The 55,661-nt window shown below is 62.8% G+C and carries 57 protein-coding genes and 2 pseudogenes (1 of these 59 running past the window's edge); 39 read left to right on the forward strand and 20 right to left on the reverse strand.

Translation table 11 applies throughout. The features are described from left to right. Positions 1-393: 393 nt before the first annotated feature. Entirely contained in the window at positions 394-1,146 is a 753-nt protein-coding gene (locus JMY28_RS36055) for an SDR family oxidoreductase (protein WP_201700657.1), read from the forward strand. Between the two features lie 170 nt (positions 1,147-1,316). Here the strand turns inward: JMY28_RS36055 and JMY28_RS36060 are convergent, their stop codons facing one another. The 3 genes and pseudogenes from JMY28_RS36060 to JMY28_RS36065 all read right to left on the reverse strand — a co-directional run bounded on the left by JMY28_RS36060 (position 1,317) and on the right by JMY28_RS36065 (position 2,332). Continuing rightward, positions 1,317-1,976: a YceI family protein gene (locus JMY28_RS36060; protein WP_236597200.1), complete on the reverse strand. Its 660-nt coding sequence runs from the start codon at positions 1,974-1,976 to the stop codon at positions 1,317-1,319. Between the two features lie 3 nt (positions 1,977-1,979). After that, a pseudogene (locus tag JMY28_RS39215) lies at positions 1,980-2,246 on the reverse strand (anti-sigma factor); the annotation flags it as partial. Beyond that, entirely contained in the window at positions 2,162-2,332 is a 171-nt protein-coding gene (locus JMY28_RS36065; protein WP_201700658.1) for a hypothetical protein, read from the reverse strand. The gene JMY28_RS36065 and the pseudogene JMY28_RS39215, both read right to left, overlap by 85 nt. A 289-nt stretch (positions 2,333-2,621) precedes the next feature. Here JMY28_RS36065 and JMY28_RS36070 point away from each other — a divergent pair, with 289 nt between their 5' ends. Genes JMY28_RS36070 through JMY28_RS36080 form a run of 3 tightly spaced genes read left to right on the forward strand, consistent with a single transcriptional unit; the run spans position 2,622 to position 4,670 of the window. Continuing rightward, positions 2,622-3,215, forward strand: coding sequence for a cytochrome b/b6 domain-containing protein (locus JMY28_RS36070; protein WP_201700659.1), 594 nt, complete (start codon positions 2,622-2,624; stop codon positions 3,213-3,215). Positions 3,216-3,221: 6 nt separating this feature from the next. After that, a complete protein-coding gene (locus JMY28_RS36075; protein ID WP_201700660.1) occupies positions 3,222-4,007 on the forward strand; it encodes a molybdopterin-dependent oxidoreductase in 786 nt (261 codons plus the stop codon). A 48-nt stretch (positions 4,008-4,055) separates the two neighbouring features. Then, entirely contained in the window at positions 4,056-4,670 is a 615-nt protein-coding gene (locus tag JMY28_RS36080; RefSeq protein ID WP_201700661.1) for a hypothetical protein, read from the forward strand. Between the two features lie 62 nt (positions 4,671-4,732). Here JMY28_RS36080 and JMY28_RS36085 read toward each other — a convergent pair whose 3' ends face one another. Further along, on the reverse strand, positions 4,733-5,323 hold the full coding sequence (locus JMY28_RS36085) for a LysE family translocator (protein WP_201700662.1): 591 nt from the start codon (positions 5,321-5,323) through the stop codon (positions 4,733-4,735). A 101-nt stretch (positions 5,324-5,424) separates the two neighbouring features. On the opposite strand from JMY28_RS36085, the gene JMY28_RS36090 reads away from it, so the two are divergent. The 5 genes and pseudogenes from JMY28_RS36090 (at position 5,425) to JMY28_RS36110 (ending at position 9,421) form a co-directional block, all read left to right on the forward strand. Then, entirely contained in the window at positions 5,425-6,315 is an 891-nt protein-coding gene (locus tag JMY28_RS36090; protein ID WP_201700663.1) for a LysR substrate-binding domain-containing protein, read from the forward strand. A gap of 38 nt (positions 6,316-6,353) precedes the next feature. Further along, a pseudogene (locus tag JMY28_RS36095) lies at positions 6,354-6,766 on the forward strand (oxidoreductase); the annotation flags it as partial. 220 nt (positions 6,767-6,986) lie between these two features. Next, the gene (locus tag JMY28_RS36100) at positions 6,987-8,042 is read left to right on the forward strand and encodes an aromatic ring-hydroxylating dioxygenase subunit alpha (protein ID WP_201700664.1); all 1,056 of its coding nucleotides are present in this window, start codon (positions 6,987-6,989) and stop codon (positions 8,040-8,042) included. Positions 8,043-8,063: 21 nt separating this feature from the next. Continuing rightward, positions 8,064-8,234 (forward strand): rubredoxin, encoded by a 171-nt coding sequence (locus tag JMY28_RS36105; RefSeq protein ID WP_201700665.1) that lies wholly within the window; start codon positions 8,064-8,066, stop codon positions 8,232-8,234. Next, a complete protein-coding gene (locus JMY28_RS36110; protein WP_201700666.1) occupies positions 8,231-9,421 on the forward strand; it encodes an NAD(P)/FAD-dependent oxidoreductase in 1,191 nt (396 codons plus the stop codon). The genes JMY28_RS36105 and JMY28_RS36110 overlap by 4 nt, the downstream gene beginning before the upstream one ends. Positions 9,422-9,610: 189 nt before the next feature. Here JMY28_RS36110 and JMY28_RS36115 read toward each other — a convergent pair whose 3' ends face one another. After that, positions 9,611-10,531 carry a LysR family transcriptional regulator gene (locus JMY28_RS36115; RefSeq protein WP_201700667.1) on the reverse strand — a complete coding sequence of 307 codons (921 nt, stop codon included), beginning with the start codon at positions 10,529-10,531 and terminating at the stop codon, positions 9,611-9,613. Positions 10,532-10,710: 179 nt separating this feature from the next. Next, positions 10,711-11,682: an NHL repeat-containing protein gene (locus tag JMY28_RS36120; RefSeq protein WP_236597201.1), complete on the reverse strand. Its 972-nt coding sequence runs from the start codon at positions 11,680-11,682 to the stop codon at positions 10,711-10,713. 212 nt (positions 11,683-11,894) lie between these two features. Here JMY28_RS36120 and modA point away from each other — a divergent pair, with 212 nt between their 5' ends. The 3 genes from modA to JMY28_RS36135 are packed head-to-tail and all read left to right on the forward strand — an operon-like array spanning position 11,895 to position 14,098. Next, positions 11,895-12,680, forward strand: a complete 786-nt coding sequence (gene modA / locus JMY28_RS36125; protein WP_201700668.1) for a molybdate ABC transporter substrate-binding protein — start codon at positions 11,895-11,897, stop codon at positions 12,678-12,680. A gap of 27 nt (positions 12,681-12,707) precedes the next feature. Further along, positions 12,708-13,382: a molybdate ABC transporter permease subunit gene (gene modB, locus JMY28_RS36130; RefSeq protein ID WP_201700669.1), complete on the forward strand. Its 675-nt coding sequence runs from the start codon at positions 12,708-12,710 to the stop codon at positions 13,380-13,382. A gap of 5 nt (positions 13,383-13,387) precedes the next feature. Then, complete coding sequence (locus JMY28_RS36135; protein WP_201700670.1) at positions 13,388-14,098, forward strand: ATP-binding cassette domain-containing protein; 711 nt, start codon at positions 13,388-13,390, stop codon at positions 14,096-14,098. Here the strand turns inward: JMY28_RS36135 and JMY28_RS36140 are convergent. Beyond that, positions 14,095-14,484: a DUF779 domain-containing protein gene (locus JMY28_RS36140; RefSeq protein WP_201700671.1), complete on the reverse strand. Its 390-nt coding sequence runs from the start codon at positions 14,482-14,484 to the stop codon at positions 14,095-14,097. The genes JMY28_RS36135 and JMY28_RS36140 overlap by 4 nt on opposite strands. A gap of 58 nt (positions 14,485-14,542) precedes the next feature. After that, the gene (gene adh / locus JMY28_RS36145) at positions 14,543-16,063 is read right to left on the reverse strand and encodes an aldehyde dehydrogenase (RefSeq protein WP_201700672.1); all 1,521 of its coding nucleotides are present in this window, start codon (positions 16,061-16,063) and stop codon (positions 14,543-14,545) included. Positions 16,064-16,455: 392 nt separating this feature from the next. On the opposite strand from adh, the gene JMY28_RS36150 reads away from it, so the two are divergent. From JMY28_RS36150 to JMY28_RS36160, 3 genes are all read left to right on the forward strand, one after another. After that, on the forward strand, positions 16,456-17,403 hold the full coding sequence (locus JMY28_RS36150) for a LysR family transcriptional regulator (protein WP_201700673.1): 948 nt from the start codon (positions 16,456-16,458) through the stop codon (positions 17,401-17,403). A 154-nt stretch (positions 17,404-17,557) separates the two neighbouring features. Further along, a complete protein-coding gene (locus JMY28_RS36155; RefSeq protein ID WP_201700674.1) occupies positions 17,558-18,760 on the forward strand; it encodes an NAD-dependent formate dehydrogenase in 1,203 nt (400 codons plus the stop codon). A gap of 5 nt (positions 18,761-18,765) precedes the next feature. Next, entirely contained in the window at positions 18,766-19,278 is a 513-nt protein-coding gene (locus tag JMY28_RS36160) for an HPP family protein (RefSeq protein ID WP_201700675.1), read from the forward strand. Between the two features lie 111 nt (positions 19,279-19,389). Here JMY28_RS36160 and rpsU read toward each other — a convergent pair whose 3' ends face one another. The 6 genes from rpsU to JMY28_RS36190 form a co-directional block, all read right to left on the reverse strand. Further along, the gene (rpsU, locus tag JMY28_RS36165) at positions 19,390-19,602 is read right to left on the reverse strand and encodes a 30S ribosomal protein S21 (protein WP_091997207.1); all 213 of its coding nucleotides are present in this window, start codon (positions 19,600-19,602) and stop codon (positions 19,390-19,392) included. A gap of 107 nt (positions 19,603-19,709) precedes the next feature. After that, entirely contained in the window at positions 19,710-19,976 is a 267-nt protein-coding gene (gene infA, locus JMY28_RS36170) for a translation initiation factor IF-1 (protein WP_201700676.1), read from the reverse strand. A 511-nt stretch (positions 19,977-20,487) separates the two neighbouring features. Next, the gene (locus JMY28_RS36175; protein ID WP_201700727.1) at positions 20,488-20,712 is read right to left on the reverse strand and encodes a hypothetical protein; all 225 of its coding nucleotides are present in this window, start codon (positions 20,710-20,712) and stop codon (positions 20,488-20,490) included. 277 nt (positions 20,713-20,989) lie between these two features. Continuing rightward, positions 20,990-21,193, reverse strand: coding sequence for a cold-shock protein (locus tag JMY28_RS36180; protein ID WP_028225987.1), 204 nt, complete (start codon positions 21,191-21,193; stop codon positions 20,990-20,992). A 345-nt stretch (positions 21,194-21,538) separates the two neighbouring features. After that, entirely contained in the window at positions 21,539-22,117 is a 579-nt protein-coding gene (locus tag JMY28_RS36185) for a pyridoxamine 5'-phosphate oxidase family protein (RefSeq protein WP_236597202.1), read from the reverse strand. Between the two features lie 10 nt (positions 22,118-22,127). After that, positions 22,128-22,832 (reverse strand): SDR family oxidoreductase, encoded by a 705-nt coding sequence (locus JMY28_RS36190; RefSeq protein WP_201700678.1) that lies wholly within the window; start codon positions 22,830-22,832, stop codon positions 22,128-22,130. A gap of 187 nt (positions 22,833-23,019) precedes the next feature. Between JMY28_RS36190 and gcvA the strand changes: the two genes are divergently transcribed. After that, on the forward strand, positions 23,020-23,943 hold the full coding sequence (gene gcvA / locus JMY28_RS36195) for a transcriptional regulator GcvA (protein ID WP_201700679.1): 924 nt from the start codon (positions 23,020-23,022) through the stop codon (positions 23,941-23,943). 179 nt (positions 23,944-24,122) lie between these two features. Further along, positions 24,123-28,964: an NAD-glutamate dehydrogenase gene (locus JMY28_RS36200; protein WP_201700680.1), complete on the forward strand. Its 4,842-nt coding sequence runs from the start codon at positions 24,123-24,125 to the stop codon at positions 28,962-28,964. Between the two features lie 43 nt (positions 28,965-29,007). Here the strand turns inward: JMY28_RS36200 and JMY28_RS36205 are convergent, their stop codons facing one another. Together JMY28_RS36205 and JMY28_RS36210 are read right to left on the reverse strand one after the other, a co-directional pair. Next, a complete protein-coding gene (locus tag JMY28_RS36205; protein ID WP_201700681.1) occupies positions 29,008-30,924 on the reverse strand; it encodes an AAA family ATPase in 1,917 nt (638 codons plus the stop codon). 316 nt (positions 30,925-31,240) lie between these two features. Further along, positions 31,241-31,474, reverse strand: coding sequence for a hypothetical protein (locus tag JMY28_RS36210; RefSeq protein WP_201700682.1), 234 nt, complete (start codon positions 31,472-31,474; stop codon positions 31,241-31,243). On the opposite strand from JMY28_RS36210, the gene JMY28_RS36215 reads away from it, so the two are divergent. The 5 genes from JMY28_RS36215 (at position 31,473) to JMY28_RS36235 (ending at position 34,733) form a co-directional block, all read left to right on the forward strand. Continuing rightward, positions 31,473-32,159 (forward strand): YfiR family protein, encoded by a 687-nt coding sequence (locus tag JMY28_RS36215; RefSeq protein WP_201700683.1) that lies wholly within the window; start codon positions 31,473-31,475, stop codon positions 32,157-32,159. The two genes, JMY28_RS36210 and JMY28_RS36215, sit on opposite strands and share 2 nt — an antisense overlap. Then, entirely contained in the window at positions 32,156-33,424 is a 1,269-nt protein-coding gene (locus JMY28_RS36220; protein WP_201700684.1) for a diguanylate cyclase domain-containing protein, read from the forward strand. Before JMY28_RS36215 ends, JMY28_RS36220 begins: the two co-directional genes overlap by 4 nt. Positions 33,425-33,506: 82 nt before the next feature. Continuing rightward, positions 33,507-34,019: an OmpA family protein gene (locus JMY28_RS36225; protein WP_201700685.1), complete on the forward strand. Its 513-nt coding sequence runs from the start codon at positions 33,507-33,509 to the stop codon at positions 34,017-34,019. A 175-nt stretch (positions 34,020-34,194) separates the two neighbouring features. Next, positions 34,195-34,539: a hypothetical protein gene (locus JMY28_RS36230; RefSeq protein WP_201700686.1), complete on the forward strand. Its 345-nt coding sequence runs from the start codon at positions 34,195-34,197 to the stop codon at positions 34,537-34,539. Between the two features lie 26 nt (positions 34,540-34,565). Beyond that, positions 34,566-34,733: a hypothetical protein gene (locus tag JMY28_RS36235; RefSeq protein WP_201700729.1), complete on the forward strand. Its 168-nt coding sequence runs from the start codon at positions 34,566-34,568 to the stop codon at positions 34,731-34,733. Here JMY28_RS36235 and JMY28_RS36240 read toward each other — a convergent pair. Continuing rightward, complete coding sequence (locus tag JMY28_RS36240; protein WP_201700687.1) at positions 34,685-34,849, reverse strand: FmdB family zinc ribbon protein; 165 nt, start codon at positions 34,847-34,849, stop codon at positions 34,685-34,687. The two genes, JMY28_RS36235 and JMY28_RS36240, sit on opposite strands and share 49 nt — an antisense overlap. A gap of 671 nt (positions 34,850-35,520) precedes the next feature. Here JMY28_RS36240 and JMY28_RS36245 point away from each other — a divergent pair. The 16 genes from JMY28_RS36245 to JMY28_RS36320 all read left to right on the forward strand — a co-directional run bounded on the left by JMY28_RS36245 (position 35,521) and on the right by JMY28_RS36320 (position 52,629). Continuing rightward, positions 35,521-35,724, forward strand: a complete 204-nt coding sequence (locus JMY28_RS36245; protein WP_201700688.1) for a hypothetical protein — start codon at positions 35,521-35,523, stop codon at positions 35,722-35,724. Positions 35,725-36,259: 535 nt separating this feature from the next. Beyond that, positions 36,260-36,682: a hypothetical protein gene (locus tag JMY28_RS36250; protein ID WP_201700689.1), complete on the forward strand. Its 423-nt coding sequence runs from the start codon at positions 36,260-36,262 to the stop codon at positions 36,680-36,682. 199 nt (positions 36,683-36,881) lie between these two features. Continuing rightward, positions 36,882-38,039, forward strand: a complete 1,158-nt coding sequence (locus JMY28_RS36255) for an amine dehydrogenase large subunit (protein WP_407945577.1) — start codon at positions 36,882-36,884, stop codon at positions 38,037-38,039. Positions 38,040-38,052: 13 nt separating this feature from the next. Further along, positions 38,053-38,619: a MauE/DoxX family redox-associated membrane protein gene (locus JMY28_RS36260; protein WP_201700690.1), complete on the forward strand. Its 567-nt coding sequence runs from the start codon at positions 38,053-38,055 to the stop codon at positions 38,617-38,619. Further along, positions 38,619-39,245 (forward strand): methylamine dehydrogenase accessory protein MauD, encoded by a 627-nt coding sequence (mauD, locus tag JMY28_RS36265; protein ID WP_201700691.1) that lies wholly within the window; start codon positions 38,619-38,621, stop codon positions 39,243-39,245. Before JMY28_RS36260 ends, mauD begins: the two co-directional genes overlap by 1 nt. A gap of 45 nt (positions 39,246-39,290) precedes the next feature. Next, the gene (locus tag JMY28_RS36270; RefSeq protein ID WP_201700692.1) at positions 39,291-39,830 is read left to right on the forward strand and encodes a methylamine dehydrogenase light chain; all 540 of its coding nucleotides are present in this window, start codon (positions 39,291-39,293) and stop codon (positions 39,828-39,830) included. Beyond that, complete coding sequence (locus tag JMY28_RS36275) at positions 39,827-40,333, forward strand: c-type cytochrome (RefSeq protein ID WP_201700693.1); 507 nt, start codon at positions 39,827-39,829, stop codon at positions 40,331-40,333. The genes JMY28_RS36270 and JMY28_RS36275 overlap by 4 nt, the downstream gene beginning before the upstream one ends. Then, the gene (locus tag JMY28_RS36280; protein WP_201700694.1) at positions 40,330-40,794 is read left to right on the forward strand and encodes a cytochrome c family protein; all 465 of its coding nucleotides are present in this window, start codon (positions 40,330-40,332) and stop codon (positions 40,792-40,794) included. The genes JMY28_RS36275 and JMY28_RS36280 overlap by 4 nt, the downstream gene beginning before the upstream one ends. Before the next feature lie 65 nt (positions 40,795-40,859). Next, entirely contained in the window at positions 40,860-42,221 is a 1,362-nt protein-coding gene (locus tag JMY28_RS36285; protein WP_201700695.1) for a DUF1329 domain-containing protein, read from the forward strand. Between the two features lie 89 nt (positions 42,222-42,310). Continuing rightward, a complete protein-coding gene (locus JMY28_RS36290) occupies positions 42,311-44,134 on the forward strand; it encodes a DUF1302 domain-containing protein (RefSeq protein WP_407945578.1) in 1,824 nt (607 codons plus the stop codon). Between the two features lie 63 nt (positions 44,135-44,197). Continuing rightward, positions 44,198-46,561: an efflux RND transporter permease subunit gene (locus JMY28_RS36295; protein ID WP_201700697.1), complete on the forward strand. Its 2,364-nt coding sequence runs from the start codon at positions 44,198-44,200 to the stop codon at positions 46,559-46,561. Positions 46,562-46,583: 22 nt separating this feature from the next. Then, positions 46,584-47,570 (forward strand): WD40/YVTN/BNR-like repeat-containing protein, encoded by a 987-nt coding sequence (locus JMY28_RS36300; protein ID WP_201700698.1) that lies wholly within the window; start codon positions 46,584-46,586, stop codon positions 47,568-47,570. A 29-nt stretch (positions 47,571-47,599) separates the two neighbouring features. Beyond that, positions 47,600-49,078, forward strand: a complete 1,479-nt coding sequence (gene styD, locus JMY28_RS36305) for a phenylacetaldehyde dehydrogenase StyD (protein ID WP_201700699.1) — start codon at positions 47,600-47,602, stop codon at positions 49,076-49,078. A gap of 24 nt (positions 49,079-49,102) precedes the next feature. Further along, positions 49,103-50,320: an MFS transporter gene (locus JMY28_RS36310; RefSeq protein ID WP_201700700.1), complete on the forward strand. Its 1,218-nt coding sequence runs from the start codon at positions 49,103-49,105 to the stop codon at positions 50,318-50,320. After that, positions 50,313-51,596, forward strand: a complete 1,284-nt coding sequence (locus JMY28_RS36315; protein ID WP_201700701.1) for an aminotransferase class III-fold pyridoxal phosphate-dependent enzyme — start codon at positions 50,313-50,315, stop codon at positions 51,594-51,596. Before JMY28_RS36310 ends, JMY28_RS36315 begins: the two co-directional genes overlap by 8 nt. 10 nt (positions 51,597-51,606) lie before the next feature. Beyond that, positions 51,607-52,629, forward strand: coding sequence for a phosphotransferase enzyme family protein (locus tag JMY28_RS36320; protein ID WP_201700702.1), 1,023 nt, complete (start codon positions 51,607-51,609; stop codon positions 52,627-52,629). A 30-nt stretch (positions 52,630-52,659) separates the two neighbouring features. Here JMY28_RS36320 and JMY28_RS36325 read toward each other — a convergent pair whose 3' ends face one another. Further along, positions 52,660-53,598 (reverse strand): helix-turn-helix domain-containing protein, encoded by a 939-nt coding sequence (locus JMY28_RS36325; protein ID WP_201700703.1) that lies wholly within the window; start codon positions 53,596-53,598, stop codon positions 52,660-52,662. 393 nt (positions 53,599-53,991) lie between these two features. Continuing rightward, positions 53,992-54,522, reverse strand: a complete 531-nt coding sequence (gene hpaC / locus JMY28_RS36330) for a 4-hydroxyphenylacetate 3-monooxygenase, reductase component (protein WP_201700704.1) — start codon at positions 54,520-54,522, stop codon at positions 53,992-53,994. A gap of 323 nt (positions 54,523-54,845) precedes the next feature. Between hpaC and JMY28_RS36335 the strand changes: the two genes are divergently transcribed. After that, positions 54,846-55,481 carry a response regulator transcription factor gene (locus JMY28_RS36335; protein WP_201700705.1) on the forward strand — a complete coding sequence of 212 codons (636 nt, stop codon included), beginning with the start codon at positions 54,846-54,848 and terminating at the stop codon, positions 55,479-55,481. A gap of 58 nt (positions 55,482-55,539) precedes the next feature. On the opposite strand, the gene JMY28_RS36340 is transcribed toward JMY28_RS36335, so the two are convergent. Beyond that, a protein-coding gene (locus tag JMY28_RS36340) for an SDR family NAD(P)-dependent oxidoreductase (protein ID WP_201700706.1) crosses the window boundary here: on the reverse strand, positions 55,540-55,661 show its 3' end. 622 nt of this gene lie beyond the right edge of the window; the window shows 122 of its 744 coding nt (coding positions 623-744); its start codon lies off the right edge, out of view — the gene reads right to left on this strand; it ends in the stop codon at positions 55,540-55,542.

Raw genomic sequence — 55,661 nt, forward strand, 5'->3', positions numbered from 1 at the left:
AGAGAACCGGGGTTCTGGCGTTTGCGGCGGGCGAAGAACGCGACACCCCATGCAGGAAACAGAAAAGCCGTCCAGGGGACGGCTTTAATGCGTTAACCAGCTTCGCCAATCTCGTTAGCCGTCCAGACACGCTCGCAACGTCCGCGCGACGTGGCCCGCTACCGGCTGCATTGGCGATATTTGCGAAGCCCATCACAAGGCCGCGCGGCGTGCGACGCGTGCGGCCATTCGCGTACCAGATCGGTCACGATCGGCAATTCTTGGCGCTTTTCGATAGTTCATGATCTTCCCACAATAGCTTCACACGAGGCGACGGCGGCGATTGCTTACACGCGATGCAACGGCCGCCAGCTGCTTACCCGTGTCCACTGACTCTCATCTGGAGAATGTGCCATGAAGATCGTCGTAATCGGTGGCTCCGGCCTGATCGGCTCGCGTCTCGTCACGCTGCTTGGCGAGGCGGGGCATGAGGCATTCGCTGCATCGCCGCGTAACGGTGTGAACGCCGTGACGGGGGAGGGCTTGAGCAACGCACTGGCTGGCGCCGATGTCGTAGTGGATGTGGCGAACGCACCTTCGTGGGAGCCCCGGGCGGTGCTCGACTTTTTCCGCACCTCGACGCGCAACCTCGGCAAGGCCGAAGTGGCCGCAGGGGTACGCCATCACGTCGCGCTTTCCATCGTCGGCTGCGAGCGCACGCCGGAAAACGCCTATTTCGTTGCCAAGGTCGCGCAGGAAGAGGCGATTGAAGCGGCGGGCGTGCCGTACACGATCGTGCGCGCGACCCAGTTCATGGAATTCATCGGCGCCATTGCTGATTCCGGCACAGAAGACGGGACGGTGCGCGTTGGGGACGGACTGTTTCAGCCGATAGCCGCGGATGACGTCGCTGCGAGCCTCGCGCAGGTGGCCCTTGTCGCGCCACTGAACGGCACCGTCGATATCGCGGGCCCGGACCGTGAGTCGTTCGCCGCGATCGTCAGGCGTTATTTGAAGTCGGTCGGCGACACGCGCCCTGTGGTGACGGATCAAGAAGCGCGCTACTACGGCGGCCGCGTCGAGGAACAGTCGCTCGTACCGCTCGGCGACGCGCGGATTGGCCGCGTCAGCCTGGACCAGTGGCTAGCGCAAGCTAATAAGGGCTGATTTCAGGTCTATGCGAAACCTGGATCAGCAAGTCCGTGTTTGGCTTGCCACGAGCCGTCAATTCGGCGGCCATTCAAGCCGAGCGAACAAGAAATTCTGCACGTCGACGGCGGTCTGAGCGCCGGTCACCAGGCTTCTCCGGGCCTCACCGAAGGCGGGCAATGCAGAATTCACGGATCCGCACGCTCCCTGACGAATTCGGCGCGGATCCTCATGTGCACGTCATCCCCGACAGCGGAGGACCAATTCGTCAATCCGAACGCTGCCCGGCTGAAATGGCCGTCGGCGGAGAAGGCCAGCGTTTGGCGAGTGCCCGTCGGCTCGTGTGGGTCTGCGTCGAAGGTGACAGCGAGCGTGACGGGGCGCGTCGTCGTGCGGATCGTTAGGTCACCTGTCAAAAGGCAATTAAGCGGCCCGGTCCGTACAAGGCGGGTGCTGACGAAGCGAATGGCCGGATAATGCACCACGTCCAGCATGCCGCCGCCTTCGACGATTCCGGTGACAAACGGCGCGTTCGCTTCGAGGCTCGTCGCGTCGATCGTCACCATGACCCGGCCCGAAGCCAAGCCCTGGAATCCATCGAGCTCGGCACCTATACGGCTGAAGCGCATCGTGAGATTCGAATGCCAGGCGTTCGTGACGCCGAAGGTAACACCAGAACGGCCTGGGTCGAGTCGATACTGTGCCAGCGGTGAAGACACGTCGACCTGATCGGCGCTAACCCCGAAAGCTGCGCAGGCAGCGCAGGCAAACGTCGCGATTGCAGCTGCATATGGTTTGAGACGACCCATGGCCATGCCACATCGACGGATGGGGTTACGATCCAGCACGCTTTACCTCCAACTTTCCGGATGCCCGCCTAGTTCGCTGCAGACGTCGACAGCGATCGTGCGCAATTGACCCTCGGCCATCTGCCCGGAGAGCGCGTAACCCATATGGTCGTTTGCCCAACTGAACGTGCGACGATCGCCTTCGCGCAGGAGTTGGATCGGATTTTCGCGTTGCGAGATTGTGCTCATGTAAAGCGCAAGCCGCGCGCCGGCCCCGTTTTCATACATGAATTGCGCGGCTGGCCCGGCAATGCCCGGCAACAGCCGCCCAACTCACCGTCGACGAATGCCGATAGCGCACACAGCTCCGGATCGCTGAAGCCTGACGCCGCACCGGGATCGAGGTCGTCGCTCATCACGTTCACTCAATGGGTTGCCAGCGTGTCCATTTACACCGAGAGAGTCTTGTCCGAACTGGATCACGGCCTCGTGACGTCCTGAAGACACGGAGAAAACGCACTGCATGCCCCCTTTATTCCGCTGCGCCTGGAATCCGAATCGACTTGTTGGAAATCTGTAAGGAAAAATTTCTCAGCGGCAGTGGAATAGGGGCGCAGGTGTGAGGTTTACCCAGCAACACGGTGCGATCTCGGAGCGATCGAACCATGTCTGATCGCAGACGAACACCTTCCACGAAGCCTGCAAATGAGCCGAACGATAATTCAGCCTCTCTGGGTTCGCACGACACACTGGATCAACGCTGTGGCGGTCGTGCTGATGGTGACGAGCGGCTGGCAGATTTACGATGCCTCGCCTATCTTTGCGCGACTGAAATTTCCCGCGAGCATGACATTGGGCGGCTGGCTGGGTGGTGCATTGCAGTGGCACTTCGCGATCATGTGGTTGCTGGTCGCGAATTACCTCGTCTACATGTCCCTCAATATCGTTTCAAAGCGCCTCTGGAGAAAGTTTCTGCCGATCCGTCCCGGTGCGCTAGCAAGGGATCTTGCCGCCGCGCTGCGCGGCAAGCTGGGGCATGAGGATCTGGCGCGCTACAACGCGGTCCAAAAGCTGGCATATGTGGTGGTTATCGTGGATATCGCGATCGTGATCCTTTCGGGGTTGGCGGTCTGGAAATCGGTTCAGTTCCCCTTGTTGCGCACGCTCATGGGTGGATACGACAACGCACGTGTCGTCCACTTCTTCGCCATGAGCGTTCTCGTAGCGTTCTTCGTCGTGCACATCGTCATGGTCGCACTCGTGCCGCGCTCGCTGCTCCTGATGATTCGCGGACGGTAATCGATCATGCGCTCAGGCAAAAAACAACCCAATGCGTTTCTCGTCTCGAACGCGGATTCGATCATCAAGGACGCGCGCAGCGAATTGAAGAGTCCCGCGCGCCGATTGCTCGGCAAACAGATACTGACGCTCGGCGGCATTGCCATGCTTTCGGGCTGTGATCTCTCGAACGACAAGTCGGTGAATACCATGCTGCGCAAGATGTCGTTCTTCAACGACCGCGTGCAGGCGCTGCTCTTCGATCCGAACAAGATGGCGCCGACGTATCCGGAGTCGATGATCACGCGGCCGTTCCCGTTCAACGCGTTCTATGACATCGACGACGTACCGGAAGTCGATCCCGCGACCTGGCGGCTCCAGGTAGGCGGACTCGTGAACGGCAAACGCTCATGGACGCTCGGCGAACTGCAAGCGATGCCCCAGGAAAGTCAGATCACACGCCATATCTGCATCGAGGGATGGAGCGCGATTGGGCATTGGGGCGGCGTGCGCTTTTCCGAGTTCCTGCGCCGCGCGGGTGCAGACACGACGGCGAAGTACGTCGCGCTCCATTGCGCCGATAACTACTGGACCAGCATCGATATGCCGACGGCGCTGCACGCGCAAACGTTGCTTACGTTGACCTACGACGGCGACGTGCTGCCGCCGAAATACGGCTTTCCGGCGAAGCTGCGGATGCCGACCAAACTCGGCTACAAGAATCCCAAACATATCGTCGCAATCACGGTGACGAACGAGTATCCCGGTGGTTATTGGGAGAACCAGGGCTATAACTGGTTCGGCGGTTCCTGAAGTGCAATCGACCTTTTCTTCAACGCGTATCTGCTAAACGGAGCATTCATGACCATTCGACTGAAAATTGGAGCGACCATTGCCGCGATGGCGCTTGCCGGCAGCGCGCTGGCACAAACGCCTGATGCGAAGCCAACGCGTATTCGCGGCAACGTCGTTTCTCTCGACGGCGACGTTCTCAAGGTCCATCGACGCAGCGGCGACACGGTCTCGATCGCCCTCGCGGCAAATGTTCCCGTGTCGAGCGTCAAGGCGATGCAGCTATCCGACATCAAGCCGGGGACGTTCGTCGGCACGGCCGCGACGACGGGCACGGATGGCAAACTGACTGCGACGGAAGTCGTGGTCTTCCCGGAAGCCGCACGCGGCACGGGGGAGGGCCACTATGCGTGGGACCTCGGCCCGAACAGCACGATGACCAACGCGAATGTTGATACTGTCGTGCAGGGCACGGACGGCCGCAATCTGAAGCTGTCGTACAAGGGGGGCAGCAACGAAGTCACGGTGCCGCCGAATGTACCCATCGTCACCTTCACCCCGGCTGCGCGCTCGGATCTGGCGCCAGGCAAGCAAGTCTTCGTGGTCGCGAAACCAGCGTCACAGGGTACGTATGCCGCGCAGCGCGTGGTGGTCGAAAAGGACGGCGTCGTCCCTCCCATGTAATTCCACGAGCGTGCGCTTTCGCGACCTTCACGTACTGATCGTTCACCTGTGCGACGACATGCTCATCTCCAGGCCGGAATGAGGGATGCGGCGAGCAGCACGCCCATCGCGAGATTGAGCATGCGCCAGTGACGCGGGGTTCGAAAGAACCGCGCAAGCAGCACGCCGAGCGCACACCAAAGCGCGAGCGACGCGCACGCAGCAACACCAAACGCGGCGGCGAGCAGCATCGCCAGGCGGTTCGGACTGCTTGCGAGTAGCACGAACGACGCCGCCGCGCCGACCGTCATCGCCCAGCTTTTGGGGTTGAGCCAGAGCAGCAGCAAACCGTTGACGAGCGTAACCGGGCGCGCGGGGCCGTTGTCTGCATTTGGCGGCCCGCTACGCGCGATGCGCCACGCGAGCCATAGCAGATAAGCAGTACCGAGCGCCTTCACCGCCGTTTGCAGCGACGGCAGGGCAAGCAGCAAACCGCCTAGCCCAAGCGCGGCGACTGCAGCGAGCAACGCGAGGCCCATCGCGATGCCGAGCATCAGCGGAATCGAGCGTACGAAGCCGAAGCGTGCGCCCGAGGCGGTGGCGAGCGTGGTTGCTCCGCCGGGCGTCACGGTCGAGACGACGACGAAAAGGAGAAGCGGCAGGGTCGAGGTCATGGGTGCACATCCGCGTGGGTGAGAAGTGCACTGTACGGATCGGCAACGCATCCTGAAAGGTAATAATATTGATGCGCGCCATTACGCGGAATAATGCATAGATGAGCCGGAACCTGGACCTCGATCTGATCCGTACCTTTGTTGTCGTCGCCGATAGCGGCAGCATGACGGTGGCCGCGAATTTGCTGCACATGACGCAAGGCGCCGTGAGCCAGCAGGTGAAGCGCCTCGAAGACGTGCTGGATTGCCTTTTATTCGTGCGCAAGACGCGCAAGCTGGAGCTTTCGCGCCAGGGCGAGGCGTTTCTCGTGAAAGCACGCAAGCTGCTGCGGCTGAACGACGAAATCTGGGCCGACATGACGGGCCAACCGCTGCGCGGCGCCCTGCGTGTGGGTGTGCCTTACGATCTCGTGACGCGGCTCGCGCCCGCGATGAAGGCATTCGCCGAGTCCCATCCACACGTCGACATATCGCTGGTATGCGCGGCTTCACCGGAGCTGAGCGAAGCGGTCGATAGCGGTCGTGTGGACGTGTCGTTGGTCGAATACGTCGCGAGCGAAGCCGAAGGTGAAGTGGTCCGCATCGAGCCCTTGGTCTGGGTCAATGGGCGTGGTAGCGATACGTGGCAGAAACGGCCGTTGCCGCTTTCTATGGTGGACGAGCATTGTGCGTTCCGGCCGGTAGTCCTCGGCGCGCTCGCGGACAAGGGCATTGCGTGGCGCACGGTGTTCGAGAGCGGCAACATCGAGGCGACCGCTGCGACGGTGCGCGCGGGCCTCGCGATCACGACCTGGTTTGCCTCCACGGTGCCAGCCGATCTGGAGATGCTCACGCCTCAGGCAACCGGTTTGCCTGCACTGCCTCCATTCGCGATCTGCCTGCGATTTCCAGCGACGGTTCAACCCGCCGCGCAGGAATTCGCGCGCTACGTACGCGAATCGATGTCGAACGACGCAGCCACTCGACGCGCACAGCTAGCGAACATTGCGTGACGTCTCTTACAACCGCTGCGGCAGCGCCACAGGGCGGGCACGGCTATCTGCTCCATCAATTCCTCTCGCCTCTCTCAAACCAAAGGGCCGATGAATACGGCGGCTCATTGGAAAACCGGATGCGCTTTCCGCTCGAGGTTTTCGAAGCCGTGCGAGACGCGTTTTCGCATGATCGCCCCGTTACGATGCGGGTATCCGCGACTGACTGGGTGGACGGCGGCTGGTCCGTGCACGACGCGAATGCTTTTGTCCAGGCACTGGAGGCTAGAGGCTGCGCCGCGATCGACGTCTCCAGTGGTGGTTCGAACCCAGCCGCGCAAATTCCGCTCGGGCCGTGCTTTTTGACCCTCGCTGGCCCTGGCACGCGGCCGCCCACTTCGGGTCTCAAGTCAGGGCGCCGAACCAGTATCTTCGCTCTCAACCCAGTCGGCTGCGAAAGGTGTTCGTTTGAATCCGACTCGTTCGACCTCGACCTGATGCAACGTGCTCCGGCTCGCAGGTACGGATGAAGGCACGCATAGTTTGCGGCAAGACCATGTCGATCGGTACATGGACTACATGGCCGTAAAGGGATGGGAGACAGGCGCTCAACTGAATATCGTTGTGTACACGGCGAGACCGGCAGAGCGGTCACCACGCCGTGCCGCATTCACACGATTCAGGAGACACGAATGAGCGAACCCCAGGTGGTGGCGCTGACCCGTGCAGGGTCGCCCGTCATGCCCCGCAACTGCACTTTCGATTCCCGCGACTGGGAAATTTTGCACCGCTACTGGCACCCCGTTGCCTTCGCGCACGACGTCAGCGATAAACCGCTGGGCGTTACGTTGCTCGACGAACCGCTCGTCCTGTTCCGCTCGGAAGGGCGGATCGTCGCGGCGCGCGATGTTTGTCCTCACCGTGGCGCGCCGCTGAGCCGCGGGTGGGTGAACGGCGCCAATCTCGTTTGTCCGTACCATGGGCTCGAATATGGAGCGAACGGAAAATGCAGCTTCATTCCCTCGCAGCCAGAAGGCCCGATTCCCGAACGCCTGTGCCTGACGACGTACGCCACGCAGGAAGCGTATGGGCTCGTGTGGGTGTCGCTTGGCGGCGGCGAACTGCCGTTGCCCGAGTTCCCCGCGTGGGACACTGAGGGCTATCAGCAAATCCTTCCTCCTTCGATCGATATCCATGCTTCCGCCGGGCGGCAAACCGAAGGCTTTATCGACGTTGCGCATTTCGCGTGGATTCATCACGACAGCTTCGCGGAACGCAGAAATCCCGTTGTTCCGCAGTACTCCGTCGAGCGGCGCCCGAGCGGCTTGCGTGCGGAATACGCGAGCACGGTGAGCAATTTCCCGAAGTCGATGCAGCATCGTGCGCCGGAAGGCTTTCTGTGGCGCAGGGTGTTCGAGGTCGATGTGCCATTCTTCGCGCGGCTGACGGTGCATTTTCCCGAGAACGGACGATTGGCAATCCTCAATGCCGCAAGCCCGGTGTCTGCACGGCTCACGCGCCTTTTCGTGCCGATCGCGCGTAACTTCGACAAGGACTTGCCGCTCGACGACGTCTATGCGTTCAACCGTCAGGTATTCGAGGAGGATCGCGCGATTGTCGAGTTGCAGTGTCCCGAGGAGCTGCCTGTCGACCGCTCCCAGGAGGCGCCGATTCTCGCTGACCGCTCCTCCGGTGCATACCGGCGCGCGCTTGCGGAGATCGGACTCGGGCAGCGCTACGTACGTTGATGCGGCGAAAGAGGATAGACCATGAAGATCTGGGAATGCGTAATCTGCGGGTTTCGCTACGACGAGGCCAGAGGGCTGCCCGAAGCGGGCCTCGCGCCAGGTACGCGCTGGGAAGATGTACCTGACGACTGGATGTGCCCTGACTGCGCGACGGGCAAGCACGACTTCGAGATGCAGGTGGTGACGGCATGAGCGAGCACGCTTTTGGTGGGGCGCACCGCGACCCCGTAGTGATTGTCGGTACGGGCCTCGCGGGCTACACGGTCGCGCGCGAGTTTCGCAAGCTCGACGCGCAGACGCCCATCGTCATCGTCACCCGCGACGACGGCAGGTTCTATTCGAAGCCGACACTGTCGAATGCGCTGGCGATGAAGAAGGCGCCGCACGAACTGGCGAGCTTCGACGCGCAGGCGATGGCCGCGCAACTGGATGCGCGCGTCTGGACCCATCGTCATGTCGAGCGCATCGTGCCGGCCGAGCGCGCTATCGTCGTCGAAGGGGCGCGACTACGCTATCACGCGTTGGTGCTCGCGCTGGGGGCGGACCCGAGGCGCGTGCCGATCGAGGGCGATGGCGCGGCAGGCGTGCTATCGATCAACGACCTCGGCGACTACGCGCGTTTTCGCGAGGCGCTCGCGTCGGGTCATTCGGTGGCTATACTCGGCGCGGGGCTGATCGGGTGCGAGTTCGCGAATGATCTTGTCGCAGCGGGCCACCCGGTGTGCCTGATCGATCCCGCCAGCGCACCGCTGTCGCGTCTGCTGCCGGCGCAGGCAGGCGCGGCGTTTGCCAGCGCGTTGTCCCGTGCGGGTGTCGATGTGCGGCTCGGCATCGGGGTCGCTGCCGTTTCGCGGCGCGATTCCGGATATCGTCTGACGCTCACGGATGGCGCCTTGCTAGAGGCCGATATCGTCATCTCGGCGGTCGGCCTCGTACCGCGAACGGCACTCGCGAGCGCGGCTGGATTGCGCATCGATGGCGGTATCGGCGCGGATGCGTGGTGCCGCACAAGCGCGCCGGACGTCTATGCACTCGGCGACTGCGCTGCCATCGACGGCCGGGTGCAGCCCTATGTGTTGCCGATCATGCACGCGGCGCGTGCGCTCGCCCGCACCTTGTCTGGAACGCTCACGCGCGTCGATTTTCCGGTGATGCCCGTTGTCGTGAAGACGCCAGCGGTGCCGGCCGTTGTCGCGACACCGGGTATGCCGGGCGGGCACTGGAGCGTCGAAGTGGCCACGCAGGAGTCGCCAGAGGCGGTACGCGCGATTTGCGAAGACGCGGGGACAAAGCGTGTAACCGGCTTTGCTCTCATTGGCAGCGCCACCGCCCACAAGGCCGCGCTATTGAAGCAGATGGCGTCCGGCTTGAGCGGGTAGGCAAGGCGTAGCGTCACGACAACCGGACGCGGCCATACGCGTCCGACAACAGGCCGCTTCCACTGACCGACCCCTGTTGCGCTCTGACGTTCGTATGCGGCTACCAGTCTGCGAGGCACGAACGTCAGGCGTTTTGCCGCCGCGAGCCATGCTCGCGGTTTTTTTCGAAAATGATTCGGGTTCCGAAATTTAACGCGCAAATCCCTTCGCAGTCAGGGCCACGAGATGGCGCAGCCAGATTGCGGCCGCACCGCGATGCGTGCGGTCGTGCCAAAGCTGGTAGTAGGTGAGCGCCTGACGTTCGCCGGGGATGGGCTCTATCCGCAGATCGAGCAGGTCGCAGTAGTGCGCGGCAAGGGCGCGCGTGGTCGTGAAAAGCAGGTTCGAGCGCATCAGCACATAGGGCGCCATGCCGAAGTACGGCAGGCTGGTCGTCACGTTGCGCGACAAGCCGCTGCGTGCCAGTTCGATGTCGATGGTGCCGAGTCCCGCCGCGTGGTGCGTGGTGACGGCCAGATGCGCGGCCTCCTGATACACCTCCCGGGTCAGCCTGCCGGGCTTGATCGGGTGTTGCGCGCGCATCAGGCAGACGAGCTCGTCCTTGCACAGCGGCTGGAGGTGCAGGTGCTCGGGCGGTGTGCGCCAGTTGCCTATCACGAGGTCGAGTGCGCCGCTTTCCAGACCATGCTCGTAGCCGCCATTCACCATCATCAGATGCTGAAACTCGATCCGCGCGCGCGGCGCCTGAGTCTGGAAGGCGTCGACGATAGCGGGCAGGAAGAACACGTCCAGATAGTCGGGCGAGCCGATATGGAAAGTCCTGCGCGTCGTGGCAGGATCGAATGCCGTGGTGGGATGAAGCACCGCGGCGATTCCTGCCAGTGCCTGTGCCGTGGGCTCGATCAGTGTGAGCGCGTGCGTCGTGGGCACCATATGGCTGCCGCTGCGCACCAGCAGCGGATCTCCCGTCATCGCGCGCAGTCTGCGCAGCGCGACGCTGATTGCCGGCTGCGATTGGCCAAGCAGCGCGGCAGTGCGCGAGACACTGGCTTCGCAGATGAGCGTATGGAGAACCTTTAGCAGATAGGAGTCGATGACTTCCCGGGACATGCGAACCACCGTCGATTTACGCCATTCATAGCTATATACGGCGCGATATATCGGTGCGTCAACTCCAGGGAATCGCCTGGCCATGTACGCTCGCCTTGCCAATTCGGGCTTATAACGGAAGGGGCATACGCACTATATGCGAGGCTGCATGCCGGATTCATGCCGTTGCGAACGACAGCTTAGTGATCCGCGCTTGCATCGCTGCTCGCGAGCGCAAATGCGCGAATGGCGCTGGTCGTTGCGCTCGCGCCTTTCGCGCGGTCGATGACAAGGACAAGGTGGCGCGGCTCGTCGATGGTGACGCCACGCGCATCCTGGAAGTCGTCGGCGAGGCGCGACACGGTGCCGTCCTGTGCGATGCGGCAGAATCCGTGCGCGCCGCACTTGGTGTAGAGCGTTCCGGATCCATCGGCGGCGAGCAGGTCCGGGCTTTCGATCCTCGCGAACACGGTGCTGCTTTGGGGCGGCGCCGGTTCGGCCAGCAGTTCGGGGAGGTCGTAGCGCAGTATTTCGCCCTTGCTCTGGTCCGTGACGAACAACGTGCCGTCGTGCACCGCGATTCCCACAGGCTTCGCAAGGCCGGTGACGATGTCGCGCTCGGTGGCGGTGTATGTCGTCAGCTCGTAGCTCACCAGGCTGACGCCGCCAGCCGGCGGCTCGCTTCCCCGCTTGACGAACCAGCTCGACAACGCGCGGCCGGGACCGATTGACACGAGTCCCAGTCTGCGTCGATCGGATGCGGGGCCGGTCAGGGCGTGGACTTCGCCGGCGGCGGAAACGGCGAAGAGGGCGCCCGTTTCACCAAAGCCGAATCGTTGGACGAGCAGTGCGTCAGGCCGTATGAACACGAACTGGCTGAGGCTGCCGGGCTGACCCGCGATGGTGGGCAGGCTGGCGTAGGGGCGGAAGTCCGACTGGTTCGAGGACCACAAAATGCCGTTGCTGTGGTCGTCGGTGATGAAAAGCGCGCCGTCACCGGGACGCACTGCGATTGCGTTCGGCTGGGCGTTTAGCTCTATGCGCATGGGCGCGGCAAATGGCGCGCTGTGACAGCCCGCGGTGGCCACGACAACTGCTGCCAGCGCATGCCATTTGAACTGCCGCGCGAGGCGGCCCGCACCCAAAGCGCTCAACAACCTGATCGTCAGCATGACGGCTCCTGGCATGGTAGTCGGGTGAGGGCGCATCGCAATCGCGGACGGCAGAAAGACGAATTCTACGTCGATAGCGCTTTCGTCAGGCAACGGCTCGAAACCCTGGATCGGCGTCACAAGCGCGAGTGCCGCTATATCCAGTGTAATATCTCGATGCTGCGACATTACATTGCTTTCACGTCGACCCTTTCATCTTGAGATATCAGACCATGCGCGTATCGTTCCAGCGTCTTCTGAAGCAGGCATTGTTCGTCATCGGCGCCGGCATGGTGGCCGTTTGCGCCAACGCGCGCGCCGACGAACTCATCGTTTCCGCCGCGGCGAGCCTTACCAATGCGTTCAAGGCGATTGGCGCGGCCTACGAGCAGCAGCACCCGGGTACGAAGGTACTGCTGAACTTCGGCGCGTCCGACGTGCTGATGCAGCAGATCGTGAAGGGCGCGCCAGCCGACGTGTACGCGTCGGCGGACCAGAAGGCGATGGACAAGGCCGTCGCCGAGAAGGTGGTCGATCCCGCGACGCGTCAGGACTTCGCAGCCAATGCCCTGGTTCTGATCGTGCCGAAGGACAGCCAGTTCATGCCGACGTCGCTCGACGCGCTCGCACAACCGGGCGTGAAGCGCGTCGCATTTTGCGATCCGGCGTCGGTGCCGATCGGCCGCTACGCGAAAGGGGCGCTCGAAGCGGCGGGCCTGTGGGACGCGGTGAACGCGAAAAGCGTGCTCGCGGGCGACGTGCGCCAGAGCCTCGATTACGTCTCGCGTGGCGAGGTCGATGCGGGCTTCGTGTTCGCCACCGACGCGGCGATCATGCCCGAGCGCGTGAGGGTTGCGATGACCGTGCCGACACAAACACCCGTGACCTATCCGATCGCGCTCGTGGACGGCAGCCGCCACGCGGCGGATGCGAAGGCCTTCATCGCCTATGTGCTGTCGCCCGCCGGGCAGGCCATACTCGCGAAGTATGGTTTCAAGCCGGTCGGCACGGCGCACTGATCCGCCCGCGCAAGAGGAGCGCCCGTCATGGGACAGGTCTGGGTTCCGCTGCTGCTCTCGCTCAAGGTCGCCGGGTGGGCTACGGCGTTGAATGTCGTGTTCGGTGTGGCCGCCGGCTACGGTCTCTCGCGCTGGCGTTCGGGCGCGCGCGACCTGCTCGATTCGCTGCTGACGCTGCCGCTCGTCATGCCGCCCACGGTCCTCGGGTATTACCTGCTGGTGCTGGTTGGGCGGCGCGGCGTGTTCGGCCGCTGGCTCGACAGCCTCGGCATCCAGCTCGTGTTCACGTGGCAAGGCGCCGTCCTCGCGTCGATGGTGGTGGCATTCCCGCTCGTGCTGAAGTCGGCCCGCGCCGCGTTCGAATCGGTCGATCCTCAACTGGAGCGCGCCGCGCGCACGCTCGGCATCAGCGAGGCCGCGATCTTCTTTCGCGTGACACTGCCGCTCGCGACGCGGGGCATTGTTGCAGGCACGCTGCTCGCGTTTGCGCGCGCGCTCGGCGAGTTTGGCGCGACGCTGATGATCGCGGGCAATCTGCCGGGCCGCACGCAAACGCTTTCCGTTGCGATCTATTCGGCTGTGCAGGCCGGCGACGACAGCACGGCGAATTTCCTCGTGTTCGTCACCTCGGTGACGTGCGTCGTGATTCTCGTGCTCGCTGGCCGACTGGTGCCGCAGCACACGCTGTTGACTTCGCGCTGATCGCCATGGCGCTGACCGTAGCCGTGCGTAAAACACTCGAATCGGCCGGACGCCGCTTTCTGCTCGACGTCGCGTTCGAAACGCACGCGCAGCGCGTCGTGCTGTTCGGCCCCTCGGGCTCGGGCAAGACGCTGACCTTGCAGGCGGTCGCGGGCCTGCTGCGGCCCGACGAAGGCGCGATTCGTCTGGGCGAGCAAGTGCTGTTCGATAGCGCGAACGGCGTAGACCTCAAGCCGCAGTTGCGCCGGATCGCCTATCTGTTCCAGGATTACGCGTTGTTTCCGCATCTGAACGTGAGACAGAACATTGCGTTCGGTCTGCACAGGGGGTGGTTCAATCCGGGCCGCCGCGAAGCGCATCCCGACGTCGAGTACTGGCTCGATGCGCTCGAGCTGCGCGGCGTGGCGGCCAGCCATCCCGTGCACCTTTCGGGCGGCCAGAAGCAGCGCGTGGCGCTCGCGCGTGCGCTGGTTTCCCGGCCTCAATTGCTGCTGCTCGACGAGCCGTTTTCGGCGCTCGATCATGCGTTGCGCGAGCGCATGCGCCGCGAATTGCTGGCGCTGCAGACGCGTCTCGACATTCCCATGCTGCTCATCACGCACGACCCCGAAGATGTTGCCGCGTTTGGCGACGAGGTGGTGCCGCTCACCGATGGGCGCGTCGACGCCGACGCGCTCCCGGGCGTTTTCACACATCGCATTCGCGCGACGCCCTAACCCTGCACATGCTCGACAGGATGATGGTCGAGCCACGCCGATTCCGTGTCGTCGAACAGACGCGAGCGGGTGAGAAAGCGCAGCCCGGTCGGGCGCTCCAGCGAGAACATGCCGCCGTTGCCCGGTACGCAGTCGATGATGAGTTGCGTGTGCTGCCAGTATTCGAACTGCGATTCGCTCATGTAGAACGGTGCGCCCGCGATGACGCCGAGCTTCACATCGGCATTGCCGACCATGAACTCGCCGGCTGGAAAGCACATGGGCGCGCTGCCGTCGCAGCAGCCGCCCGACTGGTGGAAGAGCACGGGGCCGTGCTCTTCCACCAGCTTTTCGATCAGCGAGATGGCCGCGGGCGTTGCGACGACGCGAGACACGTCATCGTCCATGGTGAGTCCTCCCAACCGTTCGACGCCTCGCCTGCCGCGGCGAGGCGCGCAGCACACATCAGAAAAAGCCGAGCGGCTTGTCGCTATAGCTGACCAGCAGGTTTTTCGTCTGCTGATAATGGTCCAGCATCATCTTGTGGTTCTCGCGCCCGATGCCCGATTGCTTGTAGCCGCCAAACGCCGCGTGTGCCGGGTACGCGTGGTAGCAGTTCGTCCACACACGCCCCGCCTGGATCGCGCGGCCGAAGCGGTAGGCACGCGTGCCGTCTCGCGTCCAGATGCCAGCGCCGAGCCCGTACAGCGTGTCGTTGGCGATCTGCAGCGCTTCTTCCTCGGTCTTGAACGTCGTTACCGAGACGACCGGCCCGAAGATCTCCTCCTGGAAAATGCGCATCTTGTTGTGGCCGCGGAACACGGTTGGCTTGATGTAATAGCCATTCTTCAAATCACCATCGAGCGGGTTGCGCTCACCGCCCGTGAGGCATTGCGCGCCTTCCTGCTTGCCCAGATCGAGGTACGAGAGGATTTTCTCAAGCTGCTCCTGCGAGGCCTGCGCGCCGATCATCGTTTTCGGATCCAGCGGATGCCCCTGGACGATCGCGCCCACGCGCTCGAGCGCTCGTTCCATGAACCGATCGTAGATCTTCTCGTCGACCAGCGCCCGCGACGGGCACGTGCAGACCTCGCCCTGGTTGAGCGCGAACATCGTGAAGCCTTCCAGCGCCTTGTCGAGGAAGCTGTCGTCGTGATTCATCACATCGGCAAAGAAGATGTTCGGGCTCTTGCCACCCAGCTCCAGCGTGACGGGAATGATGTTCTGGCTCGCATACTGCATGATGAGCCGGCCCGTCGTGGTCTCGCCCGTGAAGGCGATTTTCGCGATCCTTTTGTTCGAGGCGAGCGGTTTGCCCGCTTCGAGGCCAAAACCGTTCACCACATTGACCACGCCGGGCGGCAGCAGATCCTGGATCAGCTCGATCAGCACGAGGATCGAGGCCGGTGTTTGCTCGGCGGGTTTGAGCACGACGCAATTACCGGCCGCGAGCGCGGGCGCGAGCTTCCAGGTGGCCATCAGGATCGGGAAATTCCACGGAATGATCTGGCCCACCACGCCGAGCGGCTCGTGAAAGTGATAGGCGACCGTGTTGTCGTCGATCTGCGAGATGGCGCCTTCCTGGGCGCGGATCGCACTCGCGAAATAGCGGAAGTGGTCGATCGCGAGCGGAATGTCGGCGGCCATGCTCTCGCGCAGCGGCTTGCCGTTGTCGATGGTTTCCGCCACGGCGAGCCGCATGAGGTTGGCCTCGATGCGCTCGGCGATCTTGTTCAGCAGATTTGCGCGGTCGGCGGGGGCGGTGCGGCCCCACGCGTCCTTCGCCTTGTGGGCGGCGTCGAGCGCCAGCTCGATGTCGGCTTCGCGCGAACGGGGTATCGACGTGAACGGCTCGCCCGTGACCGGCGAGATGTTGTCGAAGTACTCGTTGCCGACCGGCTTGACCCACTGCCCGCCGATGAAATTCTCGTATTGCTTGCGGAAGGGAAATTCCGTGGTGAGATATTGCAGCTCAGCGTGGTTCATGGGCGTGCTCCTCGCATATCGATCGAACAGGGGTTGGACCGCTTCGTTATATCGCAGGGAATACTACGCCCCTATTCGGACAATTTCCGAAGTTTTGGTTTTGCGCCGCACAAGTCGGGAACGAACCGGGGTCGAGTCAGAGCGCGAGTGCGCGGGCTTCGATACGCGCGAGGCGCTTCACGTGGCGAGGGGCCCTGCACCAGGTCGGCGCCCGAGAAGATTTAGCGTAATATATCACCGAACATAACGAGGAGCGGAACCTCGCGACCGTGTCATGTGTACGAGCACGAAGGTGCTTCGAGCCATGAGTTGAATGTCGTATGCAGGTTGGCGCACATTCGCCAGCGCTTCCAGATATGGAGCGTGCCGCCCTCCGAACCACGGGACAAGCGATGTTCATCCGGCAACTCAACTACCTGGTTACGTTGGCAAAGGAGCAGCATTTCGCGCGCGCTGCTGAGCTTTGTAACGTGACGCAACCGGCGCTCTCGTCTGCGATACGCAGTCTCGAGAACGAACTTGGCCTCGTGATCGTCAGGCGTGGTCGCCGCTTTCTCGGGCTCACCGAGGAGGGCGAGCGGGTACTCGGTTGGGCACGCCAGACCATTGCGGCGCTCGACCACATGAGGCAGGACGTCTCGGCTTCGAACCTGCTGACCGGCACGGTCAGGATCGGCGTCATTCCCACGACGATGCCAGTCGTGAGCATGCTCATCGCAACCTGTCGTGAGGCGCATCCCATGTTGAGCTTCGCGGTGCGCTCGCTGAGTTCGGACGCCATCCTGCGACAGCTCGACGACTATGAACTCGACATCGGTTTCACCTATCTAGACGATCACACGCAGGCCGGGTTTGAAGTGCTTTCGCTTTATCGTGAACGGTATGTCCTCGTCTCGCCATCAGGATCGGGTGAAAGTGTGTGCTCCGGAGTGGGTCGCTGGGATGCCTTGGGCGACTTGCAGTTTGGTCTTCTGGATTCCTCAATGCAGAATCGTCAGGTGATCAATGCCGCCTTCCGTCGCGCGGGCGTGCAGCCCAAAGTCGTGCTCGAAGCCGATTCGTTGCTTACGTTGATTTCCAACGTGGAGCACGCCGGTCTTCACACGGTGCTGCCGCATAGCGTGCTGAGCGCCATGAACAGTACCCAGCGGGACGCGGTGACTGCGCTCGAGCCGGAACTCACGCGAGAGATTGGCCTGATTGCTCGCGATCTGCCGTCTCGCCCACCGCTGGTCGCGGCCTTATGGAGAGCCGCGAAACATCTCGATCTCCAGTCCAGCTTCGACGCGTTCCTTGATTCACCACGCGTGAGCGTCGAAGCGTCCACCGGCATTTCATAAGTCTCGCTTATCAGGTGATACGTCGAAACGATTGGATCGCCACTGCGTTTGTCGCTGACACTCTGTCCGTCGATCGGTCGCATGCAGCGCGATCGTACAGCCGGGGGCGCCAGAGGCCCCCGGTTCCTCGTCCATCAGAGTGGAGACAGATATCGTGGCAAAAATTGTTTGTGTGCTGTATGACGATCCGGTCAACGGTATGCCGAAGCAGTATGCCCGTGACACCCTTCCTGAAATCACGCGCTATCCCGATGGTCAGACCACGCCGACGCCCAGGGCAATCGATTTCACGCCGGGCCATTTGCTGGGTTGTGTCTCGGGCGAACTGGGCCTGCGCAAGTATCTGGAATCGAACGACCATCAACTGGTGGTGACCTCAAGCAAGGACGGCGCAGACAGTGAGCTTGACCGCGAACTGCACGACGCGGAAATTGTCATTTCGCAGCCGTTCTGGCCGGCTTACATGACGGCCGAGCGCATCGCGAAGGCGCCGAAACTCAGGATGATCGTCACCGCCGGTATCGGTTCGGATCACACCGATTTGCAGGCAGCCATGGATCGTGGCATCACCGTGGCGGAAGTGACCTATTGCAATAGCAATAGTGTGGCCGAACACGTCGTAATGACCACACTTGCGCTGGTGCGTAACTATATTCCTTCGCATAACATAGCAAATAAGGGCGGCTGGAACATTGCGGACTGCGTCGAGCGCTCGTATGACGTCGAGGGCATGCACGTCGGTACCGTCGCCGCCGGCCGCATCGGGCTTCGCGTGCTACGACTGCTCAAGCCGTTCGACATGAAGCTGCACTATCTCGATCGTCACCGCCTGCCGGAAGCGGTGGAGAAGGAACTCAACCTGACGTATCACTCGAATCTCGAGAGCCTCACGAAAGCGTGCGATGTCGTGACGCTGAACTGCCCGCTGCATCCCGAGACCGAGCACATGATCAATGCAGCGACGCTGAGGAATTTCAAGCGCGGCGCGTATCTGATCAATACCGCTCGCGGCAAGCTGTGCGATCGCGACGCGGTTGTCGACGCGCTGAAAAGCGGTCAGTTGGCGGGCTACGGCGGCGACGTCTGGTTTCCGCAGCCCGCGCCGGCCGATCATCCGTGGCGCAGCATGCCGCACCAGGGGATGACGCCTCATATCTCCGGCACCAGCCTTTCTGCACAGGCCCGATACGCTGCGGGAACGCGCGAGATCCTTGAGTGCTACTTCGAGGGTCGCCCGATTCGCGATGAATATCTGATCGTACAGGGTGGCAAGCTCGCTGGTGTCGGCGCGCACTCGTACAGTGCGGGCAACGCGACAAAGGGATCGGAAGAAGCGGCCCGATTCAAGGTGGCCTAACGCCCATGACGACCCCGACCGCCGCTTCCGCCGGCGCCAACGGGGCCTCAACGTGGCGTACCCAGGCTGGCGGCATTCTGCTTGCCGGCCTGGGCGCATTCGTTGCATTGGCTCTCGTGGGCATGCTGGCACAAGAGACCTCGGAACCCTGGATTCTCGGCTCATTCGGGGCCACCTGTGTCCTGCTGTTTGGTTTTCCCTTCAGCCCGTTCTCACAACCGCGAAACATCATAGGAGGGCATGTCCTGACGTCGCTGACGGGCTTGTTGTGTTTGCATCTGTTTGGCCCGGGGTATGTGCCCATGGCTGTTGCCGCCGCGTCTGCATTGATGCTGATGATGCTGACGCGGACCGTTCATCCACCGGCCGGCAGCAATCCGGTCATTATCTTCGCGGTGCAGCCAGGATGGTCTTTCCTGGCACTCCCAACGATGATTGGGGCGGTGTCGCTGGTATTGATCGGCTGGATCTATTGGGCAATCGTCAAGCGCGGCTCGTGGCCAAACCGGGCAGGTTGACTCGCGAGAGTGCCCGGAGAGGCACGTTCGACGCGCGAAAGCGGCTCATGGCCGTCCCCGGAAACTGGGCACCGGGCGGCCGCTTCAGCATGGCTGCCCAGCAATTCCCGCTTAGTACCGCTTTTTCGGCGGCAACGACCGTTTGATCTGCTTGCGCAGGCGTGCCACCGCAGCAGCCTTTTTGCGTTTGCGTTCTGCGGTAGGTTTTTCATAAGCGGTCCGGGCGCGAAGCTCCGGAATCAAGCCAGTGCGCTCGATCGCGCGACGGAAACGACGCAATGCAACTTCCACGGGCTCGTCGGGTTTCAGAATTACGGTAGTCAATTTTTTCCTTGGTTGAGATCCAGCAGCAATAGCGAATGGTGATGAGGATGTGCAGGCAGCGTTGCGAGACCGGTCAGGGTCACAGCCGACGGTCGCTTATCGCGCCATCAACGACGGCGAAATGCGGCTCTTTGCGTTGCGCCGCCGCTGCGTTCATCCTTATGTCGAAAATTGATTCGTCCTTTCGTCAGATCGTACACCGAGAGTTCCAGTGTTACCCGATCGCCCGCAATGATGCGGATGTGATTCTTGCGCATGCGACCGGAAGCGTACGCCCCTACCATCACGCCATTGTCGAGCGTGACGCGGAAACGGTTATCTGGCAGCACTTCGTCAACGATACCGTCGAGTTCCAGCAGTTCTTCTTTGGCCATTCAAGGTTCCTGATCAATTGGCGGGACATGCGCTCGGATGCTGCATTGAGGAAGAAGCCGCGAGCGTTGATCGACACGCGCTCGCGCGGTAGTGGGCAGCATGAAAATTGCCGGGCAGTCCTTGCGTCCTCGAAGTCATGGACACCGCCCTGTCCAGGCGGCGAATCAGCTACGCGAGGGGATTGGCCAGACGCGGCGGCTCGTAATACAGGTCCGATGCGAGTCGGGGCGTGCAGTCCAGCGAGCACTGTTATCGCCAGTCTCACTGGACTATCAATCAAAGGAAAATTCGCGGCTAGTCGACACGCGTCTTTTAGGCGCTGTGCGAAGCGAACGAGGCCTCTATTGTAACCGAATGCCGCCATCTGCCCGGCCACTATCGGCGGGGCCAGAAGGCCGGCTGTTGTCAGCCACGCGTGCCGAGGGTGCGCCGCGCGACGTTGGGGCGCGTTTGGTGGCACCCGCCCTGGCGCCGCAGATACGTTGGGTGTTTCGAACCGCAGGGTCGTCTTTAACCGCGCGTGTCGACCCAGTTGCGTGCCCAGCGTGTCGAGTGCTGCAGCGCCTGCTCTTCACTCGCGAAGTAATCGAGCGAATAGAACTGGTAGCAACCTTCGGCTCGCGCGCTATCGGTGCGTTCGAGCAGCAGGTTAGATGAAAAACTACCGTCGGGCAAACGATGCGCCGAGGCTTGAACGGCATAGCCGTTGTACTGTTGAATTTGTTTGTTTTGCATTTTAATTTTAATGATGTTCGAATTTCCGTGCGCCGTGTGAAATGTACACGGGTGCGCCAGTTCAAAGCCATTGCAAGCCGAATCTGAAGCGGTCGGAAAGCGAAAAAGTGGCGTTGGAGCCAGATGGGAGAATGAGGTGCAACGAGGCGTGTGGCGCTTGGCAAGCTGCTGAATAAACAGGTGCAGCAAAGAGCGCGCGCCAACTTTGGGAGACAAAGCTCCGCGAGGGTGTCGCTGCAACCCGGCGTCCGTCGTCGGATGCCGGGCCCTTCAAACTTTACAGCGGCTTGATGTTAGCCGCTTGCAGACCCTTCGGGCCTTGCTTCGTTTCGAAGCTCACCTTCTGATTCTCAGCCAGCGTCTTGAAGCCGTCGCTCCTGATCTCGGAGAAGTGAGCGAACAGGTCGTCGCCGCCCTTGTCCGGGGTAATGAAACCAAAGCCTTTGCTATCGTTGAACCACTTAACGGTACCGGTATCCATAAAGAATCCTTGAGAAAAAACGAAGATTTTGCTCTGTTAAGAGCGCGTGAAGTGACAAGGAGGGAGTGGGCAACGAATACCGCCGAGAAGCGAGCAATTGATGAACAGCAATCGAACTTCTTGACCTTCGACCAGCACGTTACCCGCCGGGCGGCCCCGCGTCAACACTTATCTTGTAACTGTTACAACAGGTCGCCCGATTTGCAGGCGCAACGATGTGGCCCTACCTGGTTGCTCGTTGCCTGGGAGGGCAGTGCGGGTAACGTCCAGAACCCCGGTATCTGCGAAAGAGAACCGGGTTCTGGACGCTTACGCGGGCAAGCAAATATAAAGCAGCTCGCCAATTTAAGGCGCTATCCAGGTGCCGCGCCATTTTCCTTCTTCAAACACAAGACTGGCCCGCATATGCCCTGCAGGATTCAGATCGAGGTAGTCGATCCTCGATATGGCCACTTCAATCAGGCAGAAGTTATCGAATCCGGCCGACGAGTCGAGACCTTCGACATGCGTCGTTGCATGAGCTTCAGTGGGAGACGTAATCGGCGTCGCGGGCGCGATCGGCGTGCGATAGACGATCAACGTTCGAGGTCTGCTCGAGTTCCAGACCCCTCTCGTTTCCGAAGGCGCTTCGACGATTCTCGCAACGCCATGCAGACGTATTTGAACTCCACCATCGAGATCACAGCCGACGAGCGATATCCGCGGGTCGCGCCTCAATTCGGCCACCTTCGTAGACCGCACGTCGGTATGAAACATGACGGAACGCTGCTCGCGAGACGCGCGTCGCAGCACAACCGTCCTCACGGCGGGTGCGCCGTCCAGCGCGATCGTCGCGGCCTGCAGCATTGTGAAGGGAGAGCGTTCCTTGTCGGCGTTAGCGCCCGCGTGCAGGCGTGCCCAAACCGCGTCGACGATCTGATCCATATTGGAAGCGTTAGAGACCACGCACGATACCGCCATCGACGCGGATGTTTTGCCCCGTGATGTACCCCGCGGCATCCGACAAGAGGAACGCGACCGTTTGCGCGATCTCCTGTGTCTTGCCGAAGCGGCCAACCGGAATGCGGGCGACGATCTCGGGTGTTTCGGGCCAGCTGTCGATAAATCCCGGCAGAACGGAATTGATTCGAATATTGTCCTTGGCGTAGCGATCGGCATAGAGACGTGTGAACGAACTCAACGCGGCGCGCAGCGCAGAGGAAACGGGCATGGCCTGCTCCGGCGCGTCGGCGGCAAAGCTCGAGATATTTACCACCGCTCCGCCGCCTTGTTCGAGAAATGCTGGCGTCACGCGGCGCAGCACGCGAGCGACGTTGAGCACGATGAGATCGAGCCCGAGGTGCCACTGTTCGTCGGCGATAGACAGCAAATCGCCCTTCGGTGGGTGCCCCGTATTGTTCACCACGGCGTCGATGCGACCGTACTTTTCGAGCGTTTCGCGAACGAATCGGTCGATACAGTCGGGCTCGGTGACCGAGCCCGTAAAGCCGAGTCCACCAAGCTCTTTCGCCAGTTCCGCCGCGCTGCCAGAGGGCGACATCAAGGCAAGACGGTAGCCGTTGGCTGCCAGTTCGCGCGCGATCGCCGCGCCCATACCCTTGCCGGCAGCCGTGACGAGTGCTACTTTTTCTACTGCCATGTTGCTCTCTCCTTGAATAGATTCAGCGCGACAGGGCTGCGCTCAATGGGCTTTCGTGTAGAAACTGTATGGCGTTATGATTGAATTGTCGAATGATGTTTCTTATAGTCTGACAATAAAATTACTACTGGCTCACTGCCGAATGGCCGCTGGCGAATTGCTGGCGTTCCAATAGCCAATACACCCATTGAAGCACTCATTGAAACCACGCCATTTGCCGCCGCTGAATGCGCTCCGCGCGTTCGATGCATCCGCCCGGCACCTCAATTTCCGCCTCGCGTCCGAGGAACTCGGCGTGACGCAAGGCGCGGTTGCACAACAGGTGCGGGTGTTGGAGGAGGCCCTGAATTTGCCCCTTTTCGCAAGAGGGCCGCGAGGTCTCGCTCTCACGACCGAGGGGCATACGTACTCCGCTGCCGTTCAACGCGCGCTCACGATCGTCGCAGACGCGACAGAGGCGCTGAACCAGCGCTCGACGTCCCTCACGATCAGCACGACGCCGTCATTCGCTTCGAAATGGCTGATACCCAGGCTAGCAGAGTTTGGCGAGAAGCACCCGGAAATCGACGTCCGGATTATTGCTGATGCGGCGCTGTGCAACTTCAGGTCCGATGGCGTGGATATCGCGGTTCGCCTTGGCAAGCCACCGTTCGCGAAAGGTCTGGCCAGTGATCTGCTATTCCCGCTGCAGGTGTTCGCCGTGGCCAGCCCGCAACTGCTCAAGCCCGATTACCCGGTGCGCACGATCGCGGACCTGAAAAATTTTGTGCTGCTCCACGATTCTCATGATTTGTGGCCGGAGTTTTTCAACGCCTTGGGTTGCACAAACGAACCTGGTACCCTGAAAGGGCCGCGCTTCAGTCAGTCGTCGCTTGCCATCGATGCCGCCATTGCAGGGCAGGGCATTGCACTCACGAGCGAACATCTCGTCGAGCGCGATATCGCGGCCGGCAGGTTGCAACGCCTGTTCGACTTTTCGTTGCCACTCTCGCTGGGTTATTACGTTGTCCTCCCGCAGGCCAGCGTCCGGTGGGAGACGAGCCAGAAGCTTCGCACCTGGCTGCTAGCCCAATTCAATTACGCTTCGAAAGCGGCTCCCTTAGCGCGTTGAAGCGAGCGTTCGCAGCCGGCAAGTTCTGCGCCATCATCCGCATTGCAACGCAGCGCGTGAGCGTGCAACGCCTCGCCGTGAGGCAGCTCGTGTGCACGCATTCATCGTTCGATCACCTTGCCGGTGCATAATGACCGAACCGCCGATGCAGTCGATGACTATCCGCCAAGGAGTCCGTCATGCTAGCGAGGAACGAAGAATTCGTCGCCCATCTGCTCTCCGACGTCGTGGAATTTGCGCGGGCGCGCTTGCCCGAGCCTACGTTCCAGGTCGTCGAGCCTTTCCTGCGGCACTACTACGATTTCGCCGACGCCGAAGATCTGCGTAGCCGCAGCATTGCCGATCTCTACGGCGCCGCCATGGCGCACTGGCGAACCGCGCAGCGGTTCGTGCCGGGCAGCGAGCGCGTGCAGGTCTACAACCCGATCCTCGAACAGCACGGTTGGCATTCGGACCACACGGTCATTGAAATCGTGAACGACGACATGCCGTTTCTCGTCGATTCGGTTTCCATGGCCGTCAACCGCCTGGGGCTCGCGCTGCATTCCGCGCTGCACCCGGTATTCCGGATCTGGCGCGGCAAGGACGGCGCGATCGAGCGCGTCGACGAGGGCGGCGCCAGCGCCGGCGACGGGCAATCGCAACTCGCTTCGTTCATCCATTTCGAAGTGGACCGCTGCGGCGACGCAGCAAAGCTCGACGAATTGCGCAGCGACATTGCCAAGGTGCTTGGCGACGTGCGGGCGTCCGTAGAAGACTGGCCGAGCCTCCTTGAGGCCGCGCGCAACACCATCAAGACGATGAAAGCGCGCGAAACGAGCGCAGAGGACATCGAAGGGCGCGCGTTTCTCGAATGGATGGTGGCCGATCATTTCACGTTCCTCGGCCAACGCGATTACGCGCTGGTTTCGCACGACGGCGGCTACGCCCTGCGCGGTGTGGAAGGCTCGGGCCTCGGCATTCTGCGCGAATCGCTGCGCGCGCCGGGCACGCCCGACATCACGCCGTTGCCTCCCGCGGCCGAAGACATCATCGGCGGCGCATGGCCCATTTTCCTGACGAAAGCGAACTCGCGCGCCACCGTGCACCGGCCCGGCTATCTCGACTATGTCGGAGTGAAGCTCCTCGGCACGGATGGCAAGGTGTGCGGCGAACGCCGCTTCGTGGGCCTCTACACCTCGACTGCCTATATGGTGTCCACCGCCGAAATCCCGATCGTGCGGCGCAAATGCGCAAACATCGTGCGACGCGCGGGTTTTCTGCCCAAAGGCCACCTCGGCAAATCGCTCGTGACGGTGCTCGAAACCTATCCGCGCGACGAACTGCTGCAGGCGAGTGAAGACGAGCTTTTCGACATCGCGCTCGGCGTGCTGCGCTTGCAGGAACACCAGCGCACGCGGCTATTCGTGCGGCGCGACCGCTTCAATCGCTTCGTTTCGTGCCTCGTGTACGTCTCGCGCGACAAGTACAACACCGATCTGCGGCGGCGCATTGCAAACCTGCTCGTGGAGGCATTCAACGGCGTTTCCGTGGAGTTCACGCCACTGCTTTCGGAGTCGGCCATCGCGCGGATTCATTTCGTCGTGCACGCCGAGCCCGGCACGATGCCCGAAGTCGACACGCGCGAACTGGAAGCGCGGCTCGTGCAGGTCACACGCCGCTGGCAGGACGATCTGGCCGATGCGCTGCTCGACGCATTCGGGGAAGAGCAGGGCACGCGTCTGTTGCATCGGTACGCGGATTCGTTTCCGCCTGGCTATCGCGACGACTACCCCGCACGCACGGCGGTACGCGACATCGAACTGATCGAGCGCGTGCAGGGAACGCCGCGCATTGCCATGAATCTGTATCGCCCCATCGAAGCGGGGCCGCGTACGTTCCGCTTCAAGGTTTATTGTGCGGGCGAAGCCATTGCACTCTCGCGCAGTCTGCCGAGGCTCGAACATCTCGGCGTGCGCGTGGACGAAGAACGGCCCTATGTGATCGAGGCGCCGTCCTGTGAGCCTGCGTGGGTTCACGATTTCGGCCTTGAACTCGCGGACGACGCCGAATTCGATATCGAACGCGTGAAGAGCCTGTTCGAAGACGCGTTCGAAAGCGTCTGGAACGCACGCATCGAAAACGACGATTTCAACCGGCTTGTGCTGCGTGCCTACCTGAGCGCGCGCGAAGTCACGATCCTGCGCGCCTACGCGAAGTATCTGCGCCAGGTGGGCTCGACCTTCAGCGACGCCTATATCGAGCGTGCGCTAACCGGCAATCCTGCGATCGCGAGGCAGTTCGTCGAACTGTTCGTACTCCGGTTCGATCCGCGCGATTCACAGGCGCGAGAAGAACGCACGGCGCTCATGCTCAAGGCCATTGAAAGCGCGCTGGACCAGGTGCCCAATCTCGACGAAGACCGCATCCTGCGCCAGTTCCTCGGCGTGATCAACGCAACGGTGCGCACGAACTATTTCCGGCGCGAAGCCAATGGTGCGGAGCGGCCCTCGCTCTCGTTCAAATTCGATCCATCGAAAGTGCCCGGGCTGCCCGAGCCCAAGCCAATGTTCGAGATCTGGGTCTATTCGCCGCGCGTGGAGGGCGTGCACTTGCGCGGCGGACGCGTTGCGCGTGGCGGCCTGCGCTGGTCGGATCGCCGCGAGGACTTCCGCACCGAAGTGCTCGGTCTCATGAAAGCCCAGATGGTGAAGAACGTCGTGATCGTGCCGGTGGGATCGAAGGGCGGCTTCGTCGTGAAGAACCCGCCGCCGGCGAGCGAGCGCGAAGCGTGGATGCGCGAAGGCGTAGCGTGCTATCAGACCTTCCTGCGTGGTCTGCTCGATCTCACCGACAATCTCGTGAACAACGCGATCGTGCCGCCGCCCGATGTCGTGCGCCACGACCCCGACGACCCGTACCTCGTCGTGGCCGCCGACAAGGGCACGGCTACGTTCTCTGACTACGCGAACGCGATATCCGCTGAATACGGCTTCTGGCTCGACGACGCTTTCGCCTCGGGCGGGTCGGTGGGCTACGACCACAAGAAGATGGCGATCACGGCGCGCGGCGCGTGGGAGTCGGTCAAGCGGCATTTCCGCGAAATGGGCGTCGATACGCAAGCGACCGATTTCACCGTGGTCGGCGTCGGCGACATGTCGGGCGACGTGTTTGGCAACGGCATGCTGCTCTCGCCGCATATCAAACTCGTCGCGGCGTTCGACCACCGGCACATTTTTCTCGACCCCAACCCCGATCCGGCCGTGAGCCTCGCCGAGCGAACGCGGCTCTTCGCGCTCGAACGATCGAGCTGGGCCGACTACGATCCCGCCACGATTTCGGCGGGCGGCGGCGTGTTCGCGCGCACCATGAAGACAATTCCGCTGTCGGCCGCGGTGCGAACGGTGCTCGGCATCGAGGCGGCAGCGCTCTCGCCAACCGAGTTGATTCGCGCGATTCTGCTGGCGAACGTCGATCTGCTCTATAACGGCGGCATTGGCACTTATGTGAAATCCGCGCGCGAGACCAACGCGCAGGCCGGCGACCGCGCCAACGATGCTGTACGCGTGAACGGCTCGGAGCTGCGTTGCAAGGTTGTGGGCGAGGGCGGCAATCTCGGTGTCACGCAACTCGGCCGCATCGAGTTCGCCCAGCATGGTGGCCACATCAACACGGATGCGATCGATAACTCGGCAGGCGTAGATTGTTCGGACCACGAAGTCAATATCAAGATCCTGCTCGGACTCGTGGTGCGCGACGGCGAAATGACGACGAAGCAGCGCAACACGTTGCTCGCGGAGATGACCGACGAAGTCGGCCTGCTGGTGCTGAGCGACAACTACTACCAGACGCAGGCGCTTTCGATCGCGGGCCGCTACGCTGCGGAACTGCTCGACGCCGAATCGCGCATGATGCGCTGGCTCGAACGCGCAGGGCGTCTGAACCGCCATATCGAATTCCTGCCGACCGACGACGAAATCGCCGAGCGTCAGGCTGCGAAACTCGGGCTCACCTCGCCGGAGCGTGCGGTGTTGCTCGCGTACAGCAAGATGTGGCTCTACGACGCGTTGCTCGATTCGTCCGTGCCGGAAGACCCGCTCGTTGCGGACCTGCTGATCGACTACTTCCCGCAGCCGCTGCAGCAGCGCTTTAGCGAACCGATGCATCGGCATCCGCTGCGGCGCGAAATTCTGGCGACGCATCTGACGAACGCGCTTGTGAACCGCGTGGGCTGCGAATTCGTACACCGTTTGATGGAGGAAACCGACGCGCAGCCCGGTGAAATTGTGCGCGCGTGCGTCATGGCGCAGGACGTATTCGGACTCAACGCTATCTGGCGCGCCATCGACGCGCTCGACAACCGCGTGGCCGACGACGTGCAGGCCCGCATGTTTGTCGCCGTCGCGCGGCTGCTCGAACGCGCGGCGCTATGGTTCCTGAGTCATCTCCAGGCGGCCGCAGTCAGTAACGATGGTGTGAGCACGCTGCTGGCGCGTTGCCGCGACGCCGCGCAGCGCCTCGCACCGCAATTGCCGACGCTGTTGCCCGAAGCGGATCTCGAAGCGCTCTCGGCACGCCAGGGTGAGCTCGTGAAGGCGGGCGTTGAAAACGCGCTCGCACTGCGTGTGGCGAGTGGAGATATTTCAGTAGCACTGCTCGACATCGCCGATGTGGCTGCCGCGTGCGATCGGCCGCTCGAGCGCGTTGCCGCGGCGTACTTTGCCTTGGGCACGCGGCTCAACTACAGCTGGATCGGCGAGCGTGCGGCGACGCTGCCCACGCCGACGCATTGGGACACCATGGCGCGCGCGGCGGCGCTCGCCGAGGTGGCGCACCTCAAGCGCGCGCTCACCACGAGCGTGCTTGCGCAAGGCGCCGATTCCGCGGACGCACAAACGCTCGTGGACGCGTGGTGTGCAGAGCACGAGACAGCGCTGGAGCGTTATGCGCAGTTGCTTACGGAACTGCGTGCTTCCACCGGCGTGAGTCTTTCCGTGCTGCTCGTTATCGTGAGGGCGATGGCGGCGCTCGAAAGGGCCTGAGGACCTGGACGACGGGGCGCCAAGCGGCTGCTCAGGTGGCTGCTCAGGCGGCGGCCGCTTCGGTCACCGCCTGCGTGCTCGCCGCAGCCGCCGCATGCTCGCGAATCAGACGATAGACCGTCTCGCCGGGCACCGTCTCCGACTCGAGCAACTTATCGGCGATCGCGCGCAGCACCGGCTCGTTCGCACGCAGCAACGCGAAGCACGCGTCGTTGAGTTCGTGCAGCAGGCCGTTCGCGTGCTCGATCGCCGTCTTCAACTGCAAGCCCGCGACCTGCTGCGGCAGCGCCGCGAGGCTGAACAGATTGCCATCCGCGTTGAAGCCGTGTTTCGACACCATGTCGAGGCTGATGCGCGAAGCCTCCTGCAGATCCTGCGCCGCGCCGCTCGATGCTTCGCTGAACATGAGCAGTTCCGCGTTGCGCCCCCCCAGCAGCACCTGGATCTCGTTGCGCATTTCCGTCTCGCGATACAGATACTTGTCCTGCATTTTCGTGATCAACGCCACGCCCAACGCGCCACCACGCGGCAAAATCGTCACTTCTTCGAGCACGCCAGTGCCGAGGAGGGCGGCGACGAGGCCGTGTCCCGCTTCATGGATCGCAATGCGCGTGCGCTCGTCGTCCGAAAGCGCGCGCTCGGCGCCGTTGACGTCGCCAATGCGCGCAATCTTGATCGCCTCGAGAAAATCCACCGCGGCGACTTCCTGTTTGCCGGCCTTGCGCGCGACGAGACCCGCCTGATTCACGATCATCGAGAGCGTGGCCGGTGAAAGGCCCGTGGTCAGGCGCGCGAGCTGGTTGAAATCGATGTCGCCGGCTTTCGCCTTCAGATTGGCGGCGTAGAAGCGCAGAATCTCGGCACGATCCTCCAGGTCGGGCAGACGCACCTGCACCGTGCGGTCGAAACGGCCGGGGCGGCGTAGCGCTTCGTCGAGATTGTCCGGGTGATTGGTCGCGGCGACGATGATCACGCCTTCGTTCGATTCGAACCCATCCATTTCCGCGAGCAACTGGTTGATGATGCGGTTGCTTTCCGCCTCGACCGGGCCGCCGCCGGTATCGGTGCGCTTGCCGAGACCATCCGCCTCGTCGATGAAGATAACGGTGGGCGCGTTCTTGCGCGCGAGTTCGAACAGGCGCTTGACCTTCTGAATGCCCACGCCGTAATACTTCGCGCTGAAATAGCTGCCCGTGATGGCGATGAAGTTCGCGCCGCATTCGCCTGCGAGCGCCTGCGCGAGGCGCGTCTTGCCAACGCCCGGGCCACCCGTCATCAGCACGCCGCATGGTGCGCGCACGCCCATGCCCGTGAACTGCGCCGGTTCGGTGAGCCACGCGCGCACGTCCGCGAGCGCGGCTTTCGCCTCGCCCGCGCCGATCACGTCGTCGAAACGCAACGTGGGGGATTCGCCGAGCAATTGCGCGCCGCCGCCCATTTCGCGGCGCATGAACCAGAGCAGACCGCCTAGCATCAGCACGGGAAGCAGCAGACTGAGCGCGTCGCGCAAGCGGTCGAACGCTTCGGTCCAGCGCGCGGCGCCGACGCGCACGTCGGCGTGTGGCAGCCAGACGAGCTGCCAGGGCGGCGTGGCGCCTGGCTTCAGATCGCCGAGCAGCAGGGCGTTCGAGAACGCGCCGTTATGATCGGCCACATAATACTTTTCGCCTTTGAGCGTCGACACGAGAATCGCTTCGCGGCTCACGCCGATGGCGGTGACATCGCGGTCGTGAATATCGCGCAGTAATTCCGAGGCATCTTTCTCGCGCTTCGTCCATGGCGATGCGTCATGCCGCATTTCGCTGGCGACGCCGCCAAGCGCCGCAGGCTGGGACTGCGCGAGATTCGCTTCATGCCGCCAGTAGAAGAAGCCAGCCGTTGCCGCGACTGCGGCCGCGCAAACACCCAACGCAACGTATCGGCCAAAGCGTGACCACCGCGAATTCCTTGCCGGTTTCATGAATCTATTCCTGCCTCGCGTCGCGATGGCGACGCCAGATAATCTATCGTGGGACTGGAGGCGCAAGAACGTCTCGCGTTGCGTAGTCCATCGATATTCAGGAATACGAAAACGACCCTTTTAATCGCGCTGCTCCTTTGGAATTATGCCTGCGTTATGCGGTGCGCGAAAAAAAGGATTGGCGGGTAAATACCTTTTAATCCGGTGATTTAGCGTGGTTGTGTGTTTTTTTTGAGGGGCGCGATCAATGCTTTGTGCGTGGGTGGGCGCCTTGTCTGCAACGCTTACGGAGAGCTCGGGGCCATGGCGGCTTGCCTCAGACACGCTGCACGACGACCCGCACGAACGGCTTTGACCCGCCAATGTGCAGATCAATTCGCAGCAACGCGGCAATCGTCGATGGCGACGGCGCGAACAGGTGTTTCCAACTGGTTGACCGTGTGATTTTGCGCCTAAGATGAACTTCTATGCGCACAGGCTGGTGCAGGCCCGCAAATGGCGGGCGCCATAAGGCAGCGCGCGGATCGACGCCAACAGGTGTTTTCATCATGGATGCGAGCGTGCGCGCGGCGGGTGCCTGTTGTGCGTCTGCATTGACGCGAAGGTGCGCGACGGAGATCGCCGCGCTGGCGACGTCTGGCCGGCATGGCTGGTCGGCCTCGCTTCCCCATGCGTTGCTCGCACTGGCTTGCGCGCTGGGCACGGCACCGGCCGCACCCGCCAATACAGTCGATCCAGCCAACACGGCGCGTGCCGTTACCGGCGCGATCCGTACCGACCCCGACATTTCGCCACGCGACGCCGCCGTGCGCCAGGTCGTGCTGGGCATCATCAGCTTTACGCGCTGGCCGGCGCCGCCCGGGCGCCTGCACCTGTGCGTGGCGGGCCGGCCCGACTACGCGCAGGGCCTCGTCGACTCGCTGCAGGCCGGCTCGACGCCGCTCGAGGTGCGGCGTGTCGACGTTGATGATTCGGCCCTCGGCGCAGCCTGCGAAGTCGTCTATCTTGGCGACCTGAGCGACGCTGAGCGGCAGCAGATCAGTGCCGCCGTGGCGGGCCATCCGGTCCTGACCATTGCGGAACACGATCCGACCTGCACTGCGGGCAGCATGTTCTGCCTGAATGTCGAGGGCGAACGCGTCACGTTCGACATCAATCTCGATGCCGTGGCGCGCAGCGGCGTGCGAGTCCATCCGAATGTGCTCAACCTCGCGCGGCGGCCGGTGACGCCATGACACAGCCCGCGCCCCCTGTTTCCCCTCCGCCTGCGCCGCGCCAGACGCTGCAAAGCGTATTGCGCCGCGCGCACCTGCGTCTGGCGTTCGTCGCCGTCACCATGGCCGCGGTGTCGTTGATCGTGGTCGCCGTGATCGCATTGCGTGCCTATTCCGGCAACAACTTGAACCTGCTAGCCCGCTCGCTCGGCTATACGGTCGAGGCGGCGCTGGTGTTCGGCGACCGTGTCGCAGCGACCCAGGCGATCGAGTTGATCGCCAAAGATGAGGACGTGGCTGAGATCGTCGTCACGGATAGCAGGGGCCGGCCGTTCGCGGCATGGCGCTCACCTGCCGCCAGCGAGATCGCCCGGCTCGAGCGGGCAGTCGCCGACCTTGCGCTGCCCGGGCCCGTGACCGTACGGGTGCTGCACGACGGCATCGTCGTCGGTTACGTCGAAGTGCGTGGCCAGGGGCACCAGTTCTTCGGCTTCCTGCTAGGCGGCGTCGGCGGTATCCTCGGCTGCGTCGCCGTCAGCGTGCTCGGGGCCTATGTCAGCTCGAAGCGCGTGGTGCGCAGCATTGTCGCGCCGCTGCGCGCGCTGGCTGACGTCGCCCACGCAGTGCGGCGCGAACGCGCGTTCGATCGACGGGTCGAGCCCGCTGCGATTGCCGAACTGAACCAGCTCGGCGACGATTTCAACGCCTTACTCGATGAATTTGAAGACTGGCATAACAACCTGCGCAACGAAAACGCATCCCTCGAGCACAAGGCAACCCACGATGCGCTCACTGGCCTTCCCAACCGTTTGCAGTTCGAGGCTCGCCTCAAGCGCGCCCTCGGCGAGGCCATGGTGACGGAGCAGCGGGTTGCCGTCCTCTATCTCGACTGTGACCGTTTCAAGGAGATCAACGACTGCTTCGGCCATGACGCCGGCGACGCGGTGCTGATCGCCATCGCGGCACGGCTGCGCACGCAGTTGCGCGAGGTCGATCTGGTGGCACGCCTTGGCGGCGACGAATTCGCCGTGATGCTGGCGCCGATGCGCGAACTGGCCAGCGCGGCCCGCATCGCCGAGGACATACTGTCCGGCATGACGCTGTCGATCACGTTGGCCGATGGCCGCACGGTCGCCACCATGCTGAGCATCGGGATTGCGCTGTATCCCGACCACGCGCGCGACGCGAACGGCTTGCTGCGCGCGGCCGATGCGGCGATGTACCGGGCCAAGCGCGCGCGGCCCGGATCGTGGCAGTTCGCCGAAGGTGTCGCCGGACCGGCTTGAAGTGATGGGCATGGCCCAGCAGCCGGGTCGTCGCAGGAACGCGAAACCGCGCGCGCAAGCCGGCGCGCTCGAGGGGAATGTGATGAAGAAACACGCGTTACCTGCGAGCATCTGGCGTGCAGGCATTGGGAGTGCACTGCTCCTGTGTATGGTGCTTGGGGGCTGCAAAACGCCGCCGCCTTACCGCGGGCTGACACGCAATCAGGTCCAGGCACTCACGTCGGCGGGATTCGAGGAGACCGAGCAGGGTTTCGAGTTCGGCTTGACCGGCCCCATCCTGTTCGACTTCGACCGCTACAACCTCAAGCCCGACGCCCGCCGGATTGTCGAGCGCATTGGCCACACGCTTACGTCGGCGGGTCTTGATAGTGTGCGCGTGTATGGCTACAGCGACGGGGAGGGCTCGAACGCCTATGACTTTGAGTTGTCCAGACGCCGTGCGGAGGTCGTAGCGCTCGAACTGGTCGACACCGGGCTGCCTGCCGAACACGTCGAGATCATTGGAAAAGGCAAGCGCGACCCGGTGGGCGACAACCGCACGGAAGCCGGCCGCGCACAAAACCGCCGTGTCGCAATTGTCGTCGCGCCGCGCTGAGCCGGCGCGGCGTGCTGTTTCGATTTTCGGATCGCCCCGTCCGAGTGCAACCGGGGAAGCTGAGCGTAAAAAATCACGCTCGTGCAAACAAGGGGCGCATCGGCCGGCCGTTCAGACGAGTACGCTGGCAGAGGCGATAGATTGTCACTTGACTGATCGCTCTGATGGCAAATAGATGAGATCCCGCTCTGTCCCGACCCAGGGTGAACGCCTTTACGTTCTCGATGCGAAGAACAGGCCTGTCGAGGTGTTCGACCGCAGCGAGTGGTCGCGCTGGATGGCCGGGAACGAATTGATCTTTCGCCGCACGCTGCTCGAAGCGTCCGGCGTGACGGTCACGACGCGCTTTCGCGGTGTGGCCGACGCGAAGACTGGGGAACCCGCGCTCTTCGTGACGCGAATCGCAGGAATGGAAGTGCGGGATGACAACGAGAGCTATGGTGCAAGCACGCTCGATGAGGCGCTCGAGTGGCACGAACGCATCGTGCAAAAGATCCTCAAGATGCTGACCGGACGGTGACCGGTGATCTCGTCCCAGCTGTCCGCGTGGCCGAGATCGTTGATTTGATCTTCACGGGGCTGTCGATCGGCACGCTGTTCGTCGTGCCGCGGACCATCATCGGGACAGGGATCATCCGGAGCAGACCTGAGCGACTGAAGAGATTTCAGGACTTTCTGGATGTTTTCGCCACAAACGGTGTGGGTGTGTGTTGAACCTTCTCGCTTCCGCATTTCGGGCAAGGCGGATGAGCGGATTCATGTTCAGCAAGATGCTCGGCATGCTCGAACATCTCACCGCACTGCTCGCACCTGTACTGGTATGTCGGCATGGTATGCCTCTAACGAGAATCCCGCACGTCGTGCTGGCAAGAGAAACTGTCTACGACGCCGGCGATAAACCATTCTAGTGCTGGAAATGGGTGCGCTCTTCGGTGTCAGCCCACGCCGCCAGCTAGTGCTTGCGATGCATCCAGTTCATATGGTGTGCGTCGAGCCACTGGTTCAGGCTCTCTCCCGGGTGATCGCGCCTGTAGCGACGTGACAGGGTCATGGCAATGACAACGAGAACCACAAGGCCAACCCAAAAACTGATCATTGACTGAGTCATGGCAGCCTCCTTCGGGAATGCGACCATGCTTGAATTCTAGTGCCGAGGCGGCGAAATTCGCACTGAAAGTTTTCGCGGCGATCATTTCCAACCAGCGCGCGCAGCAGGGATCACGTCCCCGGGAACGCGTGGTATGTCGATTCCCATTGCCTAAAATGAAGTGTTGCGGGCGGCAGGGGCACCGGGGCCGTACCGCGCGCGGCGCTCCCGAACGTCGACTCGTTACGGGGGAACCGTGATGGCGATTTATGTAGTGCTTGCACAATTCGCCGATCAGGGCATCGGCGCGATCATCGGCAAGCTGCCTTGATCGGTGACCTGCCGACCGCGTAACTCATGTTCCCCGCCGCGCGGCGCGGGCGACGCTTCCGGTTTTTTTCCATAGGAGGTCAAATGAACACCAAGGACAAAGGCAACATGCGTGCATTCGTGCAGACCGCCGAACAGATTGGCGGCTGGGTGTGGGTTATTTCGCTCGTCGACTTCGATGCACGCGAAGTGCGGCGCTCGCTCGTAGCCGAAGAACCTTTCGCCACGGAGCGCGCGGCGAAAGACGCAGGCTACGCTCGTCTCGAAGCGCTCGCACACGATCAGTAGCCGCGCAGGGAGAGTCGCCATGTCCAGTCCGCAAGGTGCATCGGCGTTCGATGTAGCTGTCGACGCCGGCAGTTTTCGGAGGCTTCTCAGGCCGGATCCAACGATTGCGTTCATCGATCCTGTGAGCGAAACGCCCACGCTCTCGATGATCTGCGTCGCGTCGCGAAGACCCCCACTGCGGGGATGGCGAGAATGACGAGCACCAGAATCGCAGTTGTAGGATGCGCGGTGGCGATCGCGGACAGCGGAACGGCCGTTCGTCCCCTCCGCGTACTGCGTGCCCGTCGTGAACATCGACGCTCACATCGACGCGCTTGACAACATGGTGACCTGCGGCGGCCAGGCCAAAGGGAGGCGCTTCAACGCGATCGCGCCGGGCTAGGTGAATACCGGGCTGGTAGAACACCTGTGGCAGCGCGTGCTGGCTGGCATACCTCCAATATCGGCAAACCATTCGCCGTGATATAGCCGCGCGCCCGCTTTTGCGGGATCATCCGGCCCTCCAGGCTGCGGGATCTCACGCAATTCACTATCCATGGAAAATGGCCTTCTACTTTTTCCGGTCGCGGCGCTGCATGTCGAGGCGACCGGCGAGCCGCTGTGGTTTCGCCGGGCGCCCAACTCGCACGCGGCGGTCGTTTCCGACTTCGGGGACGTTCCCGACGTGCTCATGCGTCTGCCCGAATGCTGGTGCGTCGTCCCCGGCGCCCAGCTCGAAGGGTTGCACGACGACGAGGACATTGCCGCCGCCGACCCGCGCTTCAACGGCGCGCTCCCCGATCATCACTTCGCGGTAATCCGACACACCGACCGTCGCCTCAACGTCGCGCTATTGCTGATCAACGCCGCGGAAGCGGTGCTCTTGCCCACGCGCATTTACGGCGCGCGCGGGCCGTTCGAAGTCTGTGTGCCAGGCGTCGAAGCGGCCCTCGTCGAAGCCGCCGGTCAAGGTGTCTGACCGCCCCGGCGCGCCTACGGGTGATCCCTGCTAGGCAGCGCAGCGGGAACATGCGCCCCGCCGTTTTGTAAGCACATTATTGGTTTCGCAAGGCATACGTAATAATTTTGCCGATCGTTTGCCGATTTGGGAGCTGTTTCAAAAACTGACTAAAGCTAATTTTCCGCAAGGCCAAAACGAATGTACTTGCGGAGAAAAGATGCTACGAAATTGGAGACGAGCGCTGCTGATGGCGGGCGGTGCCGCGATAGCCGCTCACGCGGCCCACGTCCTCGCAACCGAGAAGGCCGAGGACCTGACGATCGCGAAGATGCCGGCGTTCAGCCCGCACCAGGTGTACGTGGTGGACGTCAACTTCAGCTCGATGACGGACGCGCGCGCCTATGTCCTCGACGCCGACACGAACCGCTTCCTTGGGCAGATCGACGCCGGCTTCGCGCCGGGTTTCGCGATCAGTCCCGATCACAAGACGAGCTACGTCGCCACCACGTACTTTGCGCGCGGCTCGCACGGCGCACGTACCGATGTCGTCGAAGCGACGGACAACACGACGCTGCAAATCACGGGCGAAGTCGTGATCCCGCCGAAGCACGCGCAAAGCGTACCGTCGCCGTATAACACGGCGCTTTCGAAAGACGGCAAGTGGCTCTACGTCGCGAACATCACGCCCGCCACGTCGGTCACCGTGGTCAACACGGCCACGCACCAGGTCGCCTCGGAAGTCGATACGGACGGCTGCGTGCTCGCCTATCCGTCGGGCAGCGACCGCTTCACGTCGCTGTGCGAAAGCGGCAAGGCGCTGACTGTCGTGCTCGGCGCGAACGGCAAGGAAAAGAGCCGCAAATTGTCGGATCCGTTCATCGATGTCGCAAAAGATCCGGCATTCGTGAACGCGTCGCGCAGCGGCAATACGTACTGGTTCGCGACGTTCAATGGCAACGTGCGCAGCGCTGATTTCAGCGGTCCGGCGCCCGTGTTCGGCACGCCATGGCCGCTCGTGACGCCCGATGAGGCGAAGGCCGGCTGGCGTCCCGGCGGCCTGCAGCAAACCGCGCTGCACGTGCCGACGCAGCGTCTTTTCGTGGCGATGCACCAGGGCGCAGAGGGCTCGCACAAGGACCCGGCAAGCGAAGTCTGGGTGTTCGACCTGAAGACGCACAAGCGCATTGCGCGCTGGAAGCTCGCGGACCAGAAGATCGATCCGCTGCTCTCGATCCAGGTGAGCGAAGACGCGCATCCGCTCTTTTACGGCATCACGACGACCTCCGACGTGGTCGTTGCCGACGCGGCAACTGGCAAGCTGAAGCACGTTCACAAGCAGATCGGCGCGACGTCGTCGCTGCTGGTCAATCCGTGACGAGGCGCGAATCATGATTTCAAGTCTCGTTATCGATCCGGTCGTCTCGACTGTTGCGCTTGCAACCACATCGATCATCACCCTGACGCTCGCGCTGCCAAAGTTGACGCGCCACTCCGAATTGCGGCAAGCCGTGGCGGGCTTTCAGTTGCTGCCGCACGCGTTCGTCACGCCGTTCGCGTTCGCGTTGCCGATCGTCGAAGTAGCCGCCACGCTCGCGTGCCTCGTGCCCGCCACGCGCAGCCTGGGCGCCGCGGCGCTCGCCGCGCTCTTCGTGCTGTTTGCGTTCGCGCTCGGCATCAACGTGGCGCGCGGGCGTACCGATTTCGACTGTGGCTGCAATGGCTTTCGCCAGACGGGCGGTCCCGCCGCTCACTCGATCGGATGGGCGCACGTGGCGCGGGTGCTGCTGCTCGCCGCACTGGCCGTGCTCACAGGCGTGCCGCAAAGCGCGCGCGCGGTCGTCTGGTTCGACTACTTGAGCGTGCTGGGCGCGACGCTCTTCGCCGTTGCCGCATTTTTTACCCTGGACGTGCTGCTCGCCAACCGTCCGAAGTTGAATCACCTGAGGAACTCGTAATGGAAAACGCACTGTTGATCTCTAACGCTCTGTTGTGGGCCGGTGTGCTCGCGCTCGGCGCCATCTCGCTCGCATTGGTACGCCAGATCGGCATTCTGTACGAAAGAATGATGCCCGTCGGCGCGCTGATGATCGACAAGGGACCGGCGGTCGGCACGGTGGGCCCGTCGTTCGAGTTGGGCGCGCTCGACGGCCGTCAGGTCAAGGTGGGCGGAATCTCGGCCGCGGGCCGCAGCACGCTCGTGTTCTTCCTCTCGCCGAGCTGCCCGGTGTGCAAGAAGCTGCTGCCGCTGCTGCCGTCGATCCAGGCGCGCGAAACGGCCACCGACATCGTGCTCGCAAGCGATGGCGACACCACGGAACATGCGGCCTTCTACAAGAAGCTCGGCCTGAGCCAGTTCCCCTATGTGCTCTCGCAGGAGCTGGGCATGGCCTACCAGATCGGCAAGCTGCCCTATGCACTCCTGATCGACGAGTCGGGCAAGATCCGCGCGAAAGGTCTGGTGAATTCGCGTGAGCACCTCGAAAGCCTCTTCGAAGCGAAAGAGCGCGGGGTGGCGTCGCTGCAGGAGTTCGTCCACGGGGATCACGCGGGTCATGCGCATCACGCGGAGCAGCACGCCTGAGCACGTCATCAAAGAACAGAACGACAGGACTACAGGACGAAAAGCATGAAATGGTTCGACAACTTCTTCGAGCTGAGGGCGCGCACCGTCGCGCAGCGCAGCTCGCGGCGCAGCGCCATGGCGACGCTTGGCCGTGCGCTGGTCGGCTCGGCGCTCGTGCCGCTCTTGCCGGTGGATCGCACCTTCGCGGCGGAGAACGCGGCAGCTGCAAGCGGCGCAAGCGCGCCGGCCGCGGGCAAAAACGATGATCCCTATAGCTGCGATTACTGGCGCTACTGCGCGATCGACGGCTGGCTGTGCAGTTGCTGCGGCGGCACGTCGAGCAGTTGCCCGCCCGGCACGTCGCCTTCGCCGATCACGTGGATCGGCACCTGCCGCAATCCGCACGACAACACCGACTACATCGTGTCGTACAACGACTGCTGCGGAAAAACGTCGTGCGGGCGCTGCTTCTGCAACCGCAACGAGCGCGAGAAGCCGCTCTACAAGCTCTCGTTGGACAACGACATCAACTGGTGCATGGCAAGCGGAAACGCGAACTATCACTGCTCTGTATCCGCCTTGCTTGGAGTGGCGCAGCAATGACATCGACGATTTCCAACCGGCGCTTCGCGAAGTGGGCCATGACGATGTGCGCGGCGGGCGCCGCGCTGATTGCGGGCGACGCGTTTGCGCAGAACGTGCAGTTTGCGCCGGGCAAGGCGTTCTTCGACACGAAGTGCGCCGTGTGCCACCAGGCGGGCGGCAGGGGGCAGGATGGTCTCGCGCCGCCGCTCACCGAACTGCCGGGCCGCTACGCCGCGAATGGCGAAGGGCGCAAGCAGCTCGGCCTCACGGTGCTCAACGGCATGTTCGGCCAGATCGCGATCAAGGACAAGACCTACAACTTCAAGATGCCGAGCTTCCGGATCGAATCAGACGAGGATCTCGCGAGCGTGCTCAATTACCTCGTGTTCGACGCGAATTCGAAGCACGCGGGCGCGAAACCGTTCACGGCGGCTGAAGTGAAGGCGCTGCGTGTGACGCAGATGGACGGCGCGCAGGTGCGCGAGCATCGCGAAGCCACGCTCAAGAGCCTCGGGCTATGAAGGCGAGGCATGCGCGTGTGTGGCTTGCCGCATGTGCATTCGCGCTCGGCGCGAGCGCGCATGCGCAGGAGCGCGGCTACGACGCGGCCTCTGCGCGCGAGGCGTGGACGCTCAACTGCATGGGCTGCCATACGGGCGACGCGCATGCCATTCCGGGCAAGGTGCCGCCGCTCTCCAACGAGCTCGGGCATTTCGTGCGCTTGCCTGAGGGGCGCGAGTTCGTGATGCGCGTGCCAGGTGCGTCGAATTCCTCGCTGAGCGACGCGGAGCTCGCAAACGTTTTGAACTGGCTGATCGATACGAAGAACGCGGACACGCGGCCCGCAGATTTCAGGCCTTATACCGCGCAGGAAATCGCAGCACGGCGCAGGCCGGCGCTCACCGACGTCGCGAAGCATCGCGCGGCGCTGGTTGAGCGTATGCACAAAAGCGGCGACACAGCCGTAGCTGAACAGTACTAACGAAAGGCAAGAGCGGGCCGCAACGCGGCGGCCGTGCGATTCAACAGGTATTGGAGATCGAGACGATGAAAGGCAAGACGCAGATGGGAGCGATGTGTTCGGCCGCCGTGCTGGCGGCAGTACTGAGCACGCTCGCGGGTGGGGCGCTGGCGGATACGGCCGGCATGGAGAAAGGCGCGAGCGCAGATGGCCGGATTCCGGCCTATGCCGGTCCGCAAGCCGCGCCGGCCGACTGGTCGTATGGCAAGGTGCGCGGCGATTACTGGAAGCACAAGGGCGAGAAGCCGCTCTTCTCGATCGACGCGAGCAACGTCGACAAATACGCGGACAACCTCACGCCCGGCCAGGTGCAGCTCATCAAGCAGAAGAAGGGCTATCGCATGGACGTGTATCCGACGCACCGCGAATGCGGCGCGCCTGATTTCGTGCAGGCCAACACGGCGCTCAACGCGACCCAGGCGAAGATGGATTCGTCAGGCGAGGGGCTGCAGAGCGCGAACCTGCCCGGCATGCCGTTCCCTGCGCCGAAAACGGGCGCCGAAGCGATGTGGGATCACCTCGCGCGCTATCGCGGCATCGGCGCGGAGTGGCAAAAGGCGGTGACGGCGGCGTCGCCGCGGCCGGGCAGCACGGACTGGATCAAGGCCGAATCGAAGCAGACGCTTTACTTCCCGTGGGGCAAGAAGGGCACTGCCACGCCGCAGCAGGCCGGCATGCTCTACGCGATCTACTTCGCCTATGAAACGCCCGCCGCGCTCGCGGGACAGGGTCTCGTGCAACGCGACTACTTCGACAAGGCGAGCGACACGTTCTACTACTTCACGGGTCAGCGCCGCGTGCGCCGCATGCCGGCGTATTCGTACGACGCGCCGCAGATCGGCTTCGAGAACCAGTATACGGTCGATGAACCGTGGCTCTTCAACGGCCAACTCGACCGCTTCAACTGGAAGCTGGTCGGCAAGAAGGAAATCTATATTCCGTACGACGACTTCGGCATGTTCAACTTCAAGGCGAAGTTCGACGACGTCTTCAAGCCGGACGCCGTCAGCCCCGAAGCGCGCCGCTACGAACTGCACCGCGTCTACGTCGTCGAGGCGACGCTGAAGTCCGGTGTGCGCCATGTCGCGACAAAGAAAGTCTTCTACATCGACGAAGACAGCGGCCTTGCGGTGGCGGGCGAAGACTACGATGCCCAGGGCAAGCTCTGGAAGGTCAAGGAGGCGTATCCGATTCCGGTGTACGAGCTGCACGGCGCCTGTGACGTCGAGCCGTTCGCGCAGTACGACCTCAACAATGGCCGTTACGTGACCGACCAGTCGACCATCGGTACGGACACCGACATCCGCTGGTACGAAGACTCGAGCGATGCGCGCTTCAAGGACGACTTCTATTCGTCCGAAAACCTGCGCGCCGTGAGCGAGCGATAACGTAGCGTCCGGTAGTGGCGGCGCGCGCGCGGGGACGTGCGCCGCCACCCTTCATATTCGACCTGGAAGAAAGCAGGCAGGGGAAAAGCGTGATATCGAAGACAAAAATCAGCGCAGCAGTTTCATTAGTCATGCTAACGGCGGCACAGGGGGCTTCGGCATACGAGTTCACACTCGACGACGGCGCCGTCAACGGATCGTGGGTCTCGAACCTCACGGCGGGCGGCGGCATTCGGGTCAAGAACCCGAGCTGCTCGCTCACCGGCGACCCGAACGCGAATGGCTGCGGCGCGGGCGCGAACACGGCGCAGTGGGCGTCGGGCGACGATGGCAATCTCAACTATCGCAAAGGGCAGCCGTTCAGCACGTATGTCAGCGCGACGAGTGAGTTGTTGCTCACAATGCCCAGTCAAGGTGTCAAGTTCATGGTGCGCGGCACCGCGATGTACGACTTTCTCGCGAACGACACGAACAGAACGCCGCTGTCGAGCACCGCTGCCGCGCAGATTGTTTATCCGGTCGATCTGCTCGATCTCTGGGTCCAGAAGGACTTCACGCTCAACGACCGCTCGGCGCACGTGCGGCTCGGTAATCAGGTCATCAACTGGGGCGAAAGCTTCTTTGCGACCAACGGCATCAACGCGACCAATGCCGTTGATATTCAAAAGCTGCTGATCCCGGGCACCCAGCTCAAGCAGGCGCTGCTGCCCGAACCGATGCTGAGCTTCGCGGCGGGTATCACTTCGGGACTCAGCACCGAGGCCTACTACCAGTTCAACTGGGAGAGCAACCGCTATCCGCCGGTCGGCTCCTACTGGTCCGCGGGCGACATTTTCGGGCGCGGCGCGGGCCCGTTGACGATCAGCACGATCAACGGCAACGTGAACGGCCCCGACGCGGGCACGATCGCGGGGCCGAACGCGGGCAACTCGCAGACGATCGCGGGCATCAATTCAGGCCTCGTGAACGGCGTGTATGCGGGCCCTCCGTTTAACTCGATCGGCATTCCGACCTCGACGCAGCTGCCGAACAAATACCGCCCGCAGTTCGGCGTCAAGTTCAACTACAAGCCGAAGAACGTCGACGTCAATTTCGGCTTCTACTACGAAAACTATACCGACAAGTCACCGGTCGCCTCGGCGCTGGCGAATGGCACGGAACAGTTCCAGTATCTCCAGAACCGGCAGCTGTTCGGTGCGAGTGCGAACTTTGGCGTTGGCGACTGGGCGATCGGCACCGAGCTTTCGTATCGTCCGCACGATGCGGTGGCGCTGTCCGGATGCTTTGGCGCGGGCGGCCCGCTCGACTTCAACACGAATGGCGTGTCGGGTGTTAATTGCCAGCAGTGGGAAGACCGCAAAAAGCTGCAGTATCTGATCAACGGCCAATTGAATCTCACGCAAAGCGAATATCCGTTCCTGAAGCTGCTTCACGCCGATATGGCGGTGCTCACGATGGAACTCGCGTGGATCTACTACCCGGGGCTCAATTCGAACGGCGTGACGCGCACGGTAGACGGCCAGCAGGTGACGCAGGCTCCGGCCGCGGGTTACTTCACCTGGCTGAACAACGACTCTGGCCTCGGCTACCCGATCACGGCGGCGAAGGGCACGGCAAGCTCGGTTGGCGCGACGATCGACTTTAACTGGACCTATGACGGCACGATCATTCCTGGCTGGCAAGTTACGCCTGGCGTGACGTTCAGCGACGCGCTGTACGGCTACACGCCAACGTTCACCGCGAATTACATGCAGGGCGCGAAGTCGGTCAACGTCTATCTGCTTTTCAATCAGAACCCGACGATCTGGCAGGCCGGTATCAACTTCACGGCTTTCTTCGGTGGTCACGACACCGTTGGGCAGCCGTACGCCGACCGCAATTTCGTCGGCATCTTCGCAACACGCAATTTTTAAGCAGGCAGGCGCGCGCCTTGTTGGCGCGCGCCCAAAACGGCAGCAGACTTTGAGGGGCGCAATGTGTTGAATCGTCTGGTTGGCAAGCTCGAGGGGTTCCTGTTCGGGCATCGCGCGATCACGCTGGGCGTGATCGCCATATTCACGGTCGTGATGGCCGTGTTCGCGCTGCAGTTGCGCATGGACGCCGGATTCGAAAAGCAGATCCCGACCGAACACGAGTACGTCAAGACCTTCCGGCAATACCGGAACGATCTGCTGGGCGCGAACCGCGTCACGGTTGTGCTCAAGTCGCGCAACGGCACGATCTGGACGCGCGAAGGCCTCACCCGGCTCTACGAAATCACGCAGGCCGTGGGCTATCTGCCGAATGTCGATCGCGGCGGCGTGCAGTCGCTCTGGACGCCTAACTCGTTCGTCAACGAGATCACCGAAGACGGCTTTCGCGCCGACCCGCTGATCGACGGCACGATCACGCCGGAGAGTCTCACGCCAGAGAAGATCGCCGCGATTCGCCAGTCCACCTCGGCGGGCGGCTACGTCGGCGTGCTCGTCTCGCGGGACCAGACGAGCGCGATGGTAACGGCGGAACTGAACGAGCGCGACGCGAACGGCAACGCGCTCGACTACGTGGCGTTCAACCACATCCTCGAAGAGAAGCTGCGCAAGCCCTATGAAAACGGCGCGTATCAGGTGGAGATCATCGGTTTCGCGAAGCAGATCGGCGACATTGCCGACGGCGCTTCGGGCGTGCTGGTGTTCTGCGCGCTCGCGCTGGTGCTCACGGCGGCGGCGGTGTACTGGTACAGCCGCTCGTTGCGCTTCACGATCCTGCCTATCGCGTGCTCGCTCACTTCGCTCGTATGGCAATTCGGCACGCTGCGCATTCTCGGCTTCGGCCTCGATCCGCTCGCGGTGCTGGTGCCGTTTCTCGTCTTCGCCATTGGCGTTTCGCATGGCATTCAGCAGATCAACTTCATCGTGCGCGAGCTTTCGCACGGACGCAGCCCGATGGAAGCCGCGCGCCACAGCTTCAGCGGCCTCCTGATCCCCGGCACGCTCGCGCTCGTCACTGCGCTCGTGTCGTTCATCACGCTGCTGCTTATTCCCATTCCGATGGTGCGCGAACTGGCGATCACGGCGTCGCTTGGCGTTGGCTACAAGATCGTGACGAACCTCGTGATGCTGCCGGTCGTTGCATCGTGTCTGCATTTCACCAAGGCATACGCGGACCGCGCTCTGGCCGCACGCGAGCGGCGCGCGCATTGGCTGAGGCTGCTCGCGCGCGTGGCCGAGCCGCGCAATGCCGCGATCACGCTTGCCGTGACCGCGATGATTTTCGGCGTGGCGGTGTGGCAAAGCCGCGATCGCGTGGTGGGCACGCTGCAGCCGGGCGCTCCTGAGTTGCGCGCTGACTCGCGCTTCAATCAGGATGCGGTGGCGATCGCAACCAGCTACGACGTCGGCCTCGACTGGCTCACGGTCGTGTTCGAGACGCCGCGCGTTGCCGACTGCACCGACCCGCGGCTCGGCATTTTCGAAGACGACTTTACCGGCTCGATGAACCGGGTGCCCGGAGTTGTCTCTGTGAGCTCGTATCCGCAGATGCTGCGCACTTACAACGAGGGCTATAACGAAGGCAATCCGAAGATGTTCGTCGTGCCGATCGACCCGACCAACTATGCGGCGCTGAGCGCCGAAATCAACCGGGTGCACGGCTACATGACGAAGGACTGCAAAATGACTGCGGTGCATCTGTTCCTGGCCGACCACAAGGCATCGACGATCAACCGCGTGATCGATGCCGTGAAGGCATATCGTGCCGAAAATCATGTGGAAGGCGTGACGATCCGGCTTGCTGCCGGCAACGCGGGCGTGCTCGCCGCGACCAACGACGAAGTGGCGCACAGCGAACTACCGATGATGCTCTACGTCTATGCGGCCATCGTCGTGCTCGTGCTGCTCGCGTATCGCGACCTGCGCGCGGTGATCGCTTGCTGCCTGCCTTTGACGGTGGCGACCTTCATCGGCTACTGGTTCATGAAGCAACTGCAAATCGGCCTCACGGTTGCGACCTTGCCGGTCATGGTGCTGGCAGTGGGTATCGGCGTGGACTACGCGTTCTACATTTACAACCGGCTGCAACTGCATCTCTCGCACGACGTGCCGGTGGTGAAGGCAGTCGAACAGTCGATTCTCGAAGTTGGCGTGGCGACGATCTTCACGGCAATCACGCTCGCGGTTGGCGTGGCGACATGGAGCTTCTCCGCGCTCAAGTTCCAGGCGGACATGGGCAAGCTGCTCGCGTTCATGTTCATCGTGAACCTCGTGATGGCGATGACGGCGCTGCCCGCGCTCGCGGTCTGGCTCACACGGCTCTTCCCGCGCCGCTCGGCGGTCAAAAGCTCGAGCTTCTTCACTCACTAGCCCGCCACGAGGACGATTCGCCATGCAACGAACAAAGAGTTCGAAGATCGCCTGCGCAGTGCTCGCACTGCTTGCGGGCCTGCACTACACGCACGCCGCGCTCGCTGGCGCGGCGCCCGACAACACGGTCGCGGTCGTCGCCGCGAAACACCGCGCCGACGCGGAGCATTCGATGGTGCTCGGCGCGGCGCTCGCGGGAAATCGCGTTGTCGCGGTCGGGGAGCGCGGCGTAATCCTGCTTTCGGACGACGACGGCGCGCATTTCCGCCAGGCGCAGGCGGTGCCCGCTAACGCGACGCTCACCTCGGTCTCATTCGTCGACGCGCAACACGGCTGGGCGGCGGGGCATTGGGGCGTCGTGCTGCGCACCGACGACGGCGGCGAGCACTGGCGCGAGCAACGCGCGGATACGAGCGTCGACCAGCCGCTCTTTTCCATCGTGTTCCGCGACGAGATGCACGGCTGGGCCGTGGGTCTGTGGTCGCTGCTGATCACGACCGACGATGGCGGCGACACGTGGAAAACGCAGCCGGTAGGCGAGGGCGCGGCCGCGGGCAAGAGCGGGCTGAACTTCTTCTCCGTGTTCGCTGGACCGGAAAAGGACGTCTATATCGCTGCCGAGCAAGGCACGGTATTCAGGTCGAGCGACGACGGCGCAAGCTGGCAGGCGCTGCACACGGGCTATAAGGGCACGCTCTGGAGCGGCGTGGTCGCACCCGACCGCACGGTCTACGTGGGCGGCCTGCGCGGCAATCTGTTCGCAAGCCAGGACGGCGGCGCGACATGGCAGTCCGTGAGCTCCGGCGCAACCAGTTCGATCACTGATCTAGTTGCGAACGCAACCAGTGTTGCAGGCGTCGCGCTCGACGGCTATGTAATGGTCAAAGCGGCGGGAGCGCACGATTTCGCGGCGAAGCAATTGCCGGGCCGCGATGCGCTGACCGCGTTGATATTGAAGCGCGACGGTTCGACCGTGCTGTTTTCCAAAGATGGCTTAGTTGCCAAATAAGTTGCCAAACAAACCAGTCAGGAGTTGAGATGCAGATCGAGGAATTGCTTGCGAACCTCCATACCCAGATGATCGTGGGTGGCCGCGCCGTGCCCGCGCGCAGTGGCAAGACATTCGCCGTGTACGACCCCGCCAGCGGCCGCGAGATCGCGCAGGTACCCGACGGCGACGCCGATGACGTCGCGGCCGCCGTGGCCGTGGCGAAGAACGCGTTCGAATCGAGCGAATGGCGCCGTATGCCGCCCGCCGCGCGCGAACACCTGCTGCTCAAGCTTGCCGATCTCGTCGAGCAGCACGGCGACGAACTCGCGGCGCTGGAGACGCTCAACCAGGGCAAGCTGCTCGGCTTCTCGCGCATGCTCGAAGTCGGCGGCAGCGCGCAGTGGCTGCGCTACATGGCGGGGTGGGCGACCAAAATCGAAGGCAGCACGGTCGATCTGTCGTTGAGCTTTCCGCCGGGCGTGCAGTACCGCGCGTCGACGCAGCGCGTGCCGGTGGGTGTGGTCGCGGCCGTCGTGCCCTGGAACTTCCCGCTGCTGATGGCCGTGTGGAAAATCGCGCCTGCGCTCGCGTGCGGCTGCACGGTGGTGCTCAAGCCCGCCGAGGAAACGCCGCTCACCGCGATCCGCTTGGCCGAACTGGCGCTCGAAGCAGGCTTCCCGCCGGGTGTGCTCAATGTCGTGACCGGTCGTGGTGAAACGGCAGGCGCGGCACTGGTGCGTCATCCCGATGTCGACAAGGTGACGTTCACGGGCTCGACCGAAGTGGGGCGCCTGATCGGCGCGCAGTGCGGCCGGGATATCCGCCGCGTGTCGCTCGAACTGGGCGGCAAGAGCCCCGTGATCGTGCTGGACGACTGCGATCCGCGTAAGGCCATCGAAGGCGCGGCGGGCGCGATCTTCTTCAACCACGGCCAGGTGTGCACGGCAGGTTCGCGTCTTTATGTGCCGCGCTCGATGTATGGGCAAATCGTGGAAGGCATCGCGCAAGTGGCCAACAGCCTCGTGCTCGGTTCGGGTTTCGACGAGAAGACGCAAATGGGTCCGCTCGTTTCGTCGCGTCATCGCGACAAGGTCGTCGGCATGATCGCCGAAGGCCGTGCGCAGGGCGGCGAAATCATGGCGGGCGGCGCGGCTCATGACGGCGCGGGCTATTTCGTGCGCCCGACCGTGGTCGCCAACGAAGGGCGCAAGCCGCTTTCGCTCGTGAACGAAGAAGTGTTCGGCCCGGTGCTGGTCGCCATGCCCTACGACGATCTCGAAGAGGCCATCAGCGCCGCGAATTCGAGCGAGTACGGCCTTGGCGCAAGCGTGTGGACGAACCAGCTCGACAAGGCGCTGCGCGTGGTCGACCGCATGGAGGCGGGCACGGTCTGGGTCAACTCGCACAACATGGTCGATCCCGCGCTGCCGTTCGGCGGCTTCAAGTCGTCGGGCGTGGGGCGCGAACATGGCCGCGCAATCATCGACGCCTACACCGAGACGAAATCTGTCTGCTTCGCCTACTGAACCACGTTCGAGGATCAAGGCACAATGAATACGTCACCAGCGGATCTGCAGGGCCTCGCCATGCGCGAAGAGACGAATGCGAATTCACGAGCACGCCTGTGGGTCGCGATACTCGCGGGTGTGGTCGGGCCAGAGGTGTTCATCGTTCAGCCCGCGGTCGTTGAGGGCTTCGTGAAGTATCTGGGCTTCGACGCGGTCGCGGCGGGTTACGCCGCTTCGGTGGAGGTGTGGGGCATTGCGCTGAGCTCCATCCTGCTGCCGCTGTTCGCGAAGCGTGTGAACTGGCGCACGGTGATCGTGCTGTCGATTTTGCTGATGGCGTTCGGCAACGTGGCGTCGGCGTTCACGCCCGATCACAGCGTATTTCTTGTGCTGAGACTACTCGTGGGAATTGGCGCGGGCGGCCTCATTTCGCTCAGCTTCGCGGCGGTCGGGTTGACGGCCAATCCCGACCGCAACTTCGGCTACATGGTCATGTGGGTGATGATCTACGGCGCGCTGGGGTTGTGGCTCGTGCCGAGCGCGTTCGCCATTGGCGGCATGAAGCTGCTGCTGTTCTTCTTCGCCGCGTTTCCGCTCGTCGTGCTGCCATTCGTGCGCTATCTCCCGCGCGGCGGCGAAAGCGCGCCGCAAACCGATGCGAACGCGATCGAACTGCCGAGGACCGCGAAGGCGTCCGCGTTGCTCGCCATGCTGCTGTACTTCGTCGCGCAGGGCATCGTATGGGCCTATCTGTTCCTCATCGGCACCGTCGACGGCCTGAGCGAACAGCAGGTGGCCAACGCGCTCACGCTTTCGCAGTTCATGGGCGTGCTCGGCGCGTGGGCGTTCGGCGTGTGCGGCGCGCGCATCGGCCGCTCGCGCGCGCTCACGGTGAGCGTGCTCGGCGGCTCGCTGTGTCTGCTCTTTCTCACGACGCACACGACGTTGGCCATCTTCGCGCTGGTTGTTTGTATTTACAACTTCTTCTGGAACGTAGCCCAGCCGGCCTTGCTCTCGTCGATGGCCGTGTTCGACCGGCGCGGGCGCATGGTGCTGGCGGCCACCGCCATGCAGATGATCGGTCTCGCGACCGGCCCCGCGCTCGCCGCCTGGATCATGACGTCCGGCGCTTACTCGCAGGTGATCGGGTCCGGCGTTGCGTTGTTCGTCGCGAGCTGGTTCCTCATCTATTTCCCGGTGCGCTCGCATGCGCGCATGCTGCGCCGCGCCGCCACCGATACGGAGACTTCCGATGCCTGATCAAGACCTGTTGCAGCGGCGCCACCGCGTGCTTGGCAAGCGCGCGCCGCTCTTCTACGACACGCCTTTGCATCTCGTGCGCGGCGAAGGCGTCTGGCTTTACGACGCCGAAGGCAAGCGCTATCTCGACGCCTATAACAACGTGCCGCACGTAGGCCATTGCCATCCGCGGGTGAGCGAGGCCATCGCGAAACAGGCGTCGATGCTGAACACGAGCACGCGCTATCTGCACGAGAACATTGTGGAGTACGGCGAGCGCCTCGTTTCGACCTTCGACGCTTCCTTGCCGATGGTGATGTTCTGCTGCACGGGCAGCGAGGCAAACGAACTGGCGCTGCGCATGGCGCGAGAATGCACCGGCAACATGGGCATTATCTGCACCGCGCACTCGTATCACGGCAATACGGCGGCGGTGGTGCAGGTCAGCTCGTTTCTTTCCACGGAGCAGCAGCGCGGCCGCTATGTGCGCACGATCCCGGTGATCGACCCGTATCGCGAACGCGCAAGCATGAGCGAAGACGAACTCGCGAATCGCTATGCCGAGGACGTGCAGGCGGCCATCGACGCGTTCGAGGCCGACGGCGTGCGTGTAGCAGGCCTGCTGATGTGCTCGGGCCTCTCCTGCGAGGGCTTGCCGGACGTGCCCGCGGGTTATCTCGCGCGCGCCGTGGAGAAGGTACGCCGCGCGGGCGGCGTGTATATCTCCGACGAAGTGCAGGGAGGCTTTGGCCGTTTCGGCTCGCATTTCTGGGGACATCAGAAGCTTGGCGTCACGCCCGACATCGTCACGATGGGCAAGCCCATGGGCAACGGTCACCCGCTCGCGGGCGTGGTGGCGCGCCGGGAATTGATTGAAGACTTCGCCGAACGCAATCCGATGTATTTCAACACGTTTGCGGGCAACCCCGTTTCGTGTGCGGCGGGCATGGCGGTGCTCGACGTGATCGCAGACGAAGGCCTGCAGCAAAACGCGCAGACGGTAGGGCAATACGTGCTCGAACGTCTACGTGCGCTGGCGCAAAAGCACGCGGCGATCGGCGACGTGCGCGGCAGCGGACTCTTCTTCGCCGTGGAAATGGTCGAAGACCGCGCGGACAAGTCGCCAGCCGGCAGCGTGGCGCGCCGTGTCGTCAACGCCATGCGCGAGCGTGGCGTGCTCATCAGCCGTATCGGCGTGCACGACAACATCCTCAAGATCCGGCCGCCCATGCCGTTCACGGCGGTCCACGCCGACCAGTTGATCGACACACTCGACGCCGTGCTCAACGCCCTTTGAGAGGACCGCGATGACCGATACAGAAGACGCGCGCGCGTCGGAGAACGCGTTTGCGCTGCAGCGTCTCGCCACCCAGGCGCTTGAGTTGTGGGAGCTTGGCGATTGCGTGATCGCGCCGATCAAGATCCGCGAGAATGCCGTGTTTCGTGTGGATAGCCGCGACGGCCGGCGCGCGGTGCTGCGCATTCACCGCCTCGGCTATCACGACGACGCGGCGCTGCATTCGGAATTCGAGTGGATGCAAGCGCTCGCGAGCGCGGGCGTCGAGGTGCCGCGCGTAGTGAAATCGCGCGCGGGGCACCCGTTCGAGCGCGTGCATAGCGATGAAATGCCGGCAGGCCGCCAGATCGACGTGCTCGAATGGGTCGACGGTCGTCAGCTAGGCGCGCTCGAATCGGGGCTCGATGGCGGCGAGGAGGACGTCGCGGGGCGCTATTACACGCTTGGCGGCATGGCGGCGCGCATGCACAACCATACGAGCGCGTGGCGGGCCCCTGCGGGCTTCAAGCGGCATAGCTGGTGCGAGGAAGGGCTCGCGGGCAGCGAGCCGCTCTGGGGCCGCTTCTGGGAGCTGGAGCAACTGAGTGCGCCGCAACGGCGGCTCTTCGAGCGTGCGCGTGAGGCGCTCTGGGCTGACTTGAGCGCCTATGGCAAGGATGCCGGGCAGTTCGGCCTGATCCATGCGGATCTCGTGCCCGAGAACGTGCTCGTGGACGGCGAGCGCGTGCGCGTGATCGATTTCGACGATGCGGGCTTCGGCTGGCATTTGTTCGACGTTGCGACGTCGCTCTACTTCATCCGCGGCGAGCCGTACTTCGATACGGCAATGGAAGCCTTCGTCACGGGCTACCGCGCGCATCGTCCGCTAGTCGATGAGCAGTTGCGGCAATTGCCGCTCTTCATGGCGGCGCGCAGCACGACCTACCTCGGCTGGGTGCATAAGAAGAAGCACACGGAAACGGCAAAGACACTCACGCCGGTACTGATCGATTACGCGACTTCGGCTGTCGAGGAATATCTGCGCGGCAGGTGAGGGCAGCGCCGGGGCATGCTCCGGCGCGCGTTATTTCGGACGATTGTCCGAAGGCATGGCGTCGAAAAGCTCGCGATAGTCCTGCGTGAAATGACCCGAATGGAAAAAGCCCCATCGCTGCGCCGCGTCGCGCACGGTGAGTTCGCCGGCCGGCGCTTTGCGAAGCAATTGGCGCACGTAGTTCAGGCGTATCGCGCGCATATATTCCACGGGCGTTTTGCCGGTCACGAGACGAAAGCTCGTCTGCACCGTGCGTCGGCTGATACGCAGTGATTCGCAGAGCTCGTGCACAGTCACGGGTTCCAGCGGGCGCGCAATGATCATCTCGTGCGCGCGTGCGACTACGTCGCTATGCGACATCCAGGTGATATCGGCTTTATCGTCGTGAATGCCGGTCTCGACCACGGCATCGAGCATTTCGAAAATCTGCGCGGTCACGGTGCGTTGGGCCAGTTCCGACTCTGCGAACGCGTTGAGCGCAAATGCCTCGTCGGTCACGTAACGCCACAAGGCGATGAACTGCTCGCGCGCGCCGGGTTCGAGCGGAATCACGGAAGTCTTGGTGAAAAAACGGCTTTCGAGGCGTGCGGCCAGTTCCGGGCGTTCGCGCAGGAACGGCAGCTTCACGCCAATGCCGAGGATGGCGGTCTCGCCCGGAAAATGCAGCACAAATTCGCGGTTCGCCCGCGCGCAGATCAGGGAATCGGCCGTAACGGCGCGGTCCGCGAAAGTCACCGGAGAACTCGCGTCGAGCACGATGCCGAACACGAGCATGTCACTGGGCGTGCTGCCCTGCTGCACGATACGGCGGTTCACGGACTCGTAGAACACGTGTATGCCGTCGCTGCCGATTTGCTGGAGGCGACCGTGGAATTGTCCACAATCGAGCTGGAAGTATTGCTGTTCCCAGCCGGAAAGCAGCGCCGCGTGTTCGCCGGCGTCGGTAAAGGTGTGATTCTCGAGCTGCATGCTGATTGCGAATAAAACGCGGTACCGATCGGGGTGGCGGCCATCCTGGTCACCATTCACTGACCGCCTGGTCGGTTAATGCCGGTGTGAGGATGACGGGCGGAACGCTTTCTCGCAAGTCCGGGATGGCCCTCTCCGGGATGCCCCTAGCTTGCTTTAGTTGATTTGTCTCCTTTCTTCGCTTCGGCCATGCCGTGGCGAGCCGCGATCGATCTTGTGCTTGTCGATCGTTTTTGTCTGATGTATGCGCTCGCACCTTCTTCGTGAGGCGGCGTGGGTTGGCTAGTGGTATGAAAACAGCGTACTCGCCGCTGCGCGAGAAAAAAATGCGTGCGTGCGGCAGGGCGCCTGGTGGGTTTCCTCACCGATCTAAAGGTTTTACCAGGGTGCGATCTAGGCCGCGGCGCACGGGCGAGTCAGGCGGTGGAAATTGCGGTCGAAGTAGACGAGACCGTCACCGTCGCTGCGCACGCGGATATGGGTCGCCTTCACGAACATGACCGAGTGAGAGCCGACATCCTTGAGTTCGACGATCTCGCCTTGCAGGCTCGCGAGTGCATCGCGCAGCACGGGCACGCCATGCTCGCCTTCATCCCAGAACGGCAGGTTAAAGCGCGCGTCCATCGACAGTTGCGTGAGGCCCGCAAAGTGTTTTGCCAGCAGCTCGTGCTCGCCGGGCAGCACATTCACGCATACGCGGCCGTTGCCTGCGAAGGTGGCGTGCATCGCGCTCGAACGGTTCAGGCAGATGAGCAGCGTAGGCGGTGCGTCCGTGACGGAGCACACGGCGCTTGCGGTAATGCCGCAGCGGCCGAACGGACCGGCCGTGGTGATCACGTTGACGGCGGCGGACAAATGCGCCATGGCCTGGCGGAAATCCTTGCGGGTGTCATGCGTCGGGAGCGTGCTGGAGGTGTCGGACATGATGGGTGTTTTCCGTGCAATTGCTGATCTGGTGATTCGAGTTTGTGATTCACAGCGTACGGCAAGCACCGCGCGAAAAATACTGTCACGATTGGCCTGAGTGATGGCGTCGCTCCCGAGCCTTCTAAAGATTTCACCAGGTATCGCGGAAACTGCTATATGCGCATTGAAATTGCGCGTCGGAATTACGGGCTAATGCGCATTTTCAGGGCTTTATTGGCTGGTTATGATGGGTCATGCAACTGCGGGAGCGCGCAAATGAAATGGGACGGCACAGGGCACGTCTCGCAGCGCTTCGCAACGAACAATAGCGGAGAGAGCAGATGACTTTACCTGCTCCGGTCATCTATATCGTCGACGACGACAACGGCATGCGCACCTCGCTCGCGTGGCTGCTGGAATCGGTCGGCGTGAAATCGGAAGGGTTCGCCAACGCAGCCGAGTTTCTGCGTGCATTCGATCCCGATGTTCCTGCATGTCTGGTGCTCGACGTGCGCATGCCAGAGACCAGCGGTTTCGATGTGCAGGCGGAGTTGAATCGGCGGGGTGCGACGTTACCTATCATTTTCGTGAGCGGACACGGCGACATACCGATGTCCGTGCGCGCGCTGCAAAACGGCGCGATTGATTTCGTGGAAAAGCCGTACAACTCGCAGCAAATGCTCGATCGCGTGCAACGCGCGATGAAGCTTGCCACACAGCGTCATGCCGCCGACCAGAAACGGCGTGATCTGCGCAAACGTCTCGAATCGCTCACGGGGCGCGAGCGGGAAGTGCTGCGAGGTGTGATCGACGGCAAGGGCAGCAAGCGCATCGCGTCGGAACTCGACATCAGCGTGAAGACGGTCGACGTGCATCGCGCGAGCATCAAGGACAAACTCGGTGCCGCGTCTATCGCGACGCTCGTGCGCGATGTGATGGCGGTATGGGACCAGGACGCGCAGACGCACACGTCGTGAGGCGGCGTGTGCATCGCGCGTTTTGGCGCACGAATTAGCGCACGGGTTAGCGCACGGGTTAGCGCATATAGAGACCGCCGTTGATGTCCCAGCATGCGCCGTTGGCGAAGTACGCGTTGCCCGAGGCGAGCAGCACTGCAGCGTCGGCGACGTAGTCGGCGGCGCCCAGGCGCCCCACGG

It is taken from the genome of Paraburkholderia hiiakae (assembly GCF_904848665.1).
Taxonomy (GTDB): domain Bacteria; phylum Pseudomonadota; class Gammaproteobacteria; order Burkholderiales; family Burkholderiaceae; genus Paraburkholderia; species Paraburkholderia hiiakae.

Bases quoted from the DNA above. Each gene is read 5' to 3' on its own strand.
- JMY28_RS36210 (WP_201700682.1), bottom strand. From the start codon at position 31,474: ATGATGAAAACACCTGTTGGCGTCGATCCGCGCGCTGCCTTATGGCGC.
- JMY28_RS36160 (WP_201700675.1), top strand. From the start codon at position 18,766: ATGACGACCCCGACCGCCGCTTCCGCCGGCGCCAACGGGGCCTCAACG.
- JMY28_RS36085 (WP_201700662.1), bottom strand. From the start codon at position 5,323: ATGACCTCGACCCTGCCGCTTCTCCTTTTCGTCGTCGTCTCGACCGTG.
- styD (WP_201700699.1), top strand. From the start codon at position 47,600: ATGCAGATCGAGGAATTGCTTGCGAACCTCCATACCCAGATGATCGTG.
- JMY28_RS36080 (WP_201700661.1), top strand. From the start codon at position 4,056: ATGACCATTCGACTGAAAATTGGAGCGACCATTGCCGCGATGGCGCTT.
- JMY28_RS36245 (WP_201700688.1), top strand. From the start codon at position 35,521: ATGAACACCAAGGACAAAGGCAACATGCGTGCATTCGTGCAGACCGCC.
- JMY28_RS36105 (WP_201700665.1), top strand. From the start codon at position 8,064: ATGAAGATCTGGGAATGCGTAATCTGCGGGTTTCGCTACGACGAGGCC.
- JMY28_RS36075 (WP_201700660.1), top strand. From the start codon at position 3,222: ATGCGCTCAGGCAAAAAACAACCCAATGCGTTTCTCGTCTCGAACGCG.
- JMY28_RS36200 (WP_201700680.1), top strand. From the start codon at position 24,123: ATGCTAGCGAGGAACGAAGAATTCGTCGCCCATCTGCTCTCCGACGTC.
- JMY28_RS36325 (WP_201700703.1), bottom strand. From the start codon at position 53,598: ATGCAGCTCGAGAATCACACCTTTACCGACGCCGGCGAACACGCGGCG.
- JMY28_RS36140 (WP_201700671.1), bottom strand. From the start codon at position 14,484: ATGGACGATGACGTGTCTCGCGTCGTCGCAACGCCCGCGGCCATCTCG.
- JMY28_RS36320 (WP_201700702.1), top strand. From the start codon at position 51,607: ATGACCGATACAGAAGACGCGCGCGCGTCGGAGAACGCGTTTGCGCTG.
- JMY28_RS36185 (WP_236597202.1), bottom strand. From the start codon at position 22,117: ATGGATCAGATCGTCGACGCGGTTTGGGCACGCCTGCACGCGGGCGCT.
- hpaC (WP_201700704.1), bottom strand. From the start codon at position 54,522: ATGTCCGACACCTCCAGCACGCTCCCGACGCATGACACCCGCAAGGAT.
- JMY28_RS36190 (WP_201700678.1), bottom strand. From the start codon at position 22,832: ATGGCAGTAGAAAAAGTAGCACTCGTCACGGCTGCCGGCAAGGGTATG.
- JMY28_RS36335 (WP_201700705.1), top strand. From the start codon at position 54,846: ATGACTTTACCTGCTCCGGTCATCTATATCGTCGACGACGACAACGGC.
- JMY28_RS36230 (WP_201700686.1), top strand. From the start codon at position 34,195: ATGAGATCCCGCTCTGTCCCGACCCAGGGTGAACGCCTTTACGTTCTC.
- JMY28_RS36250 (WP_201700689.1), top strand. From the start codon at position 36,260: ATGGAAAATGGCCTTCTACTTTTTCCGGTCGCGGCGCTGCATGTCGAG.
- JMY28_RS36150 (WP_201700673.1), top strand. From the start codon at position 16,456: ATGTTCATCCGGCAACTCAACTACCTGGTTACGTTGGCAAAGGAGCAG.
- JMY28_RS36270 (WP_201700692.1), top strand. From the start codon at position 39,291: ATGAAATGGTTCGACAACTTCTTCGAGCTGAGGGCGCGCACCGTCGCG.
- JMY28_RS36275 (WP_201700693.1), top strand. From the start codon at position 39,827: ATGACATCGACGATTTCCAACCGGCGCTTCGCGAAGTGGGCCATGACG.
- JMY28_RS36215 (WP_201700683.1), top strand. From the start codon at position 31,473: ATGGATGCGAGCGTGCGCGCGGCGGGTGCCTGTTGTGCGTCTGCATTG.
- JMY28_RS36055 (WP_201700657.1), top strand. From the start codon at position 394: ATGAAGATCGTCGTAATCGGTGGCTCCGGCCTGATCGGCTCGCGTCTC.
- JMY28_RS36260 (WP_201700690.1), top strand. From the start codon at position 38,053: ATGATTTCAAGTCTCGTTATCGATCCGGTCGTCTCGACTGTTGCGCTT.
- JMY28_RS36280 (WP_201700694.1), top strand. From the start codon at position 40,330: ATGAAGGCGAGGCATGCGCGTGTGTGGCTTGCCGCATGTGCATTCGCG.
- JMY28_RS36225 (WP_201700685.1), top strand. From the start codon at position 33,507: ATGAAGAAACACGCGTTACCTGCGAGCATCTGGCGTGCAGGCATTGGG.
- adh (WP_201700672.1), bottom strand. From the start codon at position 16,063: ATGAACCACGCTGAGCTGCAATATCTCACCACGGAATTTCCCTTCCGC.
- infA (WP_201700676.1), bottom strand. From the start codon at position 19,976: ATGGCCAAAGAAGAACTGCTGGAACTCGACGGTATCGTTGACGAAGTG.
- JMY28_RS36180 (WP_028225987.1), bottom strand. From the start codon at position 21,193: ATGGATACCGGTACCGTTAAGTGGTTCAACGATAGCAAAGGCTTTGGT.
- modA (WP_201700668.1), top strand. From the start codon at position 11,895: ATGCGCGTATCGTTCCAGCGTCTTCTGAAGCAGGCATTGTTCGTCATC.
- JMY28_RS36205 (WP_201700681.1), bottom strand. From the start codon at position 30,924: ATGAAACCGGCAAGGAATTCGCGGTGGTCACGCTTTGGCCGATACGTT.
- JMY28_RS36120 (WP_236597201.1), bottom strand. From the start codon at position 11,682: ATGCTGACGATCAGGTTGTTGAGCGCTTTGGGTGCGGGCCGCCTCGCG.
- JMY28_RS36115 (WP_201700667.1), bottom strand. From the start codon at position 10,531: ATGTCCCGGGAAGTCATCGACTCCTATCTGCTAAAGGTTCTCCATACG.
- JMY28_RS36300 (WP_201700698.1), top strand. From the start codon at position 46,584: ATGCAACGAACAAAGAGTTCGAAGATCGCCTGCGCAGTGCTCGCACTG.
- JMY28_RS36315 (WP_201700701.1), top strand. From the start codon at position 50,313: ATGCCTGATCAAGACCTGTTGCAGCGGCGCCACCGCGTGCTTGGCAAG.
- modB (WP_201700669.1), top strand. From the start codon at position 12,708: ATGGGACAGGTCTGGGTTCCGCTGCTGCTCTCGCTCAAGGTCGCCGGG.
- JMY28_RS36220 (WP_201700684.1), top strand. From the start codon at position 32,156: ATGACACAGCCCGCGCCCCCTGTTTCCCCTCCGCCTGCGCCGCGCCAG.
- mauD (WP_201700691.1), top strand. From the start codon at position 38,619: ATGGAAAACGCACTGTTGATCTCTAACGCTCTGTTGTGGGCCGGTGTG.
- JMY28_RS36285 (WP_201700695.1), top strand. From the start codon at position 40,860: ATGAAAGGCAAGACGCAGATGGGAGCGATGTGTTCGGCCGCCGTGCTG.
- JMY28_RS36240 (WP_201700687.1), bottom strand. From the start codon at position 34,849: ATGCCGACATACCAGTACAGGTGCGAGCAGTGCGGTGAGATGTTCGAG.
- JMY28_RS36310 (WP_201700700.1), top strand. From the start codon at position 49,103: ATGAATACGTCACCAGCGGATCTGCAGGGCCTCGCCATGCGCGAAGAG.
- JMY28_RS36065 (WP_201700658.1), bottom strand. From the start codon at position 2,332: ATGAGCGACGACCTCGATCCCGGTGCGGCGTCAGGCTTCAGCGATCCG.
- JMY28_RS36175 (WP_201700727.1), bottom strand. From the start codon at position 20,712: ATGCAAAACAAACAAATTCAACAGTACAACGGCTATGCCGTTCAAGCC.
- JMY28_RS36110 (WP_201700666.1), top strand. From the start codon at position 8,231: ATGAGCGAGCACGCTTTTGGTGGGGCGCACCGCGACCCCGTAGTGATT.
- JMY28_RS36070 (WP_201700659.1), top strand. From the start codon at position 2,622: ATGAGCCGAACGATAATTCAGCCTCTCTGGGTTCGCACGACACACTGG.
- JMY28_RS36100 (WP_201700664.1), top strand. From the start codon at position 6,987: ATGAGCGAACCCCAGGTGGTGGCGCTGACCCGTGCAGGGTCGCCCGTC.
- JMY28_RS36090 (WP_201700663.1), top strand. From the start codon at position 5,425: ATGAGCCGGAACCTGGACCTCGATCTGATCCGTACCTTTGTTGTCGTC.
- JMY28_RS36135 (WP_201700670.1), top strand. From the start codon at position 13,388: ATGGCGCTGACCGTAGCCGTGCGTAAAACACTCGAATCGGCCGGACGC.
- JMY28_RS36255 (WP_407945577.1), top strand. From the start codon at position 36,882: ATGCTACGAAATTGGAGACGAGCGCTGCTGATGGCGGGCGGTGCCGCG.